At 69.0% G+C, this 46403-nt stretch carries 31 protein-coding genes; 15 read left to right on the top strand and 16 right to left on the bottom strand.

Annotated features, from left to right (window positions below):
- The 8 genes from VB080_RS11215 to VB080_RS11180 form a co-directional block, all read left to right on the top strand.
- Window positions 1-1592, top strand: a 1592-nt coding sequence (locus tag VB080_RS11215) for a molybdopterin dinucleotide binding domain-containing protein (RefSeq protein WP_323418534.1), incomplete at its 5' end; no start/stop codon positions are given.
- 409 nt (window positions 1593-2001) lie between these two features.
- The gene (gene narH / locus VB080_RS11210; RefSeq protein ID WP_323418533.1) at window positions 2002-3645 is read left to right on the top strand and encodes a nitrate reductase subunit beta; all 1644 of its coding nucleotides are present in this window, start codon (window positions 2002-2004) and stop codon (window positions 3643-3645) included.
- Window positions 3642-4442 (top strand): nitrate reductase molybdenum cofactor assembly chaperone, encoded by an 801-nt coding sequence (narJ, locus tag VB080_RS11205; protein WP_323418532.1) that lies wholly within the window; start codon window positions 3642-3644, stop codon window positions 4440-4442. The genes narH and narJ overlap by 4 nt, the downstream gene beginning before the upstream one ends.
- Window position 4443: 1 nt before the next feature.
- Window positions 4444-5208: a respiratory nitrate reductase subunit gamma gene (gene narI, locus VB080_RS11200; RefSeq protein ID WP_323418531.1), complete on the top strand. Its 765-nt coding sequence runs from the start codon at window positions 4444-4446 to the stop codon at window positions 5206-5208.
- Window positions 5205-6443 (top strand): MFS transporter, encoded by a 1239-nt coding sequence (locus tag VB080_RS11195; protein WP_323418530.1) that lies wholly within the window; start codon window positions 5205-5207, stop codon window positions 6441-6443. The genes narI and VB080_RS11195 overlap by 4 nt, the downstream gene beginning before the upstream one ends.
- Window positions 6440-6922: a MogA/MoaB family molybdenum cofactor biosynthesis protein gene (locus VB080_RS11190; protein WP_323418529.1), complete on the top strand. Its 483-nt coding sequence runs from the start codon at window positions 6440-6442 to the stop codon at window positions 6920-6922. The genes VB080_RS11195 and VB080_RS11190 overlap by 4 nt, the downstream gene beginning before the upstream one ends.
- A gap of 164 nt (window positions 6923-7086) precedes the next feature.
- Window positions 7087-7347: a ribbon-helix-helix protein, CopG family gene (locus tag VB080_RS16060; protein WP_416339635.1), complete on the top strand. Its 261-nt coding sequence runs from the start codon at window positions 7087-7089 to the stop codon at window positions 7345-7347.
- Window positions 7344-7769 (top strand): type II toxin-antitoxin system VapC family toxin, encoded by a 426-nt coding sequence (locus tag VB080_RS11180; RefSeq protein ID WP_323418527.1) that lies wholly within the window; start codon window positions 7344-7346, stop codon window positions 7767-7769. The genes VB080_RS16060 and VB080_RS11180 overlap by 4 nt, the downstream gene beginning before the upstream one ends.
- 111 nt (window positions 7770-7880) lie before the next feature.
- On the opposite strand, the gene VB080_RS11175 is transcribed toward VB080_RS11180, so the two are convergent.
- The 3 genes from VB080_RS11175 to VB080_RS11165 are packed head-to-tail and all read right to left on the bottom strand — an operon-like array spanning window position 7881 to window position 12318.
- Window positions 7881-8183 (bottom strand): DUF2249 domain-containing protein, encoded by a 303-nt coding sequence (locus VB080_RS11175; RefSeq protein ID WP_323418526.1) that lies wholly within the window; start codon window positions 8181-8183, stop codon window positions 7881-7883.
- Window positions 8184-8242: 59 nt separating this feature from the next.
- Entirely contained in the window at window positions 8243-10948 is a 2706-nt protein-coding gene (locus tag VB080_RS11170) for a multicopper oxidase domain-containing protein (protein WP_323418525.1), read from the bottom strand.
- Window positions 10945-12318 (bottom strand): hypothetical protein, encoded by a 1374-nt coding sequence (locus tag VB080_RS11165; RefSeq protein ID WP_323418524.1) that lies wholly within the window; start codon window positions 12316-12318, stop codon window positions 10945-10947. Before VB080_RS11165 ends, VB080_RS11170 begins: the two co-directional genes overlap by 4 nt.
- A 180-nt stretch (window positions 12319-12498) precedes the next feature.
- Here VB080_RS11165 and VB080_RS11160 point away from each other — a divergent pair, with 180 nt between their 5' ends.
- From VB080_RS11160 to VB080_RS11150, 3 genes are all read left to right on the top strand, one after another.
- A complete protein-coding gene (locus VB080_RS11160; RefSeq protein ID WP_323418523.1) occupies window positions 12499-13146 on the top strand; it encodes a helix-turn-helix transcriptional regulator in 648 nt (215 codons plus the stop codon).
- A gap of 425 nt (window positions 13147-13571) precedes the next feature.
- Window positions 13572-15293 carry a ubiquinone-dependent pyruvate dehydrogenase gene (poxB, locus tag VB080_RS11155; RefSeq protein ID WP_323418522.1) on the top strand — a complete coding sequence of 574 codons (1722 nt, stop codon included), beginning with the start codon at window positions 13572-13574 and terminating at the stop codon, window positions 15291-15293.
- Window positions 15294-15442: 149 nt separating this feature from the next.
- Window positions 15443-16204, top strand: coding sequence for a hypothetical protein (locus VB080_RS11150; protein ID WP_323418521.1), 762 nt, complete (start codon window positions 15443-15445; stop codon window positions 16202-16204).
- Between the two features lie 64 nt (window positions 16205-16268).
- Here VB080_RS11150 and VB080_RS11145 read toward each other — a convergent pair whose 3' ends face one another.
- The 4 genes from VB080_RS11145 to VB080_RS11130 all read right to left on the bottom strand — a co-directional run bounded on the left by VB080_RS11145 (window position 16269) and on the right by VB080_RS11130 (window position 22490).
- Window positions 16269-19277 (bottom strand): glycoside hydrolase family 2 TIM barrel-domain containing protein, encoded by a 3009-nt coding sequence (locus tag VB080_RS11145; protein WP_323418520.1) that lies wholly within the window; start codon window positions 19275-19277, stop codon window positions 16269-16271.
- Window positions 19274-20083 (bottom strand): carbohydrate ABC transporter permease, encoded by an 810-nt coding sequence (locus VB080_RS11140; RefSeq protein WP_323418519.1) that lies wholly within the window; start codon window positions 20081-20083, stop codon window positions 19274-19276. The genes VB080_RS11145 and VB080_RS11140 overlap by 4 nt, the downstream gene beginning before the upstream one ends.
- Window positions 20076-21053, bottom strand: a complete 978-nt coding sequence (locus tag VB080_RS11135) for a sugar ABC transporter permease (protein ID WP_323418518.1) — start codon at window positions 21051-21053, stop codon at window positions 20076-20078. The genes VB080_RS11140 and VB080_RS11135 overlap by 8 nt, the downstream gene beginning before the upstream one ends.
- Window positions 21054-21158: 105 nt before the next feature.
- Window positions 21159-22490, bottom strand: a complete 1332-nt coding sequence (locus VB080_RS11130; protein ID WP_323418517.1) for an ABC transporter substrate-binding protein — start codon at window positions 22488-22490, stop codon at window positions 21159-21161.
- A 305-nt stretch (window positions 22491-22795) separates the two neighbouring features.
- On the opposite strand from VB080_RS11130, the gene VB080_RS11125 reads away from it, so the two are divergent.
- The gene (locus VB080_RS11125) at window positions 22796-23827 is read left to right on the top strand and encodes a LacI family DNA-binding transcriptional regulator (protein ID WP_323418516.1); all 1032 of its coding nucleotides are present in this window, start codon (window positions 22796-22798) and stop codon (window positions 23825-23827) included.
- A gap of 66 nt (window positions 23828-23893) precedes the next feature.
- Here VB080_RS11125 and VB080_RS11120 read toward each other — a convergent pair whose 3' ends face one another.
- Window positions 23894-24652, bottom strand: a complete 759-nt coding sequence (locus tag VB080_RS11120; RefSeq protein ID WP_323418515.1) for a GTP pyrophosphokinase family protein — start codon at window positions 24650-24652, stop codon at window positions 23894-23896.
- Between the two features lie 384 nt (window positions 24653-25036).
- Here VB080_RS11120 and VB080_RS11115 point away from each other — a divergent pair, with 384 nt between their 5' ends.
- The 3 genes from VB080_RS11115 to VB080_RS11105 all read left to right on the top strand — a co-directional run bounded on the left by VB080_RS11115 (window position 25037) and on the right by VB080_RS11105 (window position 35674).
- Complete coding sequence (locus VB080_RS11115; RefSeq protein WP_323418514.1) at window positions 25037-31117, top strand: hypothetical protein; 6081 nt, start codon at window positions 25037-25039, stop codon at window positions 31115-31117.
- Window positions 31118-31195: 78 nt separating this feature from the next.
- Window positions 31196-32698, top strand: a complete 1503-nt coding sequence (locus VB080_RS11110; protein ID WP_323418513.1) for a helix-turn-helix transcriptional regulator — start codon at window positions 31196-31198, stop codon at window positions 32696-32698.
- A 405-nt stretch (window positions 32699-33103) separates the two neighbouring features.
- Complete coding sequence (locus tag VB080_RS11105) at window positions 33104-35674, top strand: LuxR C-terminal-related transcriptional regulator (RefSeq protein ID WP_323418512.1); 2571 nt, start codon at window positions 33104-33106, stop codon at window positions 35672-35674.
- A gap of 334 nt (window positions 35675-36008) precedes the next feature.
- On the opposite strand, the gene VB080_RS11100 is transcribed toward VB080_RS11105, so the two are convergent.
- The 8 genes from VB080_RS11100 to VB080_RS11065 form a co-directional block, all read right to left on the bottom strand.
- Window positions 36009-37709: a DUF222 domain-containing protein gene (locus VB080_RS11100; protein WP_323418511.1), complete on the bottom strand. Its 1701-nt coding sequence runs from the start codon at window positions 37707-37709 to the stop codon at window positions 36009-36011.
- A gap of 163 nt (window positions 37710-37872) precedes the next feature.
- Window positions 37873-40182 carry an endopeptidase La gene (lon, locus tag VB080_RS11095; RefSeq protein ID WP_323418510.1) on the bottom strand — a complete coding sequence of 770 codons (2310 nt, stop codon included), beginning with the start codon at window positions 40180-40182 and terminating at the stop codon, window positions 37873-37875.
- 359 nt (window positions 40183-40541) lie between these two features.
- Window positions 40542-41528, bottom strand: coding sequence for a Gfo/Idh/MocA family oxidoreductase (locus VB080_RS11090; protein ID WP_323418509.1), 987 nt, complete (start codon window positions 41526-41528; stop codon window positions 40542-40544).
- A gap of 54 nt (window positions 41529-41582) precedes the next feature.
- A complete protein-coding gene (locus VB080_RS11085; RefSeq protein WP_323418508.1) occupies window positions 41583-42668 on the bottom strand; it encodes a carbohydrate kinase in 1086 nt (361 codons plus the stop codon).
- Window positions 42665-43228: a 6-phospho-3-hexuloisomerase gene (gene hxlB / locus VB080_RS11080; RefSeq protein WP_323418507.1), complete on the bottom strand. Its 564-nt coding sequence runs from the start codon at window positions 43226-43228 to the stop codon at window positions 42665-42667. Before hxlB ends, VB080_RS11085 begins: the two co-directional genes overlap by 4 nt.
- Window positions 43222-43860 carry an orotidine 5'-phosphate decarboxylase / HUMPS family protein gene (locus VB080_RS11075; protein ID WP_323418506.1) on the bottom strand — a complete coding sequence of 213 codons (639 nt, stop codon included), beginning with the start codon at window positions 43858-43860 and terminating at the stop codon, window positions 43222-43224. Before VB080_RS11075 ends, hxlB begins: the two co-directional genes overlap by 7 nt.
- A 28-nt stretch (window positions 43861-43888) precedes the next feature.
- The gene (locus VB080_RS11070; RefSeq protein ID WP_323418505.1) at window positions 43889-44866 is read right to left on the bottom strand and encodes an ABC transporter permease; all 978 of its coding nucleotides are present in this window, start codon (window positions 44864-44866) and stop codon (window positions 43889-43891) included.
- On the bottom strand, window positions 44866-46403 hold a 1538-nt coding region (locus VB080_RS11065), incomplete at its 5' end, for a sugar ABC transporter ATP-binding protein (RefSeq protein ID WP_323418504.1). The genes VB080_RS11065 and VB080_RS11070, both read right to left, overlap by 1 nt.

The raw sequence follows: 46403 nt of genomic DNA, 5'->3' as shown, positions 1-46403 counted from the left end.
AGAACTGGCCGCGGACGATGGTGGTCTGGCGCTCCAATCTGTTCGGCTCCTCGGCCAAGGGCAATGAGTACTTCCTCAAGCACCTGCTCGGCACCGGCTCGAACCTGATGCCCAACGAGCACGGCGCGCAAGCCAAACCGACGGTGGTGAAGTTCCGCGACGAGGCACCGGAGGGCAAGCTCGATCTACTGATCAGCGCCGACTTCCGGATGACCTCCACCACGCTGCTCTCCGACATCGTCTTCCCGGCGGCCACCTGGTACGAGAAGTACGACATCTCCTCCACCGACATGCACCCCTATGTGCACGCCTTCACCCCGGCGATCGATCCGCCCTGGGAGGCCAAGAGCGACTACGAGTTCTTCACCCTGCTGGCGAACGCGATCTCGAAGCTGGCCAAGGGGCGGCTCGACACCCGCAGCGACCTGGTCGCCGTCCCGATGCAGCACGACACCCCGGGCCAGATCAGCCAGCCCGGCGGCCACGTCCCGGACTGGCGCGGCACCGACCTGCCGGCGGTTCCCGGCAAGAACCTGCCGGCGCTGATGGTGGTGGAGCGCGACTACACCGCGATCGCCGACAAGCTCGCCACCGTCGGCCCGCTGGCCGACCGGCTCGGTTTCACGGTGAAGAACATCACCTACGACGTCAAGCACGCGGTGGAGCGGCTGGGCAAGCTGCACGGCGTGATGCCCAGCGGTGCCGGGCAGGGCCGTCCGGCGATCGACACCGACGCCCGGCTGGCCGAGGCGATCCTGACCTTCTCCGGCACCACCAACGGCGAACTGGCCACCTACGGCTTCGGTGACCTGGAGGCCAAGACCGGACGCAAGCTGGCCGACCTCTCCGAAGGTCAGGAGGAACGGATCATCACCTTCCGGCAGACGCAGGAGGCACCGCAGCCGGTGATCACCTCCCCGGAGTGGTCAGGCTCGGAGACCGGCGGACGTCGCTACGCCGCGTTCACCATCAACACCGAACGGCTCAAGCCCTGGCACACCCTCTCGGGACGGATGCACTTCTTCCTCGACCACGACTGGATGATCGACTCCGGCGAGCAGTTGCCCACCTTCCGTCCGCCGCTGGACATGACCCACGCCTTCGGCGAGCCGGAACTCGGCCCGACCGGCGAGAAGGCGATCACGCTGCGCTACCTCACCGTGCACAACAAGTGGTCGATCCATTCCGAATACCAGGACAACCTGTTCATGCTGAGCCTGGGACGCGGCGGCCCGCAGGCCTGGCTGAGCGTCGCCGACGCCGCCTCGATCGGGGTGGCGGACAATGACTGGATCGAGCTGACCAATGCCAACGGCGTCTTCGTCGCCCGGGCGGTGGTCACCCACAAGCTGCCGGACGGCATCTGCTACGTCCAGCACGCCCAGGAGCGGACCATCGACGTCCCCAAGTCGGAGGCCACCGGCAAGCGCGGCGGCATCCACAACTCGGTGACCCGCATCCTGGTGAAACCCACCCACCTGATCGGGGCCTACGCCCACCAGTCCTACGCCTTCAACTACCTCGGCCCGACCGGCGTGCAGCGCGACATCGTCTCCACCGTCCGCCGCCGCTCCCAGGAGGTGACCTACTGATGTCGCCGACCGCCCTCCGCCCCCTTTCCCGGCCGCAAGCTGTGACTGGAGTTCCGACAACGGTCGCTCACCCACAGCTTGACGCGAAAGGGGGCCTGCCGATGAGCCCCACCCCACATCGCCTCGACTCCGCCCCCACCCCTCCCCCGCCACAAGCTGTGACTGGAGTTCCGACAACGGTCGCTCACCCACAGCTTGGCGTGGCGGGCGGCTTGCTGATGTTCCCGAGCCATCTCCCAGCTCTTTCCCGCCGCAAGCTGTGGCCAAGATTCCGACAGCGGTTGGTCAGTCACAGCTTGCCTGAGGGCGGTGGGCGGTGTGGGGACGCACCGGGCGCCCCAGACCGCTTCCGCCAACGGTCAGGCGACGTACCAGCAGTAGGTCGATGCGCCGGGGAGGTGACCTCCTGATGGCCAAGCCCAAGCGCGTGATGGCGCAGGTCGGCATGGTGATGAACCTCGACAAGTGCATCGGTTGCCACACCTGCTCGGTGACCTGCAAGCAGGCCTGGACCAACCGGGCCGGCACCGAGTACGTCTGGTTCAACAATGTCGAGACCCGGCCCGGCCTGGGTTACCCCCGCCGCTACGAGGACCAGGAGAAGTGGCGCGGCGGCTGGGTGCGCACCTCCTCCGGCGGCCTCAAGTTGCGTAGTGGCGGGCGCTTCCAGAAGCTGCTCAGCATCTTCGCCTCGCCCGTCCAGCCCGAACTTGGCGACTACTACGAGCCGTGGACCTACGACTACCAGAACCTGATCTCGGCGCCGCTGGGCGACGACTTCCCAGTGGCCCGGCCGAAGTCGCTGATCACCGGCGAGGACACCAAGATCACCTGGAGTGCGAACTGGGACGACTCGCTGGGCGGCATCCACGAGACCGGGGACACCGATCCGGTCGTGCAGAAGCTGCGCGACCAGGCCAACGAGAAGATCAAGTTCGAGTACGAGCAGAGCTTCATGTTCTTCCTCCCGCGGATCTGTGAGCACTGCCTGAACCCGTCCTGCATGGCGTCCTGCCCGTCCGGGGCGATCTACAAGCGCTCCGAGGACGGCATCGTGCTGGTCGACCAGAACCGCTGCCGCGGCTGGCGGCAGTGCATCACCGGCTGTCCCTACAAGAAGATCTACTTCAACCACCGCTCCGGCAAGGCCGAGAAGTGCACCTTCTGCTACCCGCGGCTCGAGGTCGGCCTGCCCACGGTGTGCGCCGAGACCTGCGTCGGACGGCTGCGCTACCTCGGCATCATCCTCTACGACCCGGATGCGGTCACCGCCGCCGCCTCGGTGCCCGACGACGAACTGTATGAGTCGCAGCTCGACCTGCTGCTCGACCCGCACGATCCCGAGGTGGTCGCGCTGGCCAAGGCGGGCGGCATGTCGGACGACTGGATCGCCGCCGCCCAGCGCTCGCCGATCTACGCGCTGATCAAGCACTTCAAGGTCGCCCTGCCGCTGCACCCGGAGTACCGGACCATGCCGATGGTCTGGTACATCCCGCCGCTGTCGCCGGTGGTCGATCTGCTGAAGTCCCAGGGTCACGACGCCGAGGCCGCCGGCAACCTGTTCGGCGCGATCGATGCGCTGCGGATCCCGGTGGAGTACCTGGCCGAACTGTTCACCGCCGGCGACACCGGGATCGTCACCGACGTGCTGCAGAAGCTGGCCGCGATGCGCTCCTACATGCGTGGGGTGACCCTGGACACCGGACGGGACGCGGAACTGGCCGCCGCCGTCGGGATGACCCCGGAAGCAATCGAGCAGCTGTACCGGCTGCTGGCGATCGCCAAATACGAAGATCGCTACGTCATCCCTAAGGCTCACACCGAGCAGGCCCACAACCTGGAGGAGTTGGCCTGCTCACTGGACTACGAGGACGGCCCGGGGATGTACGCCTCCGGCCCCTTCGGCGAGGCCTCCGGCCGGCCCGTCCCGGTCGCGATCGAGACCTACTCCGCGCTCAAGCAGCGCCAGCAGGCCGAGGAGGCTGCCTCGGCCGCCGCCCTGGCCAACCGCGCCGGCATGCTCAACTGGGACGCCAACGAGGACACCCCATGAACCTCTTCAGCCGCCGGCGAACGATCGGCCAGCCGGTCGGGGACTCCGAGGCCGGGATCTCCCAGCCACTGGTCTTCCAGGCGGCCGCCCTCGTGCTGACCTACCCGGAGGCGGCACTGCTCACCCAGCTCGGCATGATCGAGGGTGCGCTGGCCGGAACCGGCGCCGAGGCCAGCTTCGCGCCTGTCCTGGCCCACCTCGGCGGGATGCCGCTGTCACAGCTGCAGTCCTTCCATATCCAGGAGTTCGATCTCTCCCGGCGGCACGCCCTGCACCTGAGCTACTGGACCGACGGCGACACCCGTCGTCGCGGCGAGGTGCTGGCCGAGATCAAACAGCTCTACCGCGACTCCGGCCTGCTGGTCGACACCGGTGGGGAACTGCCGGACTTCCTGCCCATGGTGCTGGAGTTCGCGGTCGCCGACCCGCAGCGTGGACGGGCGCTGTTGCAGCGGTTCCGGGCCAGTCTGGAGCTGCTGCGGCTCGGGCTGGCCAAGGACGGCCTGCCGCACGCCGGCGTGCTGGCGGCGATCTGTGGCTGCCTGCCGGGAGAATCGCCCCGGACCCAGGCCGAGGTGCAGGCCCGCTACGGCGAGGCCCGTCCGGTGGAGTTCGTCGGCCTGGATTCCGTGGCAGGCCCCCTCCAGCGCCCGGCCGCCAGCGACCAGTCCCGCGACTCCGGTGGCCGCCCCGCGGCCGACTGCCACCCCGCGTCCCCTGCCGGCCGCCTCGCATCCCCGACCCGTCCTCCCCGCGAAGGCGAGGATCTCGTCACGTCGTCCCGCGGAGGGAACTGAGATGAACGCGCTCGACATCGTGTTGTGGGGTGTGGTGCCCTATCTGGTGGCGCTCACCCTGATCGCCGGGCTGGTCTGGCGCTACCGCTACGACCAGTTCGGCTGGACCACCCGCTCCTCCCAGCTGTACGAGTCGAAACTGCTGCGGATCGCCTCCCCGCTGTTTCACTTCGGGCTGCTGATGGTGCTGGGCGGCCACCTGCTCGGCCTGCTCGTCCCGAAGGCGTGGACCGATCTGGTGATCAGCCAGGAGACCTATCACCTGATCGCGCTCAGCGCCGGCACCCTGGCCGGGGTGGCGACCCTGGTCGGGATCGCGCTGCTGATCTACCGCCGCCGCACCACCGGACCGGTCTTCCTGGCCACCACCCGCAACGACAAGCTGATGTACGTCATCCTGGCCGCGGCGATCGTGTTCGGCCTGATCGCCACCCTGACCGGCGATCACACCCCCACCGGTGAGCACCACAACTACCGCGAGACGGTGTCGATCTGGTTCCGCTCGCTGCTGGTCTTCCAGCCGGACATCCAGGCGATGGCCGCAGCCACCTGGCAGTTCAAGGTGCACATCCTGATCGGCCTGACGCTGTTCGCCCTGGTGCCGTTCAGCCGACTGGTGCACGCCTTCACCGTGCCGCTGCACTACCTGTTCCGTCCCTACGTGGTCTACCGCAGCCGGGACGCCGTGCCGCCGGCCGCCTCCCACACCCGCGTCCGCGGCTGGGACCCGGTCGGTACCCGTGACCGAGACCGAGGAGACCGATGACCGACACCGCCACCCCAGCCCTGCGCGGCCAACTGGGCCAGGTCATCCTGGCCACCCTGGCCTCCACCACCGGCTTCTGGGCCTGGATGTCCATCGCGCCGCTGCAGAAGACCTACGCCACCGAGATGGGCCTCAGCGAGGGCCAGATCTCGCTGATGCTCGCCACCCCGGTCCTGGTCGGAGCGCTCGGCCGGGTGCTGGTCGGCGCGCTCACCGACCGGCTCGGCGGCCGGAGGATGTTCACCCTGGTGCTGCTCGGGGCGATGCCGGCAGTACTCCTGGTGGCCCTGGCCGGCAGCCTGAAACTGTTCTGGCTGCTGATCATCGCCGGTTTCTACCTGGGGGTGGCCGGCACCATCTTCGCCGTCGGGATCCCGTTCTCCAGCGCCTGGTACAAGCCCGAACAGCGCGGCTTCGCCAATGGCATCTTCGGCATGGGCATGATCGGCACCGCCGTGTCGGCCTTCCTCACCCCGCGGCTGGCCCAGAACATCGGCTACCTGAACACCCACCTGGTGATTGCCGGTGTGATGGTGGTGATGGCGGCGGTGGTCTGGTTCCTCATGAAGGAATCCCCGGCCTGGCAGCCGAACCCGCAGCCGGTGATGGGACGGGTGAAGGACGCCCTGAGGCTGCCGATCACCTGGCAGATGTCCTTCCTGTACGCGGTGGTGTTCGGCGGCTTCGTGGCGTTCTCGACCTTCCTGCCGAAGTACCTGACCACGATCTACCCCCAGGAGGTGGATCAGATCGGTGCCGGCACCCGGATGGCCAGCTTCGTGGTCGCGGCGGTGATTGCGCGTCCGATCGGCGGGGTGCTGGCCGACAAGCTGGGCGCCAAGCTGATCGCGGCGATCTCGCTGGCGGCGATCGCCGTCCTGGCCTGGGTGGTCAGCCTGGAACCGCCCGAAGGCATCGTCACCGGAGCGGCCTTCCTGGGCATGGCCGCAGCCCTCGGCGCCGGCCAGGGTGCGGTGTTCGGCTGGGTGCCGCGGCTCGCGCCGCCGGACAAGGTCGGCTCGGTGAGCGGCGTGGTCGCTGCCGCCGGCGGGCTGGGCGGCTACTTCCCGCCGCTGGTGATGGGCGCCACCTACAGCGCCGCCACCAACTCCTACGCCCTGGGGCTGTGGCTGCTGGTGGCGACCGCCGCGCTGGCGTTCGTCCTGGCGCTGCTGCTGCGAGGACGGCAGCGCACCCCGGCAGCTCCCGCACCTGTTGCCCAGACGTTGCCATGAGAGCCCGGGTGATCACGGTCTCCGACGAGATTGCCGCCGGGACAGACACCGACCGGGGCGGTCCGGTGGCTGTCAGCCTGCTCCACGACCTCGGCTGCGAGGTGAGCTCTGCGGTGGTGCCGGACGACGCGGCAGCGCTCGAGGCCGCCATCCGCGACGCAATCACCGACGGCGCCCGGGTGGTGCTGGCCTGCGGCGGCACCGGGATCGGCCCGCACGACCTCACCCCACAGACCATCCGCGGACTGCTCGCCTTCGAGATCCCCGGCATCGCTGAGGAGATCCGGCGCCGCGGCCTGGAACACACCGCGGCGGCACTGGTCTCCCGCGAGGTGGCCGGGGTAGTGACCGGTGACCATCCGCCTGCGCTGGTGCTGGCCGTCCCGGGCTCCCGCGGCGGCATCCGCGACGCCCTGGGTGTGATCGGAGACCAGCTGAGCTACATCGTCGGGCAGCTGGACGGCGCTGGGCACGCCTGACCGCACTCCCGGGAGAACAAGCAGCTCCGGTGTTTCCCCAGGCTGCCGGAGTTCGCCTGGACGCCGACAAGCTGTGACCCGGGAACGGTTGCGCTGCCAGCTGAGCCACCTCGTCGGGCCGATCGCCCACCCAGCTACACAGGTATACACGTGCTAATCCCTGTCTGTCACGGCTTGAACGACGGCTCCAGATCCTGCTGGATGATGAGCGCTATCGCCTGCTGGAGAGCGAGGCTGAGCGGACGAACGAGTCGATTGGCGAGATCGTCCGCCAGGCCATCGACCTGAGGTTCGCGGATGAATGGACGATTCGAATCAGCGCTGCCGAGCGGCTGCTCGCCCTGCCCGTGACCCCCGACGGCCCTGAGCCGTCCTGGGCATCGGTGAAGGCCGAGCCGGAAGCTGAACTGGAGCGCCAGGCGTGACGCCACCTCGCCGGATCTTCATCGACACCCCGGTGGTGCTGTACGCGCTGGGTGCCCCCCATCCGGACCGGGAAGCCTGCCGTGGCGTGCTCGCGGCAGCAGCGGCAGGCACGCTCGAGTTGCATGCCAGCACCCAGCTGGTCCAGGAGGTGACCTTCCACCGGCTACGTCGTGGCCCGGCACACGCCGCTGTTGCAGCCGGGCGCTTGTTGCTCGACGCCTGCGTGCTGTACCCGGTGGACAGCGCAGTTCTCGCCGGCCCCCTCGACCTGGTCGAAGCCGGGCCGTTGCGTGGGCGAGACGCGCTGCACGCCGCCACTGCGCTGGAGCACGGCTTTGCCGAACTCGTGACCACCGACCCCGACTTCGGCGGCACACCGGGGCTGACAACGGTTACGCCACAGCACGTACTGGCCGGATGATCCCCGGGTTCTCACCGGTCTTCGACCGCCTTCCGACGTTGGCCTCCGACAGCCCGAGGGTGGCGCCGGCTCGTGTTCGCGACGACTCCGCCAACCCTCAGGCTGATCGGCTCAGTGCTGCTGCAGACGGGTGATCTTCACGTGCCAGGCCTCCGGGCCCTCGACCAGGTACTCCACGTCGATCGGGGCGCGCTCGGCCAGCTGGGCGAGCAACGGCAGCGGACGGTGCGGCGCGATGATCACCAGCGACCAGCCCTCAGGAATGGCGTCGAACGCGCCGAAGACCGCGGCGTGCCGAATGGCGTGCGGGATCGGACGGACGTCCAGCACCGGGGTGTCGTCGTCGTGGCCGCCACAGGCGCAGCCGCCGGAGGACGGGGTGGTGACCTCGGTCACCTTCAGGGTCTCGCTCATGGTCGGTTTCCTTTCGTGGTTCGCTCCCGGGGTTCCGGCAGCGGGGTTGGTGGACAGGCTCAGTCGGTGACCTCGACGATGCCGTGGGCGCCGCGCTCGGCGTCCACCATCAGGTGGGAGACCATCGAGTAGTGGCCGGCTTCGGGAAAGACCGCCTCGACGAAGCCGCCCTGGGCAGGCTGCAGGCCGAGTACCTGGGAGCCGCCGGCGACCGTCCCGAAGGCGTCGCGGCCGTTCTTCAGCAGGTAGCCGCCCTCGTGGTAGACGGTGTCGAACTGGGTGCCGACGATGTGGAAGCTGCTGGGCCGGTTGGGGCCCGCGTCCAGCACCCAGAACCGCACCCGCTCGCCCACCTTCGCGGCCAGCGGGTGGGAGTCGTAGCCGTTCGCGATGCCGTTGAAGGCCAGGTAGTCGGGTTGTTCGGCATTCACCTTGTCGGCATCCACCTCGGTTGCCTCGGCGGGGGTTGCGGCCGCGGTCTGCAGGTAGATCTCGGACTGCACCAGGACGTAGGAGCGGTCGACGGCGGGCAACCCGTCCGGCTCGATCACCACGGCGCCGGTCATGCCGGCGGCGATGTGCGCGCTCATCGGCATGGTCGAGCAGTGGTACATCCAGATCCCGGCCATGGTGGCGGTGAACCGGTAGACGAGGCTCTCGCCCGGCTCGATGGTGCGCATCGGCTGGTCCGGGGCCAGGGAGCCGGCGTGGAAGTCGATCGAGTGACCGATCGACCCGTCGTTGACCAGCGTGATCTCGAAGACGTCCCCGACCCGGCCGTGCAGGGTGGGCCCGGGAGCCCGTCCGTTGAACGTCCAGCGCTTCTGCCACACCCCCGGTGCGACCTCCAGCGGCACCTCCTGCACGGTGAAGGTGAGCTTGTGGACGCGTTCGCCGGTCAGTGGCGGCAGCACCGGGTCGATCACCGACGACAGCGGCGCGGGTTCGGCGGCCGGGGTCGTGGCCGGGTGCTCGTGCTGGTGTCCGGTGCCTGCGGTCGCGGTCGGCGCCGGGACGGCGTCGTCCACGATCACGTCGAAGACCATGCCCATCTGCCGGTGGCCAACCACCGAGCAGTAGCCCTGGATGGACTCGCCGATGACGCCGGCGTCGAGTTCGGCGCTGGCCCCGGGGGCGAGCCTGCCGGTACGGGCCTGGCCGATCACCAGGTCATGGGTGGTGGTGTCGGAGTTCACCAGGTCGACGACCAACCGATCGCCGGCTGCGACATGGACCTGCGAGGGGACGTAGGTCATTCCGACGATGCTCACCTCGACCCGCACCACGGTGCCGGTGGCAGTCACGGTAGCGGTGCTGGCGGACGGAGCCCCGAGCCCGGCAGCGGCCGGGTCGACCCCGACCCCGACGACCACCGCGGTGGCCAGCGCGGTCAGCCCGGCGATCACCTGTCCGGCGGAGAAGACCGACGCCGGCTCGACGGCGGCCCGCCCCGGCGCAGCGGCGGAGGCAGTTGACGAGGAGATCGATCCGGCTGCCGCAGCCGTCGCGGTCCGGTCCGGCACCGGGGCGGAAGCGCGCGCCCCGCCCGCCGACCGTCCGGTCTTCACCCGGTGACCGGCCACCAGTCCGCCGATCATCAGCGGCAGGAAGGCCAACCCACCCAGCAGCGCCAGGGACGAGCCCACGACCTTCACCCAGCTGGGTGAAGGCAGCAGCCACAGCGCCAGACCGCCGTTGATCGCGATCAACCGGAACCCGCCCGCCCGGTTCAGCCAGACCTGTGCGGCGCGAGTGGCGTCCGGCCCACCGCCGCTGACCGAGGGGATCAGGTAGGACAGGGCGCCGGTGACGACCTGCACCCCGAAGCCGGCGGCCAGGGCTGCGGCCGGGCCGAGGAAGGCCTCCCGGACGGCCTCCCAGTTCGGCGCGGTCACCAGCAGCCAGCCGGCCCAGGCCAGCCCGATCGCCAGCCAGAGCAGCGCCGCGCCGATCGAGCCGGGCGCGAACTCCCGCACCGGACGGGAGCGCAGTGGCTGCCACAGCCCCCGTCCCCACAGTCCCAGGGCGGCGAGGTAGCCGACCAGGCCGAGGGCGGCCAGCCAGCTCACCCCGACCAGAGCTCCGGTGACCGCCAGCGCCACCGAGCCGCCGAAGACCGGCAGGGCGCGGCGCGTCCACAGCTCGGCGCGGGCGTCCATCCGAGCACGCAGGACGGTGGGCCACAGCGTGAGCAGGGTGCCGGCGACGGTCAACCCCACCCAGCCCAGCAGGTTGGCCAGGGCGTGGGCGATCAGCAGCCGGCCGTGCCAGGAGTCGTCCCAGCCCCAGGCCAGGATGGCGCCGATCGTGATGCCGATCAGCAGGAAGGCCGCTGCCAGCTGGTAGTAGCGGACGGTCACCCGGAACCGGGCGGGCAGCGCCCGGCGCAGCATCCGGCGCAGCACCAGCGCGTGCCAGACCACCGCCGTCCCGACCACCGCTGCCCCGGCGACCGTGAGCGGCCACAGCGTGGTTGGTACCCCCACCAGGACCATCGCCGTGCCAGCCGCCAGCAGCGCCAGCCGGATGGTCTGGTGACGTCGGCCGGCATCGGTGGCGGGAGCGCGCAGCACGGTCTGGGCGAAGTGATGGCTCCAGACCAGGATCGCGTGGCTGACCGCACCGAGCAGCACCAGGTGCAGCATCAGCCAGGAGCTGTCGGCGATCCAGCGGTGGGTGAGCGCCACCGCGGCGGCGGCGACCAGCCACAACACCAGCGGCAGGTCACGCCAGGGGGAGAACCCGCGCGCCAACTGCTTGCTCATCGGTCCGCCTTTCTCGTCCGGGCAGTCTCCACGACACCGTTCCCGCCGGGCGAGCCCGCGCGGAGCCGACCGTCCAGTCCCCCGGCCGATCCCGGTGCCTTCGCTGCGCCAGCCGAGCCCATCGCAACCCCACCGTCCGCTGAGCCAGCCGAGCCCGCCGCCTTCGCTGCGCCGGCCGAGTCCGCCGCACCCCGCATCCCCGGCCCAGCGGCCGAGCCCGGTGCCCTCGCTGCACCAGCCGAGCCCGCCGCGCCCCGACCACGCGGCGACGCCCCGCCCGGCTCCCCGCGGACGACCAGCGTCACCGCGGTCAGCAGGAAGACCAGCATGGCCACCACCGTCACCACGCCACCGACCCGCCAGACCTGCTCCGCGCCCACGAAGGCCGCGGTGAACCGCACCAGCAGCCCGCCGTGCAGCAGGACCAGCGGCAGGTAGAGCACTGGACGGTAGGGCAGCGGCCGTCCCAGGACGGCGGGCAGGATCACCGGCGCGTGGGCCATCACCATCGACACCGCGAACCCGAGGAAGACCCCGTGCACGACGATGTCGTAGCCGGCCTGGTCGGCCACCAGCCCACGGACGGCCAGCACCCCGCCGGCCAGCGCGAGGTTCAGATAGCCAGCCAGCAGAGCGACGGCGATGTAGCGGCGCTGACCTCGCAGCCGCAACTGGTGGCGCGCGGCGTCCCGGAGTACCAGCCAGCCCGCACAGCCCACCAGCACGACCCCGACCAGTCGCTGCCCGACCGCCGGGAAGGCCAGTCCCGCGGCAATCGCCAGCGTGAGGGCGGCCGACAGCCCCAGCAGGGTGCGCTCGGCGCGCGGCCCCATCCACAGCTGGGCCAGTTCAGCCCGCTCGGAGGCGATGGTGAGCACGATGAAGCCGGCCAGCCAACTCACGGCGGCCGGGATGTCGACCAGGACGACCACGACCGCCCCGCCGAGCGCCAGCACCGCCGACAGCACCTGCACCGCCACCAGTGGGCGGGGTGCCCGCTGCCACAGTGCCAGGTAGACCACGACGAACAGCACAGCGCCCTCCACCTGCAGCAGGTTGCCCAGCAGGCGGGGCGCGGGAGTGAGCAGGACGAGGCCGCCGAGGCCCAGCAGGACGGGTGCCAGATAGGCCCAGTTCCGGTGGAGGGCCTGCGCGCGTTCGAGCGCGATCAGCGTCCCCAGGAAGCCCAGGGCCATCACCAGCCCGTGGACGTCGCCGACCCGGGCCGAGTCGACCGGAGCCCACAGGTCTAGTCGCAGCAGGGCGGCATCCAGGCCCGCAATCAGGCAGCCGCCGCCGAGGGCGAGCACCGCCAGCCGTCCGCGCGCACCCCGAGGCCGGGGGCGGCTCGCGGGCAAGGGTTGCGTCACGGCCTGCACCCGATCCCTTCTCGCCCTGGATCCACCGTCCCGGCGGCCGGGCAGGCTTCCGGGGGAGTCAGCCTGCCGCTGGGGCTCCGTTCGCCGGGGGGATGGCGGTGGAGTGGCCGCGGGACGGTGGGTCCGCTTTTAATACATGTCAGCATAGAGAAAATACACTACGCTTGCCTGGTGCGCACCTCGCTTCCTCTCGGACCGCGGCCGGCCAGGACGGATCGTCCCGGAACCGCTGCGTTGCGCGTCCTGCAGGCACTCGCCGACTCCGCCGGACCGGCCACCATCGCCGAGCTGACCGCCGTCCTCGGCGGCCACCCGAACAGCATCCGGGTCCAGCTCGACCATCTGGTCGAGGCCGGATTCGTCGAGGTGTCGCTGTTGCCACCGCAGGGACGCGGCCGGCCGTCCCAGACCTTCCGGGTGACCGTGGACGGACGGCAGGTGGCCGGCCAGAGCGACGACCTGAACGATCACCACGCCCTGCTCGAAGCGGTCACCGATCACCTGGCCGGAACCGACGATCCGAAGGGCGCGGCGCTGTCGGTCGGCCGGTCCTGGGGACGCCGACTCGCCGAGCGCGAGGGAGAGCTGCCCGACCTCGCCGGCCTGCTGGCCCGGCAGGGCTTCACACCCCAGCCGTCCGGCGACGGCCTGCGGCTGCTGACCTGTCCGCTGCTCGATCTGGTCCACCGCCATCCCGAGCTGGTCTGCCTGATCCACCAGGGCTTGATCGACACGCTGTCCCCCCGCCCGGCAGTGCTGCACCCGTTCTCCGCCCCCGGCGCCTGCACCCTGACCCTGTCCGGGGCCCCAGCGGCCTGACGCTCCCCAGGACTCAGGCACCCGGACCCTGTCCGGGGCCCCGGCGGCCTGACCACCCGGCCGCAGTTCGCCGCAGAGGACGCTCCCCGTTCTCAAGCTGTGACGAACCTTCCGTCAGCGGATCTTCAGCCACACCATGACTCACGGCACCACCCGGCCCACCAGACACACCCTCAAGCTGTGACGAACCTCCCGTCAGCGGACCCTCAGCCACACCATGAACGGAGGCACCAGCCGGCCCACCTCGCGCCCTCCCTGTTCCCGCGCCCGAGCAGGCCATACCGGCCTCGGTTGTTGCCGCCCTGCCCGCGGCGACGATCGGCCTGGCCGCCTTCTGGCTCAGTCGCTCCGGCGCTCGCTCCCTGATCAGGTAGCTGTCCAGCCTTGCCAGAGTCACAATAGGAACGCACCGATCAGGAGGAGCAATGGCAACTGTCGCGAAGAACATGGTCGACACCCTTGTCGCGAGCGGGGTGAAGCGGGTCTACGGAATCCCCGGCGACTCACTCAACGGGTTCACCGATGCGCTGCGAAACTCGGGCATCGCCTGGGTGCACATGCGGCACGAGGAGGCGGCCGCCTTCGCGGCCAGCGCCGAGGCCGCGCTGACCGGCGAGCTTGCCGTCTGCGTCGGCAGTTGTGGGCCGGGCAACCTGCACCTGATCAACGGCCTGTTCGACGCCCAGCGTTCCAGGGTCCCGGTACTGGCGATCGCCGCGCACATTCCCACCTCGGAGATCGGGAGCGGCTACTTCCAGGAGACCCATCCGCAGGAGCTGTTCCGGGAGTGCTCGGTGTACACCGAGTACGCCGCCTCCCCGCTCCAGATGCCGCGCATCCTGCGCACCGCCATGCAGGCGGCGCTGGAGCGAAAGGGCGTGGCAGTCGTTGTCATCCCGGGTGATGTCGCGCTGGCCGACGCGGCCGACGAGACGGTGACCGCCGTCCGCGCGGCCACGCCCCGGGTGCTGCCGGGCGCCGACGAATTGGCGAAGGCGGCCGACCTGCTCGGCCGGGCCTCCAAGGTGACGATCCTGGCCGGTGCAGGCTGCGAGGGCGCCCACGACCAGGTGGTCGCCCTGGCCGACAGGCTCGCGGCGCCGATCGTGCACACCCTGCGCGGCAAGCAGTTCATCGAGCCCGACAATCCCTTCGACGTCGGGATGACCGGCCTGCTCGGGTTCGCGTCGGGCTACCGGGCGCTGGAGGCCTGCGACACCCTGCTGATGCTGGGGACGGACTTCCCCTACCGTCCCTTCCTGCCCGAACAGGCCACCATCATCCAGCTCGACCTGCGCGGCGAGCACCTCGGCCGCCGGATCCCACTCGACCTCGGCCTGGTCGGTGATGTCGGGGACACCCTCGACGCCCTGCTTCCGCTGCTGGACCGCAAGCCCGACCGGTCACACCTGGAGGACTGCCTCGCCCACTACGCAACCACTCGCACCAAGCTGGACGACCTGGCCACCCCGCGGAAGGGCACCGCAGCGCTGCACCCGCAGTACGTCGGCCGGCTGATCGACGAACTCGCCACCGACGATGCGGTGTTCATCCCGGACGTGGGCTCCCCGGTGATCTGGGCCGCGCGTTACCTGAAGATGAACGGACGCCGCAAGCTGATCGGCTCCTTCGTCCACGGTTCCATGGCCAACGCTCTGCCGCAGGCAGTCGGAGTGGCGTCCGCCTTCCCGGGACGCCAGGTGGTCGCGCTGTCCGGGGACGGCGGGGTGGAGATGCTGCTGGGCGAACTGCTGACGCTCACCCAGAACCACCTGCCGGTCAAGGTGATCGTCTTCAACAACTCCTCGCTGAACTTCGTGGAACTGGAGATGAAGGCTGCCGGCTTCGTCACCAGCGCCACCGATCTGCACAATCCAAGCCTGGCCGGCATCGCCCGGGCCGCCGGACTGAAGGCATTCCGGGTGGAGAAGTCAGCCGAGTTGGAAGCCGCTCTGACCGAGGCCTTCGCCTACGACGGGCCGGCGCTGGTGGACGTGGTGACCGAGCGGCAGGAGTTGACCATCCCGCCCTCGGTCACGCTCGACCAGGCGAAGGGCTTCGCCCTCTATGCGATGCGGACCCTGCTGTCGGGTCGCGGTGACGAACTGCTCGACCTCACCCGGGCGAATCTGCGCCAGGTGTTCTGACCCTGCCCACCCGCCGGGTCGGGCAGAACGCGACGGACGCGGGTCGATCCGCGTCGTACCGACGCGTCCTGCCGCCGGTCGGCGAGCGTGTTCCCGGCCCACAGGACCGTCTAGGGTTGGACACGATCCGTCCCGAAACCGAGGTGATCATGCCCGCAGCCCCCCGCGCCAGGCGTCCGCGTTCCGACCAGGTGGCGCGTGTCATCCAGGTGCTGCTGTTCCTCATCCTGGCGGCCTCGGTGGTCTACACCGCCCTGCACCTGGCCTGGGCACCGGAGACCTCCACCGATCCGGCGATCCGGGTACGGGCTGACTATGTCCTGATGCTGCTGCAGTGCGGTGGCGGCCTGCTCGTGATGTTCCTGCCGACGATCGTGCACCGCCAACTGGGGATCACCGTCCCCAGCGGCATGCAGATCGCCTTCTTCGTCTTCCTGTACGCGGCGATCTACCTCGGTGAGGTGCGCAGCTTCTACTACCTGTTCCCGTTCTGGGATTCGATCCTGCACTTCCTCAGCGGCATCATGCTGGGCACGCTGGGCTTCTACCTGGTCCAACTGCTCAACGACGCCGAACCCCGCAAGGTCAACCTGAGCGCGGCCTTCGTGGCCTTCTTCGCCTTCTGCTTCGGCGCCACCTGCGGGGTGGTCTGGGAGATCTACGAATTCAGCATCGACGGCCTGTTCGGCACCAACATGCAGAAGGTGATCACCGACACCGGCGAGGTACTGGTCGGACGCGCGGCACTGCTCGACACCATGACCGACCTGATCCTCGACACCACCGCCGCCGCGCTGGTCGCCCTGATCGGCTACATCAACCTCCGCCGCGCCGAACTCGCCGGACGCACGCCGCTGGGCGAGTTGGTCAGCCTGCGTCCCGCGACCAGCCAGCCGGACGCCACCGACTGACCGGGTTCCGACTGACGGACGCCGCCAGCCTCGACCTGGCGGCCCATCACCGGTCAGGCGCGCCCTACCGGATCCCCCGGAACCCGAACCGGAAGACCAGTTCCTCGCCGGCGGGCAGCAGATACTCCGGATGGGTGCGGGCACCCCAGGACTGGTCGCCGCCAACCCCCCGCCGCATCAGCGCCGGGCGCAGGACAGTGCGCTGAATCGGGGGCAGGTCGACCGGGTGCAGGGCGTTCTCCACCTCGAACGGCGTCCACGGCAGGGCTGAGAACTCCATCGGGTCCGGGCTGTCGAACCGCAGCCCGGCACCGGAGTCGTCGGTGACGCTCGCCCAGCGCACACCGGTGTGGTTGCCGGCCTCCTGGGGACGGACGTACGGCGTCAGCTGACTCCAGACGTCACCCTCGTACACTCCCAGCCGGGCACCTCCGCGCCGGTCCAGGTAGCACTCCTCGGGCCCCTCGCCGTACCACCGCAGGTGGTGCAGGTCGGCGTCGGTGGCGAGCAGCAGGCCGAACTCGGGGGGATCGGACAGGCTGGTCTGAGGCCGCAGCGTCAGGGTCACCTCAACCCGGCCGTCGCCGTCCACCCGGTAGGCCAGGTCGCACTCGCCCCCCGGCGTGGTGGGGAACCGGTAGCGGTAGCGCACCACCACGGCGTCCCCGTCGCGCTCGGCGACCGGGAAGCCGTCGGTCACCGAGGTGGCGTACCGGCTGGCCAGCAGCCACGGGCCGTCGATCGCTGGCATCCCCCAGCCTCGTTCGTTCGAGGTGGGAGCATGCCAGAAGTTCGGCTGTGGGATGCCGCGCAGCAGTTCGCGGCCGCCGTCCGGGGCACCGCCGTACCGGTAGGAGACCAGGCCGCCGTGCAGCCGTGAGAACAGCGCGCTGAAGCCGGGACCCCGCACCCCGATGTTGTGGATTCCGTCGACCAACTCCGCAGCAGCCGCCCCCGACCGCCGGACGGAGGCCCCGGCCACCGGGAACACGGCCTGCTCGAAGGCCACCTCGTGGCCGGCCGGCGCCCAGGCGGTTGCCGCCCGGAGCCGGAGCGAGACGTCCACCGTCACCTCGCCGGGGGTCTGCGGGAGTGCGAACGGCAGCCGGTACGTCCCGGTGGCACCGGGAACAACGGCGGTCTCCACCACCTGCTCCTCCAGCACCTCGCTCTCGCGGGCGAGCGTGACAACGCACTCGTAGACCGAGGAGTCGGTGAACAGCAGCCGGTTCTCCAGCTCGATCGCCTCGCGTCCGATCGTGATCCGGAACCCCTGGTAGAGGTGCCGCAGTTCTTGCAGGAACGGCTTGGGGGTGTGGTCGGCGAACAGGATGCCGTTGGCGCTGAAGTCGTAGTCGGTCGGCGCCTCGCCGCAGTCGCCGCCGTAGCCGAAGTACTCCTGGCCGTGCCGGTCGACCAGCGGGATCGCCTGGTCGGCGAAGTCCCAGATGAAACCACCCTGGAACAACGGGTCGCGGTAGGCCAGGTCGAGGTACCTGTCGACCGCACCGAAGGAGTTGCCCATCGCATGGGCGTACTCGCACATGATGAAGGGCTTGTCGCGGTGGGTCCGCAGGTACTCCTCCACGTCGGCGGCAGCGGTGTACATGTGGCTGACGACGTCCGTGGTCTGCGGGTAGCGCGGATCCCAGACCACACCCTCGTAGTGCACCGGACGGGTGTCCACCTGACGGAACCAGTCCGCCACTGCGAGGAGGTCGGCGCCACCGAAGGACTCGTTGCCGCAGGACCAGATCACGATGCTGGGGTGGTTCTTGTCGCGTTCCACCATGCTGCGCGCCCGGTCGAGCAGCACCGGCAACCACTCCGGACGGTCGCCGGGCACCACCTGGTCGGCGGTGATCCGCCCGCGCAGCAGCGCGTCCCACAGGCCGTGGGATTCCAGGTTCATCTCGTCGATGACGTACAGGCCGTACTGGTCGCACAGTTCGTAGAAGTAGCTGTTGTTCGGGTAGTGGCTGGTGCGCACCGCGTTGATGCCGGCCGCCTTCATCAGCCGGAGGTCGGCCTCGGTCCGCTCGGGGGTCATCACCCGGCCGTTCAGGCCGAACTCGTGGCGGTTCACCCCCTTGAAGACGACCCGCTGCCCATTCAGCTTCAGCACACCGTCCTCGATGCCGAACCGGCGCACCCCCACCCGCTGCGGGATGTACTCGGTGAGCCGGCCCTGTTCGTCCCTCACCTCGATGACCAGGTCGTACAGCTGGGGGTCCTCCGGGCTCCACAGCCGGGGGCTGGTCAGCCGCAGCGCCAGCCCGCCGTCGACCTCGGCCGTCAGCCCGACCCCGTCCAGCGTCGCCGACACGCTGCCGTCGCCCACCAGCCCGTACCGCACCCGTACCGTCGCCTCCGCGAGGTCGTCGGACACGGCAGTGGTGACGGCGACGTCCTCGACGTGCACCCGCGGCCGCCGGTACAGCACGACGTCGCGGAAGATCCCGGAGAACCGGTAGAAGTCCTGGTCCTCCAGCCACGAGCCGGCGGTCCAGGTGAACACCTGCGCGGCGAGCCGGTTCTCGCCCTCGACCAGGGCATCGGTCAGGTCGAACTCGCTGGGGGTGAAGGAGTCACCCGCATAACCGACGTAGCGACCGTTCAACCAGACCGCCACTGCGCTCTCGGCGCCCTGGAAGGAGACGCTGAGCCGCTCGCCGTGTGCCAGCGGGTGGTCGAGGGTGAACCGCCGGACGTAGCTGCCGACCGGGTTGAACCGTTGCGGCACCTGCCCGGGCCAGATCTCCTCCCAGCCGTCCCAGGGGTACTGGACGTTGGCGTACTGCGGCCGGCCGTAGCCCTGCAGTTGCAGGTGGGAGGGCACCGGGATGTCGTCCCAGCCCGAGCAGTCGAAGCCGGGCGCCTCGAAGCCCACCGGACGCAACGCCTGGTTGGGCGCGTAGTGGAACTTCCACACCCCGTTCAGGCACTGCTCGAAGCTGCTCTCTCCCGCCGCGGCCTCGGCCTGGTCGGCGAACCAGCGGTGGTCGGAGTGGGCCGCCAGGCGGTGGTCGGCGAAGAACTTCGGATCGGCGATCCGGTTGGGGTCGAAGGTCACTTGATGGCTCCTGTGATGCCGTTGGCGAAGCTGCGTTGCAGTGCGAGGAAGACGACCACGGCCGGTAGTGAGGCCAGGGTGACAGCCAGCATCAGCACTCCGTAGTCGGTGACGTAACCGGCCCGCATGTTCGAGATCAGCATCGGCATGGTCTGGTACTCGTTGCTGACCAGGATGACCCTGGGCCAGAGGAAATTGTTCCAGGCGGTCATGAAGGTGATCACCGCAGCGGCAGCGTAGGTGGACCTCATGGTCGGCAGGTAGATCCGCCAGAAGATGCCCACCTCACGGACGCCGTCGATCCGGGCCGCCTCGATGATCTCGTGCGGGAAGGAGCGGGACGCCTGCCGGAACAGCAGGATCAGGAAGGGGGTGGCGATCGCCGGCAGGACCACCGCGATCGTGGAGTTCACCAGCTTCATCTGGGCGAACATCTGGAACAGCGGGATCATGGTGGCGGCGAACGGGATCATCATCGCCAGCAGCAGGATGTTCATCACGACGTCCTTGCCACGGGAGTGGAAGATCTCGAAGCCGTAGCCGGCGATCGAGCAGAAGAACAGCGCCAGCACGGTGGTCACCACGGCGTTGACCGCCGAGTACCACATCGCCGAGCCGACGTCCTGGGAGCCCACCAGCGCTGACCAGTTCTCCAGCAGGTGAGTGCCCGGGAGCATCCGGGAGTCGAGGACGTCGGCGCTGCTGTTGGTCGCCGAGACCAGCATGAAGTAGAGCGGGAAGACCGACAGCAGGGCCGCGACCGCCAGGAACAGGTAGCCGGGGAGCTTGCGCAGCGTCCTAGTCACGCTTGTCACCCACCTTCATCTGGATGGCGGCGAGGACGGCGACCATGATCAGGATCGCGTAGGACAGTGCGGCGGCGTAGCCGAAGTTCGGGTTCTTCTGGAAGGAGAGCTCGTACAGGTAGTGCGACATCGTCATCGAGGTGTACGCCGGACCGCCCTGGGTGAGGTTCCAGGACTCGTCGAAGAGCTGGATGGTGCCGTTGGTGGACATGATCGCGGTCAGCAGGATCATCGGTTTGAGCTGCGGCACGGTGACGTACCAGAAGGTCTTGACCGGCCCGGCCCCGTCGATCCGGGCCGCCTCCAGGGTGGAATCGTCGATGTTCTGCAGGGCGGCCAGGTAGAAGACCATGTTGTAGCCGGTCCAGCGCCACAGCAGGCCGAGGATGATGACGAACCGGGCGGTGCCGGTCTGACCGAGCCAGTTCACCGGGGCGTCGACCAGGTGCAGGCCCAGCAGCAGGTCGTTGACCAGACCGTCGTTGGCGAACATCGTGCGGAAGACCAGCGAGTAGGAGACCAGCCCGACAGCGCAGGGCAGGAAGATCGCGGTGCGCCACAGTGCGCGGAACCGCAGGTTCTTGCTGTTCAGCAGGTTGGCCAGGATCAGGGCCATCACCAACATGATCGGCACCTGGATGATCAGGTAGATGAAGGTGTTCTGCAGGGTCAGCCGGAAGATCTCGTCGTCGAACAGCCGCTGGTAGTTCGACCACAGCGGTTCGGCGAAGCTGAGTCGCGAACCGCGTCCGGTCTTCAACGACAGGATGAAGGCCTGCACCATCGGATAGAAGTTCATCCAGGCGATCAGCAGCGCGGCCGGCAGCAGGAACACCCAGCCGGTGAGACTCCGGCGCCGCTCCAGGCTGTTGATCGAATCCCCTGCTGTTCGGCGGCCCGTGGGTTGCTGACCGGGTGGTTGTCGGCGGCGGGCCGAACGCCCGGCCGTCGGGGTGGCGGAGACTGACACGAGGGGTTCACCTTTCGTGCACGGATTGGTCGGGACGGGCAGTGCGGCCCGTGGCGGCGGCTTGGGGTGGGGACGGTGTCGCTGCCCCCACCCCAAGCCGGTCACTCACTGCATGGCGAACTCGACGTTCTTCTGCGCCTCTTCGAGAGCCGCGGCAGGGTCGGTGCCGTTGAGGATCTTCGTGATCGCCGCGCTCACCGCGTCGCGACCCTCGTAGTAGTAGGCACCGGTGTTGTTGCTCGGCACCTGGGCGGAGAACTCGATCACCTTGGCGAACACCGGCTGGCCGCCGAAGAACTCCTGCGGCTGCGCGTACACGGTGCTCTTGCCGGCCGGGATCCAGTTCGCGATCGCACCCGAGGACGGCAGGATCGTGTCGTAGAACTCGGTCGAGCCGGCGAAGGTGGACTTCAGGAAGTCGGCTGCCAGTTCGGCGTTCGCGTTGGCGCTGATCGCCCAGGAGGATCCGCCGTTGGCGGAGTAGTTGGTGGCTCCGGACACGCCGTCGAGCTTGGGCAGGTTGGTGATCTGCCACTTGCCGGCCTGGTCCTTGGCAGTCTGCACCGAGCCGAGGATCCAGACCCCGTTGATGGTGCCCGCGACATTGCCGTTGACGAAGGTGCCGACGTACTCGTCCCACGAGTTGACCTCGGTGAGCACCTTGGAGGTCACCAGCTGGGAGTAGACGTCAATCGCCTTCAGCAGCGCGTCATTGCCCACGATGGTCGGCTTGCCCTCAGCGTCGAACAGGCTGGCGCCGGCGCTCTGCAGGATCATCATGATCAGGTCGGAGGAGCCCGCCTGCCCACTCAGCAGCGGCTTGCCGGTCTTGGCCAGGACATCGGAACCCTTGGTGATGAACTCACTCCAGGTGATGTCGGTGAAGTCGTCGACGGTGTAGCCGGCCTCGGCCAGGACATCGGTGCGCAGCGCGGTGACGGCGGTGCCGTTGTCGAACGGCAGCCCGTAGTTCACCTGGTCCACCACCGAGTAGTCGACCACCGCCTGCGGGAACTGGCTGAAGTCGATCCCTGACGTGGAGTAGTCAGTGAACAGGTCCGGGTAGTTGATCACGTTCTTCTGGTAGGCGTTGTTCTGCATCAGGAAGATGTCGGGCAGCTGGTCGGTCTGCCCGGACTGGGCCAGGGTGGTCAGCTTGGTCTGCAGATCGTCCCAGGGGGTTTCGACCACGTTGATCTCAAAGCCGGGATGGTCCTTGGCGTAGATCTTCGCGGCCTCGTTCAGCGCGTAGATGTTGAAGGTCGGATCCCATGCCCAGGCGGTGAGCTTGCCACCGCCCGACCCAGCGTCCGTCGTTGCGGCCGTCGATCCGCCCTCCGGCGGAGTCGTGGCGGTGTTCCCGCCCCCGCACGCCGCCAGCGTGATGCTGAGCGGCACCACCGCTGCGAGCGCGAGGAGTTTCCTTGCCTTGTTCATTGACAACCCTTCCGGTAGTCGCTCACCGAACTGCGGGTCGGTGCTGTCCCGGGAGGCCGCCGCGCCTCCAGACGCCGGTCCTGGTGGGGAGGGACGGCCCGTCCAGCCGGGCACAGGCTGCCCGACTGGTGTTGAGCGATCACGTCCGTTCCTCTCTGAACCAAATGTTGACGTAAACATAACAGTGCCGAGGCGTCGTGTCATCAGGAAAAGATCACGCTCCCATAACGATCTTGGCGTCAGCACTGTCTCTGATTGATCGATGATGACGTGACCATAGGGCGCAATGCCGCTAGCATCGGCATATGCCAACCGCGACCGGGCGGGGCCGGCGGCGGTCCGGCCCCTCGATAGAAGATGTCGCGAGGCTTGCGGGCGTCTCCGCCCAGACCGTGTCCCGGGTCTCAACCGGGTCGGACGCCGTCCGTCCGGCCACCAGGGCACGGGTGCAGGCCGCGATGGACCAACTGGGCTACTCGCCCAACCGGGCGGCCCGGGCACTGCGCAACGGCTCCTTCGGCACCATCGGCCTGCTCGCCTACCGGTTCGAGCGTACCGGCGAGGCGTTGACGACAGAGGCGGTGGTGGAGGTCGCCGAGGCGGCCGGCTACTCGGTCACGCTGCTGCGGGTCCAGGCTCCCGAGTCGGCCAACTGGGAACACGCCATGGTGCGGCTCTCCCACCTGGCGATCGACGGGCTGGTGATCATCCGGGCCGAGACCGCCACCCCCGATTCCCTGGCGCTGCCGGCCGGTCTTCCGGTGGCGGTGTCCGACTCCCGCCTGGTGGGCTACTACCCGGGCGTCGTCGCCGATCAGGTCCAGGGCAGCCGCTCCGCGATGAGCCACCTGCTCGGTCTGGGCCACCGCACCATCCACCACCTCGCAGGGCCGGCGGACTCCGACCCTGCCGCACTGCGATCGGTGACCTGGCAGCGCTGCCTGGACGAGGCCGGCATCCCGACCCCGCCGTTGTGGCGGGGCGACTGGACGGCCAGGTCGGGCTACCAGCTCGGCCAGCAGATCGCCCAGGATCCGGATGTCACGGCGGTCTACTGCGCCAACGACGAGATGGCCTTCGGCCTGCTGCGGGCGCTCCACGAGCGTGGTCGCCGGGTACCCGAGGAGGTGTCGGTGGTCGGCTTCGACGGGATCGCCCTGAGCGAGTACGCCTCCCCGCCGCTGACCACTGTCAAACAGGACTTCCACCGGATCGGCGACGAGCTGGTCAGGCTCGTGCTGGGCCAGCTGAAGTCGAAGTCGACCCCGTCCCGGGAGCGGGTGATGGTCCCCACCGAACTGCTGGTGCGCGGGACGACAGCACCGCCGGCCCGCTGACCCGGCAACGGCCGTCAGGGCACGAGCGGAGGGAGACGCCGCAGGTGGCGGCTCCTGGGCGGGTGCTCAGTCCGGGGAAGTGCGGTCGTCCAGGGTCTGGATCTTGTCGCGCAACCGTCCCATCCGGTGGTCGAGCTGGTCGGCGATCCGGGCGGCCTCGTCGAGTTCTGCCATCAGCGACGGCGGCAGCTCCTCGCGGTACTTGTAGAACAACTTGTGCTCGACGCTGGCCCAGAAGTCCATCGCGATGGTCCGGATCTGGATCTCGACATAGACCAGCTCGGTGTGGTCGGAGAGGAAGACCGGCACCTGCACGATCAGGTGCAGTGAGCGATACCCGTTCGGCTTGGGGTGGGCGATGTAGTCCTTGGTCTGCACCAGGGTGACGTCCGGCTGCTTGATGAGCATGGACGCGATCCAGTAGACGTCCGAGACGAAGCTGCAGGTGATCCGGATGCCGGCAATGTCACGGACCCGCTCCCGGATCGCCGGGATGCTCAGTTCGCACCCGGTGCGCACCACCTTGGTCAGCAGGCTCTCGGGAGACTTCAGCCGGGTGCGGACGTGTTCGATCGGACTGTAGGAGTGGGTGTTCTCGAACTCCTGGCGCAGGATGTTGATCTTGGTGGAGATCTCCTCGATCCCGAACTGGTAGTACAGCCGGAAGCGCGAGAAGCCGGTCATCAACTCACGGAACTCCGCGGCGGCGTCCTCGACCTGGTCCGGTGCGATCTCGACCTCGTTCGGACCTGCCCGCAGCAGTTGGGAGAACACGGCATCCGCGATCCCGAGATCACCGCGGCCCGGCTCTGCCGGCACCCCCATCGTGGCCCCCTTTCCTGACCGTCACCCGCCGCATGGCGCGTGCTGTTTCGATAGTAGTCAGCCTCCGGCCGCAGCTTCGTGCAAGGCCGATGGGGAGGATTCGGGGAAGCCCCGCGTCACAGACCTGAGCCGGCCCCGGTTGGCCGCCCGTGCCACACAGCGAGACCGGCGGCCTGCCGGAGGGTGAATTCCGGGGTGATCTGAGCCGCTACCAGGCAAGTCGCGCCGCCGTGAACCTTACTGTGGCCGCGAGAGCGGCCGGATTCGGCCGCTCTCCGCACGTGGCTGACAGCCCACGTGCGACCACATGGCGCGCGCCACCCGTCGCTGACCAGACCGGGTGCCATCGCGCGCGACCCGAGGAAAGCCGCGAGGTAGTCGAAGGTGAAGAGCATCCGGGCAGGACGGAACCATCAGCAGGGTACCCCTCAGCAGGCGTCCCGCCGGAGTGGAGCCCACCGGCGTGGGACCCTGCGGCGCAAGCTGACCGGCGCCCTCGCGCTGGTGGCGCTGGTGTGCTCACAGTTCCTCGCCGTGGCCTCCCCGGCGGCGGCCGTGCTGGGTGACCAGGGAGCCGTGACGCTGGCCAAGACCGTCGAGGGCGCGGAGTCGGTGACCGTCGGGCTGACGGACTCCTTCCTGTACCAGTTCCGCGTCGGCTGCGACGACAACGACTGCATCGGTGTCCAGCTGACCGACCAGCTCCCTGCCGCGTTCGAAGGCTTCACCATCGACCACCTGTCGGTGGCCCCGGCCTCCGCCGGCACCGCCTCCCTCACCGGCTGCTCTGTCGGCGGCACGGTCACCGACGACTGCCAGCTGACTACCGATTTCACCACCAAGCTGGGCACGCTGGACGGCAGTGACGTGGTCGGCATCCCGGCCGGAACCACCTACCGGGTCGACCTCAGGCTGGTGGTACCCGGCAACCTCCCGGCGAGTTGGCCCTCCAACGGCGTCCCGGTCGACAACACCGCCCAGGCCACCGCCGACAATGCCGACACGGTCGAGGACAGCGCCACCGTGACGGTCGAGATTCCCGTCACCGTCGACGTCGAGGCCTCGAAGAAGTGGTCGCCCGCCACCCAGCAGTACGAGCCCGGGGCCTCCTCCGCCATCACCGTCGGCGCGAAGAACACCTCGAACGTGCCTGCCGCCACCCTGGTCGTGACCGATGCCCCCGGAGCCACCGCCAATGCCACCGGGCTCGACGCCGACAACCCGTTCAGCTACGTCGACTTCGGCGGACTGTGCTCCCCGTCCACCCTGCCCGCCGGCGCTGACAAGGTGCGGGTCGACCTGTACGTGAAGGACGGCGGCAGCTGGAACTGGGTGAACGGCACCGCGGCTGCCACCGCGTCCCTGCCGGACGTCGGCACCGCCGAGGTCGGCGGCATCCGTTTCACCTACACCTCGGACGAGGGCGCGACCATCCAGCCTGGCGGCACCGCCGCCGCCCAGTGCGTGACGGTCACCCAGCGCGCCACCAACCGCACCACGGGTGCCACCCTGCTCACCGGCGCGACCGCCCAGAACACGGTCTCCGCAACCCTCACCGTGCCCGACCAGGATCCGGCCACCGACACCGCTGACGCCTCGCTGGTGATCGGCCCGCTGACCATCAAGGTCACCCCGGGCAAGACCATCACACCGTCCGTCATCCCGGCGGGCGGCACCGTGCAGGTCAACCTGTCGGCGAAGAACGACTCCAACGGCCCGCTGACCAGCCTCACCATCACCGAGCCCTCGGCTTCGGATGCCGACGGCTTCCTCTCCGCCCAGCTGACCCCCGCCGGCTTCAGCTCGTGGACCTGGCCCGAGGGGGCGACCGGGGCCAGCTTCACCTGGCACTTCGCCGATGCACCGGACGCGACGGTGAGCCTCACCGAGGCCGACGGCGCGCCGAGCGTGCCCGCGTCCGGGACGATCACCGGCTTCGAGGTCACCTGGACCGGGGAGATCAAGGCCGGCCAGAGCGCCGGCATGGTCCTCAACGTCGCAACGAAGTCGGACATGGTCGCCGTAGGCACCGACTATGTCACCCGCGACAACGTGGTCGGCGTCTCCGGCACCAACCCTGCCGGGACCGACACCGGAACCGCCACCGATGACGTCCGGATCTACTACCCGAAGGTCGGACTGGCCATCGACAAGACCCTCAAGCCGGCGCTGGTCACCCCGGGCGGCACCGTGCTGTCGGAGTTGACAACGACGACCGCCACCGACTCGGCACGAGTCAACCCCACCGAGATCGTGGTCGAGGACGTCTGGGACGGCACCGGCGCCACCGACTTCTGGGACGCCTTCCGGGCGCGTGAGATCAGCTACGTTCAGGTGCCCTCCGGCGCGTCGTTGAAGGTCGAGTACGCCACCGGCAACCCCGGTGCGCAGACCTGGACCACCCTGACCGGCGGCACCCTGGCCAGTGGCCTGTACAGCGCCGACCTGGTCGCCCTGCTCGGAGCGTCGACCGCCGACTCGATCACCGGGCTGCGGTTCACCTTCACCGACCCCGACGGCTTCTCTCAGGGCACGATCGTCAAGCCGAACATCGTCTACCAGGCTTCTGCCACCCTGCGTACCGGGGGCTCGACCGCACCCGTGCTGAATACCGCCTCCAGCTATGACAATGTCGGCATCGCCAACGGCACCGGCAAGGCCGGCGAGCTCACCGTGACGGCGGACGAGGTGAAGGACGCCGCCGCGACCAGCGTGATCGACTACGGCTCCGGCCCCGGCACGCTGCTGGCCCAGAAGCGCTGGGTGCAGTCGAACTGGTCGACTGACCTGACCATGCTGCCCTCGCAGTCCGGCTCGGCCGCGTACACCACCCACAGCTGGGGGGTGACGGTGCCGGGTTACACCTCCGTGGTGTTGTCCGACGCCCTGCCGGGCCAGGAGACCACCCCTGCCTCGACCACCTTCCAGGCCTTCAACCTGACCGCCATCCGCGCGATCACCTTCACCCAGGATCCGCTGCTGCAGTGGGACAAGGTCGACACCGTCGAGCTCTACAACGCGACCGCCGGCGCCTGGCAGACGGTGTCTGCCCCGGCCGGCTCCTGGATGTCCGCCACCGGATTCAAGGGCTACACCCTGACCGCCGCGCAGCAGGAATCCACCACCGGCGTGCGGATCACGGTCGTACCGAATGATGCGGCACGTACCGCCAGCACCGCCCCCGGCCGTCCGGCGGCCGGGACGGGAGTCGCCTGGTCGGCGGCCTCGCGTCCGCTGTGGCTGCAATGGCAGCTGCGCAACAGCCTGCGTGCTCCGGCCACCGGCTGGGCGACCGCGCAGGTGACCTACAACGAGGCTGCCGCCGGAACCGTTCGCAACGACTTCCGGGTCGCCACCACCGGCACCGTCTACACCCGCGATGCCTCCGACACGATCTCCCTGCTCGACAACCTCCCCGGCGTCGGCACCGCCAAGGTCGCATCGGCGGAGTCGGTGGTCGTGCCCTACCCCGGTGACGTCGCCCAGGCCGACTACCCGACGGTGAGGTTCACCGTCAACGCCTGGAACACCGTCACCGCACGTGCCTCCTACCTGCGGGTCTCCGATCCGTCCAGCACGATCACCCCCGCCACCGCCTGGAACCCGGATGTGTTCACCACCGCCAGCTACGACCCGGCGAACAACCCGTTCGAGAAGTTCACGCTCACCGGCATCGGTTTCACCACCTTGTCGATGATCGACCGGGACGCCTCGAAGGTCGCGCTGTGGCGCTACGACGCCGGCGCCACGAGCGTCGACGTGGTCACCGTGAACCAGGCGGCGGCACTGACCGCGTCCGAGCTGGCCGACGTGGTGGGGGTGTCGGTGGTCTACCAGTCCACTGACCCGGCCACCACCGGCGGCCTCATCCCGCAGGGCAGCAGCACGGCCAACCTGCTCACCATGACCCTCGACACCCAACTGCGCGCCACGCTGCGTTCCACCGGCGCCAACATCACCGGTGGCGTCGACGTCGACAACCTGGCGACCGCCCAGTCCTACGACCCGATCCTCGGCCCCGCCAGTGCTCCGAATGCCGCCGGACGCGACGGCGTCGCCCTGCTGAGTGCCGGACTCGATGTGACCGCCTCGAAGTCGCTCTCGCCGGACGCCATCCTCCAGACCGCGCCCAGCGTCCCCGTCACCGTCACCCTGGGTGCCACGGACGGAACGTCCACCGCCGCCGCGGAATCGGCGACCATCGCCGACACCGATGCCGAGTTCTGGGACGCCTTCGCGTTCACCTCGCTCGGCAGCGTCACCCGCCCGCAGGGTGCCGACCTGGTGCGCGTCGACGTGCAACTGGACGACAGCAGCACATGGGTCACCGGCACCGCCGCGGCCACCGCTGCCCTCCCCGGCTCGGTGACCGACACCGAACAGATCACCGGCATCCGCTTCGTCTTCCTCAACGCGGACGGCCGGCCGTTCTCGGCAACCGCACCGTCCCGCGACTGGTCGGCGACAGCGGTGTTCACCGTCACCCTGCGCGAGGGCGCAACCTTCCCGTCGGTGATCGACAACACGGTGACCACGCAGGCCACCCACACGGGCTACCCGGACGCCGGGGCCACCGCCGACGACTCGGTGACCCTGTCGACCGGAACTCCCCGGATCGCCGTCGCCAAGGATCCGCAGGTGACCCCGAAGGTGGTCGAACCGGGCGTCTCGGTGCCCTGGACCCTCACCTTCACCAACGCAGGCACCTCCTACCTGCATGTGAACACCCTCGTCGACTCGCTCGGCCCGTGGCTGCGCTACGACGGCTCCGAGCCGACCTACGCCAGCAGTGGCAGCCTTCCGGAAACCGGCATCGCAGTCACCCAGACCGCTGCTGACAACATCACCTTCACCTTCCCCGACGGCGCCGTCATGGCGCCGGGGGACTCGTTCACGGCCACCGTCGGGATCATCCTGGTGCCCGGCCTGGCCGCGAACCAGCGGGCCACGAACAGCTTCTACGTGGACACCGACGAGACCTTCACCGCCGGGAACTGTGTGAACACCTCCGGCAACGCCCAGGGCATCTTGTCTGGCCTGGAGGCGAACCAGTGCGGCACGTCCAACTTCGTGAACCCGCAGTCGGGGCCACTGCTGTTCGGCGAGAAGGAGGTCCGCGGGGAGATCGACGGTGACCTGGTCGACGGCGCGAGCAATGTGACCAACGCGAGCCTGCCCTGCACCGGCGACGAGGGTGCCTTCTTCCGCACCACCTGCGTGCCGTACACCACCATCGGCGCGACCGACGAATGGCGGATCGGTGCGGCCAACACCGGAACCGTGGCCTACTCGACGCTGACCCTGGTCGACGTCCTGCCGACGCCCGGTGACCGCCTGCTGGCGACCGGCGCCTCCCGGGGATCGGCCTGGCGGCCGGTTCTCGACGTCGACTTCGGCGTCCAGTCGACGGTGGTCTCGAGCTTCGCGAACGACGGGCTGCCAGCGGGTACCACGACGACCGTCGAGGTGACCACGGCCGACCATGCCTGTCTCGGTGACGGTTCGGGTTCGGCCTGGCCGTCCGACCCGACCTGTTCCAGCCACCCGGCGGCCGGCGACTGGCAGGCGCTGGCCTCCTACACCGGGGATGCGGCGGACATCACCGCGCTCCGGGTCACTCTGGACTTTGCCGGCACTGCCGACCATGCCCTGCTCCCGGGCGGTAGCGTCCACTTCGTCTACCGGACCACCAATGTGCCCTGGCAGGAGGGTGACACCCCGACAGCCGAGGCCGTGAAGGCAGGTCTCCAGCCTGCCAAGACTCCCATCGCGTGGAACCAGACCGGAGTCTCGGCTACCTTGGCCACCACCGGTGCGACGATCAGCCGGGCACCGCAGAAAACGGGTGTCCAGCTCGTCGCGGGTGCGCTGGCAGTCCACAAGACGGTCAGCGGGGACGACACCTCCTCGGCTCCCGCGTCCGTCACGGCCGACCTGAGCTGTACCGTGCCGGACGGTGCGGGCGGCAGCGTCCCGGTCGATCTCGATTCCTGGGCAACCCTGACGGTTCCCACCAACGGAACCGCCCGGCTGGATGGCGTCCCGCTCGGCGCGACCTGCTCGGTGGCCGAGTCCGGGACGGTGGGCGAGTTCGGGGAGGCGGCCCGTACTCCGGCCGGCTCGCAGCAGGTGTTCATCGGAACGGTCACCGCTGCCGGCGACGATGTCCCCGCGGCGCAGGTTGTGAGCTTCGACAACCGCTATGACGCCGAGGTTCCGCCGTCCCCCACGCCGACCCCGACCCCAACCCCCACCCCCACGCCGACGCCGACTCCCACGCCGACGCCGACGCCAGTCCCGACACCGACTCCGACGACGACGCCCGGGAACCCGGATGACTCCGGCGACTCCGAGTTGAGCTTCACCGGTGCTGCGGGCGTTCTGGGGCTCGCCGGACTGGCCGGCGTCCTGGTGTTGGGCGGGACCGCGCTGGTCACCGGGTCGCGGCGACGACACCACAGCTGAGCCGTCAGGGCGTGGGGGCTGGTTCCGGTCCCCACGCCCGGGACATCCGGGCGGAAGCCCTATGCTGACCCAGGGGGGATGACTGCGATGCCGCAGGAACCGGGCACGGTGATGCATCTCGGGACGGCCGACGCGGTGAGGCGCGTTGCCGCTGCGGGAGACGATGACCAGGTGGTGGCGCTGCTGGCCGCCTCGCCGGTCCTCGCGTGGTTCGCCCTGCCCCCTCACGAGCTGCGTTCGATCCTGACAGCCCTGCCCGCTGAGAAACGGTCAGCGGGGCCGCTCGCCGGACTGGGGCTCATGCTGAACGCCGGCAGCCCGCAGCCGGCGCCGGCCGACCTCGGTCCAAGAACAGCAGCGATCAACCTCGGGACGGACTACTTTCAGCTGCGGATGCAGGGCGCGCCGCAGGCGGCGCTGCGCCAACTGGCGGATCCGGAAACCGCGACCCGCACGTCCAGTGCGCTGTTCGACACCACCGGCGGGATGGAGGGGCTCTTCGAGGTCCAGTCCGGCATCACCTTGATGCTCTCGGGCTCGCTGCACCAGGCCCTGGCCGCGTTCACGCGAGTACAGCTGAATCCACCACCGGAGCTGCCCTTCCTGCTCCGGGATGCGCACGTCAAGTCGGCCCTGATCCACGCCCAGTTCGGTGATCCGCGGCAGGCCCGCCAGGCCCTCGACGCCGCTGCGGCCCTCCCCCGCACCGACAGCTGGGTCGAACCGGGCATCGACGCCCACGCCGAGATCGCCGAGATCCTGCTCCTGCCCATGGGCACGCCCGACCTGGTGGACCGTGTCAACGCCATTCCACTGGCGTCCGTGGGCGAGTTGTGGCCGTACTACGTCCTCGCGCTGCACACCGCCTACGCTCGCGCCGGCCGGCATCGCGACGGCGCGAGCCGGGTCGAATTGCTCCGAAATGCAGCGCCTCCCCGCCGGCCGCGGGACGGGTTTCCCGGCAGTGTCTTCGAAATCCTCCTCGCTGAGGACGCCCTGCTTCGCGGTGACCCGGCGGTCGCCCGTACCCTGCTCGCCGAAGCCGACCCGGCCCTGTTCGCCACCCGGCTGGTAGCCGCCCTGTTCGACTGCACGGTCGGCGACCTCGACGCTGCGATCCAGCGCCTGGCCTCGCTGCAGAACACAACGACCGGGCTGCGGCAACTCGATGTTCGACGGCTGGTGCTGCTGGCCACCGTGTTGTACCGCAGCGGTGACGTCGACGCCTGCGTGGGCGTGCTGCGCCAATTGCACGGCGTCCACGGGGGATTGAGCGAGGCTGAGCGTCGGCAACTGCCCGCGGAACTCTGGCCGCTCGCCCGCGAGCGGGTTGCGGGCTGGCCGGCGTTGCCGCCGGGTGTTGTCCCCATTGACCTGCCGCAGCCTCGGGGCAGGCTCACCACGCGCGAGCGCGAGGTCTTGGCCTGCATGGCCGCCGGCCAGAGCCGGGAGCAGATCGCTGCCACCCTCTTCATCTCGGTGAACACGGTCAAGACCCACCAGCGCCTGCTCTTCCGCAAGCTGGGCGCCAGCAACCGGGCCGAAGCCCTGGTCGAAGCTGCCCACCGCGGACTGATCTGACCCGCCACCCCACGGGCTGAGCCACGCAACTTCCGGACCGGCCTGGAGCGTGTCTTCCTGTCCCTGGCCGTCGCGAGCGGAGTCCCTCGGAGTGGCTCGCAAGACGGAGGAGGGAGGCGATGTGGTGCATCGCCGACCGACAACAACGCCGCGAGACGCCCGTAGGGCACCGCGCAGCAGGCCACCGCGGGGATAGGGAGACACGCTCTCGTCCAGCAGCTCCAGAGGCTGGCTCACTCCGGTACGAACCGGCCTGGGGCCACACCGCCGCTGACCAATCCGAGCCGGGGTTGTTGTCGGCCGATCCGTCCGAGCGCCATCACCGGATGTGTCAGGCTGGACGGGCACAATACTCAGTGTCTGGCCGGTTCGACCCGGCAGCTCACTCGTGGGGAAGGTGGGTGGATGGACGTCTCCGGAGTCCCGCGTCGTTCGCCTGCGCAGCTCGCCCGGCCGCGCCTGCTGGCGGCGCTGGGCGCTGCCGACGATGCCCAGCTGGTGGTGGTGCACGCCGGCTCCGGTTTCGGCAAGAGCTCCTTGCTGGCCTCCTGGGCGCACCTGCGTGATCCTGCCGAACCCTTGGTCTGGGTGACCGCGAGCGCGACGCTGGCCCGGCCGGCGGAGTTCTGGGAGACGCTTGCCGAGCGCCTGGGGGCCTTGCCCGGATCCCGGCCGGGAATGGATCCGCTTGATCTCGACCGGGATGTCGGCCCCGGGTTCGTCGCCGAGGTGGAGCGGGTGCTGGGCGCGGTGGAGGGCGGGCTCAGCCTCATTGTCGACGAGTTCGAGTGGCTGGCGGGAGGCCAGATCGAGCGGGACCTGATCAGACTCCTCACCCGGGTACCCCGGTTGCGCCTGCTGGTAGGGACGCGCGCCGTCTCCCTGGTCAGCGATGCCACGACGGCGGCTCGGGTCGACACCGTCCTGATCGGGACCGACGACCTGAGGTTCGTCGCATCGGAGGTCGCAGAGCTGGCGCTGCAGCTCGGACTGGAGCTGCCGCCACGGGAGGTCCGCGCACTGTGGCGGGCGGCCGATGGCTGGCCACTCGGGGTGCGGGTGCTGCTGGAACAGCGCCGCCGGCAGCGTCGCCCGGCCCGCGAGTACCGCGGATTCGGCGACGAACCGGGCGATGACCGGCTCGTCATCGATCGGCTGCTGCGCGATGTCGTCTCCGACCTGGCCGGGTTCGACGCTCTGATGGTGACCAGTGTGGTATCCGAGTTCTCACCCTCGCAGGCGCGGGCGTTCGGGGTGGAAGTCGACCGAGGCGAGCTGCTCGACGCCCTCGTCGAGCGCGGGCTCGGGTCGTGGTCGGAGGAGGGTGGTTCACGGCACTTCCGGCTGCATCCGCTGGTACTGCGGATGCTCCGGGACGAGCTCGGTCGGCGACCCCGCCTGGAGCGCAAAGCCTACGCACGGCTGGGTAGATGGCACGCGGCCGGCGGGCGCTGGTTGCCTGCTTTCGCGGCGGCGGTCCGCGCCGAGGACTGGCAATCGGCCCGGCGCTGGTTGCGCAAGGCCGGCGAGTTCCTGGACATCATCGAGCGGGGTGGGCTGGATCTGGCGGCCGTACCGCCTCAGAGCTACGAACGCGACCCGGTGCTGCGTTTTGTGGTCGCTCAGGCGGACGCCACCTGTGGTCTCTGGGCGAAGGCAACGGCCGGGTACGAGGCCGTGATTCAGGCCAGCGATGCCCTGCTCGCCACCGACCGGAGGGCCCCGGTCGCCGAACGCGGCTGGTGGGCACTGGCGAAGGCCTGGTCGCTGCGCCACCTCGGACGCTGGCCCGAGGTGCTGCCGGCCTTCGAGGCGGTGGAGCGAATCCTGGACCAGGCGGCGGTGCCGCCGGACGAGGAGCTCTGCCAGGTACGGTCGCTGTGCCGCAATGCCTGGGCTTCCGCCCTGATCAACCTGGATGAGCCGGACGACGTCCCGCGGCTGCTGCGGCCCCAGTGTGGACCGGACCGGTCGACAGCGCCCCGGCTCCGCCTCCTGCACGCCGCATCGCTCCAGGCTCTTGCGGCCGCCCGGAGCGGACGGCTGACCGATGCGGCCGCGCTCGCCGGCCAGGTCCGCTCGATGCCGGGTGCAGCCCAGTTCGTCGGGACCGTCTACGCCAATCCGCTGCAGTTGGCAGAACTCGCGGTTGCGGTCGAGACCCAGGCGGTGACAGAGGCCGAGGAGAGCCTGCAGTCACTGGCCTGCCAGTGGCCCACGATCGAGCGCTGGCCGCTGCTGCTGGAATACCGGGTACGACTGCAGTGGTACTGCGGCGACGCTGCCGCAGCCCTGCGCACGCTCCGCGCCGGCCGGAAGGACAAGGCGGACGTGTGGCCGATTCCCCCGCCTTTCGCCGACTCCCTGACCGGCCTGGAGGCCACCCTGCTGCTGGCCCTCGGCGAGGCCACCCGGGCAGCCCGGCTGCTGGGCCGGGACCGGTCCAGGCCCCGGCCGCGGCTGGCACTTCCGGTTGCCCAGTTGCTCTTCCAGCAAGGGCGCTACCAGGAAGTGGCGGTCGCGGTCCCCACGCTGCTGCGGGACGACCGGCTGGCGGAGGACGTGCGGGTCTCCCTGCTGCTGTTGGGCGCAGCGGCCCGGTCGCGCAGTGGTGCCCCCGAGCCAGCGCTGCTGGATCGCGCCGTCCGAACAGCCCGTCGGATCGGGGCCCGGGCTGCCTTCGGCGTGATTCCGGCAGACGACCTGGCCGGGTTCATCCGCGAGGTACCCGAGTTGGCCGATTTCGCCGCCATTCCGGCACGTTTTCCCCCGCCGTCCGACCAGGCGCATCTCACTCCGCGGGAGCGGACCGTGCTCAGCGCGCTCGCCAGCTTGTCCGGAGTGCAGCAGATCGCCGCCACCCTCCAGGTCTCGCCGAATACCGTGAAGAGCCAACTCCGCGCGATCTACCGCAAGCTGGGGGTCTCCAGCCGCGAGGAAGCGATCACCCGCGGGCTGCGCGACGGTCTCCTGTGAGCCACACCCGGCTCGCGCGAAGAGAGCCGCGCGGTCTGGTCGCGTCACTCGAGCCGGTCACGTGCCCGGACACGCACCCGGGCGCCGGTAAACGGTCGGCGAGGCACACATCACCGGCGTGCCAGCAGCAGCGATCCGCGCGGATGAACACGCGCGAGCGAACGCCGGCGTACGTCAGCGTCTGTCGGGTTCTACCGGCAAAGCGACCCCACGAACCCGGGCGCGTCAGGGCCATTGCACCGGGCGCGACGAGTAATAGCCCTCCTTCGACCCGAACCCGGGCGCGTCAGGGGCCATTGGCTTCCGCACGAGTGGACGCGGTTCCCCAGGGAGTTCACTCCTGACGGTGCCCGAGGCTCTTCGTGATTCCCGAGCCAGCTGTCTCCCGAGGCCGGTAACGGTGGTTGTGCTCCCAGCCATGTCCGCGATCGATCTGGGCGACACCGGCAGGCGTCCGTCGGAATCGCCATCGCTGCTGATGAGCCTCGTGGTGGTGACCAGAACACAACAGGTAGCCCTGGTCGAGGTTGGTCAGCCCGCCCTGGCTGAACGGCGACCCACCGTGATGCGCTTCACACCACGCGGGCGGACGATCGCACCCTGGCGTCACGCAGCCACCGTCCAGCACCGCCAGCGCGTCCCGCTGCTGGCGGGAGAACAGTCGCTGGCTGCGGCCCAGATCGACCGGGACGCTCGCCCCGCCCAACACGGCGGGCAGGATGCCATGGCCGCACGCCAGACGACGGAGTTCGCCGGCACTGATCCGCTCCCCCGTGGACAAGGTCGCTGCGGCGACCTGGCCCCGCAGCCTCGCCTCATCAATGGTGACCATGATGTGTGCCGGGGTGCCGCCGGTGGCCGGGAACCCGTCGGTGGGCAGGTGTTCGACCAGTGCTGCCAGCGCCTCGCCGGCCTTACGGTCATAGGGCTTGTCAACGTCGGCACGCAACCGTTCCTCAGCCCGCGCCCGTTGCACCCGACCCTGCGACCACCGCCCGCTCAGCGACGACCGCTCGCCCTCCGACGACCGCTTCACGCCCCCAACGACCACACCCAAGCCGGACCTGTTCGAACCAGTCAACTCCAGGCCGTCCGGGCCAGTCACCCCCAGGCCATCCGAGCCGGTCATACCCGAACCAGTCACACCCAGGCCATCCGGGCCAGTCACACCCGAACCAGTCACCCCCAAGCCATCCGAGCCAGTCACACCTGCCCCCAGCGGACCGGAACCGTCCGGCTCCGCACCTGCCCGGTCTGACACCGTCAAGTCTGCGGCTGTCGAAGCTGCGGCTGCCAGGTCTACGGCTGTCGGAGCTGAGTGGTCGCTGGCGCGCAGGTGGGAGCGTCGGGGCGCGGCCAGCGCATCGATCACAGTCTTCAGCATCCGGGCCTGCAGGTCGGGCAGCACGAACCGGCCCGTCCACGTGCCGTCCCGGTTGTCCCACATCGTCAACGACACCTTCTGATACGCCGCTGCCTCCCGGCGCGCCAGCAGCCCGTTCTCAACCGCATCGGTCTGCTCGCAGGTCTGCCACAACTCGGTAATCCGCCGCGCTCGCGACTGCAGATCTTTCGGCGACAACCGGCGGGCGTCAGCGATCAGCACCTGTTCGGCCTGCTCACGCTGCGTCGGCATCGTCTCCCGCGGCAGTGCCGCGATCGCCTGCCCGATCACTGTCGCGTGCGCGTGCGAGATCACACCGCCGGCAGCCGCCTGTTCAGCGGCCGGCGCCATCGCAAGCGTCCGTGCCTGTCTCAACTCCCGGTGTGCAGCACCGACGTCAAGACCGAAATCGGCAGCCAGCAACTGACGGGTGTCACGGGCAGGAACCAGTCGTTCCACCGCGCGCACTGCAGCCCCGACATGCGTGCGCAGCACCGACTCCAGCCCGCGCACCTGTGCCGCCACCCGACGAGCCTCGGCCGGGGACAGTCCCGCGTAGGCCGACAGCGGGATCTGCGCCAGGGCAGCCTGCACCGCACTCAGCCGGTCAGCCAGCGCACCATCCGTGCCCTCGACGACAACAGCGGCCATGACGCGCCCCCTCCCCGGTCTGGCGGCAGATTCCCCTGCACGAGAACCACGCTACGGGCCGGGTCGGACACTTCTCCGACTCAACAGCCCCGGATCGCCCCGAGCCATGAACCTGCACATCCGTGCGAACCGCTTGGGCGCATGTGCAGGATGATCGGGGCGCTCAAGCAGCTGCCTGGGCGGGTTGCTCGACAGGTTCGAGGGCAGTGTCGAGAATCTCGCGCACCTCACTGACCAGCCGGACGGTGAGCTCGGCCCGGATGTCGGCCGGGACGTCGTCCAGATCGGCCTCGTTGCGCTGCGGCAGGTAGATCTCGGTCAGGCCTGCCCGCTGCGCGGCGAGCAGCTTCTGCTTCACGCCGCCGATCGGCAGCACGCGCCCGGTCAGCGACAGCTCGCCGGTCATCCCGACCTCGGCGCGGACCTTGCGTCCGGTGAGCAGCGAGACCAGGGCGGTCGTCATGGTGACGCCCGCCGAGGGACCGTCCTTCGGCACGGCGCCGGCCGGAACGTGCAGGTGCAGCGGGTGTTCCAGCTGCCCGGGAGCGATCCCCAGCTCCCCGGCGTGGGCCCGGACGTAGGACAGCGCGATCTGCGCGGACTCCTTCATCACGTCGCCCAGCTGGCCGGTGATGGTCAGCCCAGAGTTCTCCCCCGGCAGCAGGGAAGCCTCAATGAACAGCACCTCACCGCCCATACCGGTTACCGCCAACCCGGAGGCCACCCCCGGTACCGCGGTGCGCTCGCCGGACTCGGGCAGGAAGCGCGGCCGTCCGATCAAATCCTTCAGCCCAGCCACGTCGACCACTCTCGGCAGGTCGCCCAGAGCCGCCTTGCGGAAGGCCTTGGCGAGCAACCGCTCCATCGCCCGGACGCCCGCCTCGCGGGTGTAGTGGGCGGCGAGCTCGCGCAGCGCGTCCTCGGTCACGGTCACCTCGTCGGCGGTCAGCGCGGCACGCTCAAGCTGGCGGGGCACCAGGAAGTCACGGGCGATGGCCACCTTGTCGTCCTCGGTGTAGCCGTCGATCGAGATCAGCTCCATCCGGTCGAACAACGCCGGCGGAATGGTGTCCAGCACGTTGGCGGTGGCGATGAAGAGCACATCAGACAGGTCCAGGTCGAGGTCGAGGTAGTGGTCGCGGAAGGTGTGGTTCTGCGCCGGGTCGAGCACCTCGAGCAGCGCCGCCGCAGGGTCGCCGCGGTAGTCGGCGCCGACCTTGTCCACCTCGTCGAGCAGGACCACCGGGTTCATCGAGCCGGCCTCCTTGATCGCCCGGACAATCCGGCCCGGCAGCGCGCCGACGTAGGTGCGGCGGTGACCGCGGATCTCGGCCTCGTCCCGGACGCCGCCCAGCGCGACCCGGACGAACGTGCGTCCCAGAGCATGGGCGACCGATTCACCCAGCGAGGTCTTGCCCACCCCGGGAGGGCCGGCCAGCAGGATGACCGCCCCGGAGCCCCGTCCGCCGACCACTTCCAGGCCGCGCTGGGCCCGGCGGGCACGGACGCCGAGGTACTCCACGATCCGTTCCTTGACCTCGTCCAGACCGTGGTGGTCAGCGTCGAGCACGGCCCGAGCGGCGACCAGGTCGGTGGAATCGGTGGTCTTCGTCGCCCACGGCAGTTCGAGGACGGTATCGAGCCAGGTGCGGATCCAGCCGGCCTCCGGGTTCTGATCGCTGGCGCGTTCGAGCTTGTCGACCTCGCGCAGCGCGGCCTCCCGGACCGCCTCGGGCAGGTCGGCGGCCTCGACCCGGGCGCGGTAGTCATCGCTGCCGTCGGGCTCGCCCTCGCCGAGTTCGGCGCGGATGGCCTTCAGCTGCTCGCGCAGCAGGAACTCGCGGTTGCGCTTCTCCATCGACTCCCGGACGTCGTCGCCGATCTTCTCGCTGACCTCAGTCTCGGCCAGGTAGGTGCGCGTCCACTCGATGACCAGCTCCAGCCGGGCCTCGACCGACGGGGTCTCAAGCAGCTGCCGCTTGCGGTCGTTGGACAGGTAGGGCGCCCAGCCAGCGGTGTCGGCCAGGGCGCTGGCGTCCTCCAGCGCGCTGATCGTGTCAACCACCTGCCAGGCCTCGCGGCGCTGCAGCACTGAGATCACCAGCCTGCGGTACTCCTCGGCGAGTTCCTGGACGCGATCGGTGGCCGGTTCGGTCTCGACGGGTTCGACCTCCACCCACAGGGCGGCGCCGGGGCCGGTGACCCCACCGCCGATCCGGGCCCGTTCGCCGGTGCGCAGCACGGCCGCGTTCTCGCCGCCGCGTAGCCGTCCGATCTTCTCGATGCCAGCCAGTACGCCGAACGAGGCGTAGCGGTCGTCGAGCCGGGGTGCCACCAGCAGTTCGCCGTCGGAGGAGGTCTGCGCGGCGTCGATGGCGGCCCGGGCGGCTTCGTCCAGTGGGATCGGGACGATCATCCCGGGCAGCAGGACGACGTCGTCGAGGAACAGGACGGGCAGCCGTTTCGTGGTCATGGGAAGTCCTTCACAAGTTGAGTGCAGTTGACTCAACCCAGAACCGGGCCGGTTTGTTCCGCACTGGCCACCCCCGGCGGATCGGTCGGCGTCACCCAGAGGGGAGTCGGACATCCATGACGTGATTCTGCAGGTCGATGCCCGCCAATCAACAGATCCGGCACCTGGCAGCAATCGAGGCGCCGAATCGCGTCAGTCCTCCTGGCGCGACCGCAGCCCGACTGCCGGACGGCCCAGCTGGCGCAGGCACCACGCACCTCGAATCGGCGCAGCCCGGGCCGCTCACGACCGACGTCAACCGTTATAGGCTCATCATCGTCAACTCAAGTCGAGTTCCGCCGCTGCACCATTGGTCAGTCTCACGGCATCGCGATCTCGATCTCGCGGTGCTTCGCCATCGCCTCCTCCGCAGCCGCCAAAACCGCTGTGAGATGGGCTCCGAAGTGCACGTCCGTCGACAGTTCGCTCTCTCCGGTGACCTGATCGCGTGCGCCCAGGACCGTTGCCAGTGCCAGCCGGTAAGCCTCGACCGCGCGCTGATTCCACTCGGTGATCGCCGGCGCCTCGGTCGAGCCTCCGGGACCGGAGAGGACCATCCGCGAGCCAGCCGCAGCGGGGTGCATGCCATGGGAGAGCGCCAGAGTACTGACAGCCCCCGAGTCGTGGACGAGTGTCAGCACTGTCAGGTCCGACCGTCCGCGCGTCGCCGACACCGCGCGCACCCTGCCCAGGATCGGACAGAGCAGCGACAGGGGATGCGCAGCGGCGTCCCACAGCGCGCCCTCGGTGTGACGCCAGGTCGAACAGTGGTAGGGGTTCTGCGGGTCGAGCAGAAGTGGCGAGAACCCTTCTGCGCTCGCGTACGTCCAACTCCCCCACCGCCGGCAGTCGGCGATCCAGGCCTCGACGTCCGGCAGGAATCGTTGGGTCAGGAAGATCACCGACCGGACGCCAGCCGCGGTGACCTGTCGCGCGAGGGTCTCGGCCGCGGGCCGTGAAAGCGACAGCGGCTTCTCGAGAATCAGGTCCCTTCCCGCTCGAGCGGCAGCGACCGCCAGTTCCGGCTGTGTGGAGGGTGGGACGGCCAGACCCACGACGTCAACCTGGCTCAGGAAGCTACTCAGGCTGAGATGAGCGGCAACCTGCCAGTCTGCTGCGAACGCCTCGGTCCGGGCAGGGTCGCGTCCCAGGACGGCAACGAACTCGACGTCATCGCTGGTCGATGCTGCCCGGGCATGCACCTGACCCGCCCAGTACGCCGTCCCGATCAAGCCGTAGCGCGGTCGTCCACGGCGGCTCGGCGAGGGGGCCGCCGGGACAACCACTGGTGAGTCGGACTCGGTCACGATGACCCCTTCCGCCGAGTCGGTCGATGAGGTGGGGCTTCAGGTGTCCGGCCTTCAGGCATGATCGCCGTTCGCTGGCTGGCGGGTTTCGGGCCGCTCCAGCATGCACATCACGTCCGCCATGGACGGCATCACGCGGAGCGATCCGCGCCGCGTTGCACCGACTGCACCGGCCGCGCTGGCGAAACAGAGCGCGTCGTACATCGCATCACCACAGACGGCGTCGAGGTCCACCGTGTCGGCGCGGGTCAGTTGGTAAAGCAGCGCGCCCAGGAAGGTGTCACCGGTACCGGTGGTGTCGAGTGCCTGGACGGGGAAGGCGGGCACAAACCCCGAGCCGGCCGCCGACCGGTAGTGGCACCCTTGCGCACCGGCCGTGACGATCACCAGACGCGGACCACTGTCGAACAGGGCGTCGGTCGCTTCCTCGATCGTGGCGCCAGGGAAGAGGAACTCAAGTTCGTTGAGCGAGAGCTTTCTGATGTCCATCTCCGCTCCTGTGTCAAGCAGGAACCTTCGCTCACGGATCGGGTCGACCGAGATCTCCTGAGTCCAGTTGGAGTCGAACGAAACCGGGACCTCGCGCCGGCGAACCCGTGCGATGGCCTCCCACGTCGCCTCGCGGATCGGTTGCTCCCGCAGAGCACCCATGGAGACATGGAGGGCCTTGCAGTGGTCCAGCAGGTCCAGATCCAGGTCAGCGGCTCGAAGGCACCGTTCTGCGGCGGGCCAGGGGTAGCGCTTGAAGTGGCGCTCGTTGTCCTCCGCAAGTTCGATGAAGACGAGTCGAGTCCCGGCCTCGGTAGTTGTCACGAGACCACGTACATCGACCCCTGCCTCCATCAGGCTGGTCCGCAACAGGTCGCCGAAGTCGTCCTCCCCCACGCACCCCAGGAATGCCGACTGGCCGTCGAGCGCAGCGACCGCTGCCGCAACGTTTGCGGGCGAGCCGCCGGCGTTGCACTCATAGATCGGGTTTCCGGCGTCCGAGACACCGGACGCCGTGAAGTCGATCACGACGTCACCGATGCACACCACCTGCGGCGAACTCGACAGGTGGTCGGGAGCGGAGCGGTCGGACCGTAGTTCGGTTTCTGACTGTGACCTTGCTTCTGACATGAGCGTGTCCTTGCCTGTCATTCGAGGTTGGCGTGGTTCTGCGCAATGCGCTCGACGGTCTTCCCGGACCTGACCAGGAGGCTGGAGATCACCGCATCCAGCATCACCACGACACTCTGCTCGAACGCCTGTCCGGCGCCGGGCACGACGTCCTGGAGTTCGGACGGCGGCGGAACCGGGGACAGCTGCAGCACGTGATCCGCGGGGAGTTGCAGCGACGACGAGTCCGCGGCCGTCACCACTGCCACCGAGGCGCCGTGCTGGTTCGCCTTCCGCGCCACTGCTACCAGGCTTCCGGTCGCCCCGGAACGGGTGGCCGCCACCAGAAGGTCGCCCGTGTTGATACTCGGTGTGGTCACGTCACCGACGATGAACGCCGGGACGTCGATCTGCATGAGCCGCATGGCGAAGAACCGCAGCGCTAACAGCGACCTGCCGGCACCACTCACGAACACACGGTTCGCGGCAAGGACGGCGGCCACGAACTCAGCCAGCTGGCCTTCCTCGGCCGAGGCGACGGTCGCCCTGAGCCGGTCGGTGGCCTCAAGCGCCAGTTCGAGGGTGCTCGGCGCAGTCACCATGCCCCTCCGTTCACCGCTGCCCGGAACTCGGCGGCTGCCCTGCCCGGATCGGTCGCCGCCGTGATTGCGCTACCGATCACCAGTGCATCCGGCCGCAGGGCTGCGAACCGATCGACGACACCGAGGGAGATGCCGCCGGCGACGGACAACCAGCATCCGGGAACCTCCGCCCGCAGTCGCTCGGCGATCGCCAGGGTGCGGTCGAGATCACCGCCGTAGCCACCATGCACACAGAGGTGGTCGACGCCCAACTGGTGGAGCTCCTGGGCTCGCTTCACCGGATCCGGGCACGCAATCAGGTCTGCCACCACCGCCGCTCCGGCAACGGAGGCCGCCTCCTGGGCGTCGGCCAGAACCTGATCGTCGGCCACAGCCAGCACGGTCACATACCTGGCGCCGCGGACCAGCGAGTACTCCGCCATCGGGCCGCCACCGTCCATGATCTTGCAGTCCGACAGCACAGCGAGGCGGGGGAACCGTTCGCCGAACTGTCTCAGCGCGTCAAGCCCGTTGAGGAACAGGAACGGCGTACCCAGTTCGAGGATGTCGATGTGGGGCTCCACCTCGGCCACCAAGCCCATGGCTTGGTCGTAGCCGACAGCATCCAGGGCGAGCTGCAACTGGGCACCCATTCTGATATCTCCTTTCTGATTCTTCGATCTACTTGTTGCGGTTGGCCACGATCGTGAGGATGAGCACGACTGCCGAGACCACCGACTGCCAGAAGGAGCTGATCCCGTTGAGGTTGAGGCCATTGGTGAGCACGGTCAGCAACAGCGCACCCAGCAAACTGCCCTGGATCGTCCCCTTGCCGCCCGACAGTGCGGCACCGCCGATGACCACCGCAGTGATGGTGAGCATGTTCAGGCTCATGCCCGTCGACGGCTGCCCGCTGGCCACCTGACTCGTGAGCAGGATCGCCGCCAGGCTGCCGCCGACACCGCAGATCACGAAGTAGCTGATCTTCGAGCGGTTCACCGGTACACCCGCCAGCCGCGCAACCGTCTGGTTGCCGCCGATTGCGTAGACGTGCCGGCCGAAGACCGTGAAGCTCAGAATGATGACGGCGATGGCCCCGAGAACGATCAGGATCAGGAATGGCATCGGCAGACCGAACACCCGACCGCGTCCCACAAACAGGAACTCGTCCGGCAGTCCGTAGATCGCGGTGCCACCGGTGAGGATGTTGGCCAGGCCCTGACCCAGGTACATCGTTCCCAGCGTCACGATCATGGACGGGAGGTGAAGGATCGTTGTGAGAACGCCATTGATGAAGCCAAGGACCAGTCCGACGCACAGCCCCGCGGCGATTGCCAGCCACATGTTGACGCCCATGGTCATCAGGAGTGCGCAGAGCATGCCGGTCAGCGGCGCGATGCCGGACACGGAGATGTCGATCTCTCCGGCAACCATGACGAACGTGACTCCGATCGCGACGATGCCGACGATCGATGCCTGTCCAGCGATGTTCAACAGGTTCCCCGGGGTGAGGAAAACGGGACTCGAAATGGCGAAGCCCACACCCAGCAGGACCACGACCCCCAGGACCCACCAGCGGGAGACGAAGGTGCCGATCTGTCTGCGCAGGTCGTTCTCACCAGGTGAGGGCTTGGCCGGCCTGGATGTTGCTGCGGTCATCACTTCTGGCTCCCAACACAGGACTCCATGATTGCTTCTTCAGAGAACTCGCCCCGCTCGAATTCGGCAGAGATCCGACCGTCCCGCATGACGAGAATCCGGTCGCTCATTCCGATGACCTCGGGGAGGTCGGACGAGATCAGCAGTATCGCCACGCCGACCGCCGTCAGGCGGTTGATCAGGCCGTAGATCTCGGCCTTGGCGCCGACATCGATCCCACGGGTCGGTTCGTCGAGGATGAGGATCCCCGGCTCGCGGGCCAGCCACTTGGCCAGCACGGCCTTCTGCTGGTTGCCACCGGAGAGGTACCTCGCCTCCTGCAGGTCACTGCGCGCCTTGATTCCGAGACGCCGGATCTGCGCCGTGGCCAACTCCTCCTCGGATCGCCTTCCGACGAAGGTCGCCCTGGCGAGCTCGGAGAGGTTGGGCAGTGCGATGTTCATCCTGAGCGAAGCATCGACGATCAGCCCCTCATCCCGACGGTCTTCAGTGACCCAGGCGATGCCCAAGGCGATCGCGTCCGCCGGACCTCTGATGGCGACCTGCTTTCCGTGGACGAAGACCCGCCCTCCTTCGGCATGCCGCGACTCACCCATGATGGTCTTGACCAGCTCCGAGCGCCCGGCTCCGACGAGACCGGCCAGACCAAGGACCTCACCCTCGTGGAGTGTCAGACTGACCTCGTGGGGGGCGCTCGCAGTCTGGCGATCCGGGGGCAACTGCGTGATGCCGTCCAACCGAAGCGCCTCCGGCCCCCGCTGCGGCTGTTCCCTGTGGTACATCGCGTCGAACGGGCGTCCGACCATCGAGGAGATGATCATCTGTTCCGTGGCAGTGCTGGGGTCGAATTCCTTGACGAACCTGCCGTCCTTCAGCACCACGATGCGGTCGGAGATCTCGAGGACCTCGTTCATACGATGCGACACGAAGACGAAGGTGACGCCGTCGTCTCGCAGCTTTCGCATGATCTCGAAGAGCTTGCCTATCTCCCCGTCGGACAATGACGATGTCGGCTCGTCGAGGATGATCACGCGGGCCCTGGCGTTCAGGGCTCGCGCGAACTCGACCCGTTGACGGTCGGCGATGCTGAGGTCTCCCACCAGCGTGTCCGGGCTGAGACGCACGTCGAGCGCCTGCAACAGTTCGACCGTGCGCTCGCGCATGGCGGACCTGCGAAGCCAGCCTCCCTTGCCGAGTTCGCTTCCGACGAAGACGTTGTCGGTGATGCTCATCAGCGGCAGTGACAACAGTTCCTGGTGAACCATCACCATGCCCCAGGCCTTCGCGCTCGCCAGCGTCACGGGGCCTTCTGGCGCGCCTTCGAGCACGATCTCGCCACCGTCCGGCTCCAGCTCACCGAGCAGGAGTTTGGCCAGGGTGCTCTTGCCTGCGCCATTCTCACCCATGATGGTGACGATCTCGCCGGCCCCGATCTCCAGTGACACGTCGTGGAGGACGGTGACCCCGAAGAAGGCTTTGCTGACGTTCCTGACCGAGACCACGGCAGCGGTCACGTCGGGTTCGACCGCCTCGGCTG

This window comes from Propionicimonas sp. (genome assembly GCF_034927565.1).
GTDB lineage: Bacteria > Actinomycetota > Actinomycetes > Propionibacteriales > Propionibacteriaceae > Propionicimonas.
Note: the sequence above shows the minus strand (reverse complement) of the source record. Positions and strands in the feature narration are given on the sequence as shown.

What these genes read in the sequence shown, in the direction of transcription:
- narH (WP_323418533.1), top strand. Translation starts at nt 2,002, where the DNA reads ATGGCCAAGCCCAAGCGCGTGATGGCGCAGGTCGGCATGGTGATGAAC.
- narJ (WP_323418532.1), top strand. Translation starts at nt 3,642, where the DNA reads ATGAACCTCTTCAGCCGCCGGCGAACGATCGGCCAGCCGGTCGGGGAC.
- narI (WP_323418531.1), top strand. Translation starts at nt 4,444, where the DNA reads ATGAACGCGCTCGACATCGTGTTGTGGGGTGTGGTGCCCTATCTGGTG.
- VB080_RS11195 (WP_323418530.1), top strand. Translation starts at nt 5,205, where the DNA reads ATGACCGACACCGCCACCCCAGCCCTGCGCGGCCAACTGGGCCAGGTC.
- VB080_RS11190 (WP_323418529.1), top strand. Translation starts at nt 6,440, where the DNA reads ATGAGAGCCCGGGTGATCACGGTCTCCGACGAGATTGCCGCCGGGACA.
- VB080_RS11175 (WP_323418526.1), bottom strand. Translation starts at nt 8,183, where the DNA reads ATGAGCGAGACCCTGAAGGTGACCGAGGTCACCACCCCGTCCTCCGGC.
- VB080_RS11170 (WP_323418525.1), bottom strand. Translation starts at nt 10,948, where the DNA reads ATGAGCAAGCAGTTGGCGCGCGGGTTCTCCCCCTGGCGTGACCTGCCG.
- poxB (WP_323418522.1), top strand. Translation starts at nt 13,572, where the DNA reads ATGGCAACTGTCGCGAAGAACATGGTCGACACCCTTGTCGCGAGCGGG.
- VB080_RS11150 (WP_323418521.1), top strand. Translation starts at nt 15,443, where the DNA reads ATGCCCGCAGCCCCCCGCGCCAGGCGTCCGCGTTCCGACCAGGTGGCG.
- VB080_RS11130 (WP_323418517.1), bottom strand. Translation starts at nt 22,490, where the DNA reads ATGAACAAGGCAAGGAAACTCCTCGCGCTCGCAGCGGTGGTGCCGCTC.
- VB080_RS11125 (WP_323418516.1), top strand. Translation starts at nt 22,796, where the DNA reads ATGCCAACCGCGACCGGGCGGGGCCGGCGGCGGTCCGGCCCCTCGATA.
- VB080_RS11120 (WP_323418515.1), bottom strand. Translation starts at nt 24,652, where the DNA reads ATGGGGGTGCCGGCAGAGCCGGGCCGCGGTGATCTCGGGATCGCGGAT.
- VB080_RS11110 (WP_323418513.1), top strand. Translation starts at nt 31,196, where the DNA reads ATGACTGCGATGCCGCAGGAACCGGGCACGGTGATGCATCTCGGGACG.
- VB080_RS11105 (WP_323418512.1), top strand. Translation starts at nt 33,104, where the DNA reads ATGGACGTCTCCGGAGTCCCGCGTCGTTCGCCTGCGCAGCTCGCCCGG.
- VB080_RS11100 (WP_323418511.1), bottom strand. Translation starts at nt 37,709, where the DNA reads ATGGCCGCTGTTGTCGTCGAGGGCACGGATGGTGCGCTGGCTGACCGG.
- lon (WP_323418510.1), bottom strand. Translation starts at nt 40,182, where the DNA reads ATGACCACGAAACGGCTGCCCGTCCTGTTCCTCGACGACGTCGTCCTG.
- VB080_RS11085 (WP_323418508.1), bottom strand. Translation starts at nt 42,668, where the DNA reads ATGACAGGCAAGGACACGCTCATGTCAGAAGCAAGGTCACAGTCAGAA.
- hxlB (WP_323418507.1), bottom strand. Translation starts at nt 43,228, where the DNA reads ATGGTGACTGCGCCGAGCACCCTCGAACTGGCGCTTGAGGCCACCGAC.
- VB080_RS11075 (WP_323418506.1), bottom strand. Translation starts at nt 43,860, where the DNA reads ATGGGTGCCCAGTTGCAGCTCGCCCTGGATGCTGTCGGCTACGACCAA.
- VB080_RS11070 (WP_323418505.1), bottom strand. Translation starts at nt 44,866, where the DNA reads ATGACCGCAGCAACATCCAGGCCGGCCAAGCCCTCACCTGGTGAGAAC.